We start from the raw sequence: 55,317 nt of genomic DNA, 5'->3' as shown, positions 1-55,317 counted from the left end.
ATCGTGCGGGGCGTCGCCGACGATCACGCCGCAACGGTTGCGGTGGACAATCGTCCCGGCGGCGGCGCCGAGTTCACGCTGCGGTTCCGCCTGGCGGAGAAGGATGCCTCCGCCCTTGGCCGAAGCTGACCGCTATTTCACCTTCCCCGTCGACAGATCCATGATCATTCGCGTGGTCAAATAGAGGCGCGGCACGATGCTGTCGAGCCTCACATATTCGGCGTCATTGGAATGCGCGCCGAAGCCTGACAGGCCCATGCCTTCGACCACGGCGCCCTTGGTCTTGAGCGCGGCAAAGGCGGCGTCGGTGCCGCCGCCCGTCGCCTTCTCGGCAACGTTCATGGATAGTCCGAGCTCCTGATAGATCGTCTTGCCGTAGGCTGCCACGCGGCGTGAGGCGTCGTTGGCCTCGAGCGGCGGGCGGCGCACTTCGAATTTCAGCGCAACCTTGGAGTCCGGCAGCAGGCGATTCTTGATCTTTTCCTGGAGAATCTTTTCCAGCTCGTCGAAATCGGAGACCTTGAGCGCGCGTGCATCGGCCTGCGCCGTGGCTTCGGCCGGGATCACGTTGCGGTTGGTGCCGGCCTTTGAGACGGTCCAGTTCAGCTTCAGGCCCTGCTCGGGCCTGGACAGGTCCTTCATCTGCAGCACCTGGTGCGAGAGCTCGTACAGCGCGTTGATGCCGCCCTCGGGCCTGGCGCCGGCATGCGACGACTTGCCTGTTACGGTCAGATAGGCCGAGCCGATGCCGCTGGTGGCAAGCCGCACCGCGCCATCGGTGCCGCCGCCTTCGAACGAGAACACCACGTCCTGATCGGCGGCGAATTTGGTGATGGTCCTGCGCCAGCCGGGCGAGGAAATTTCCTCGTCGCTGTTGGTGAGCACCGTGAGCGTGCCGAAATCCTTGAAGTTCAGCTTCTGCAGCATCGCGACGGTGTGGAGAATGAGCGCGACGCCCTGCTTGTCGTCGGCGATGCCGAGGCCATAGGCCTTGTCGCCGTCGATGCGGAACGGCTGGTCCTTCAGCATGCCCTTCAGATACACCGTGTCCATGTGGGCGATCAGCATGATCTTTTTGGTGCCGGTGCCCTTGAAGATGGCGTGCACGGCAGGGCCGATCTTCTCGGGCGTGTCGTCGAGCCGATAGATGTCGGTGGGTTGCAGGATCTCCACCTCGCCGCCGAGCTGCTTGAGCTGATCGGCGACGCGGCCTGCGATCACGTTCAGGCCCTCGATGTCCCTGCTGCCGGTTTCGATGTTGACGAGATCGCGCAGCGTGTCGAGCAGCGGCTGCTGCTCCTTCTGCGCCAGCGCCTGGATGTCGGCCATCGATTCCGCATGCGCCAGGCCCGCGGCACAGGCGAGCCAGAGAGAGGCAACCAACGAACCGGCGAGGGGAGCAGGGTACGATCGGAACATGCGCGGCATTCCCGGAAGTGGAAGGAACGTCCGGTATGCCCGTGTTTGCTGCACGTGTCACGCGCGTCATGCTCCGCGTTGGCGGAGCATGACGGTGAGCGATGTGTCCGCTACTTCTGCGGCGGGCCGAGATCCAGCGGTGGCAGGTCGATCTGCGGCACCTCGATCTTGACCTTGTCGAGGTCGACGCTGACCGGCTTGTCGAGGAGGCCCGTCACCGTGATCGGGAAGGCGATCACGATCAGCACCATGATCATCTGCAGGCCGATCCAGGGCATCGCGCCCCAATAGATGTCCGAGCTCTTCACTTCCTTCGGTGCAACGCCGCGCAGGTAGAACAGCGCGAAGCCGAACGGCGGATGCAGGAACGAGGTCTGCATGTTGACGCAGAGCATGACGCCGAACCAGATCAGCGCCGGTCCGTCGCCGACGACGGGCCCCAGGATCTTCTGCGCGATCGGCGCGATCATCGGCAGGATGATGAAGGCGATCTCGAAGAAGTCGAGGAAGAATGCCAGGAAGAAGATGAAGAGGTTGATGAAGATCAGGAAGCCCCAGACGCCGCCTGGCAGCGAAGTCAGGAGGTGTTCCAGCCAGACGCCGCCGGAGACGCCGAGGAACACCACCGAGAAGCAGGTCGAACCGATCAGGATGAAGGTGACCATGCAGGTGAGGCGCATGGTGGACTCATAGCCCTGCTTGATCAGGTCGCGCAGCTCGGGGATGCGGGCGGCCTGGATGCAGATCCAGGCGACCGCGAGATAGGTCACGGCGAAGGCGATCTTGAAGATCATGTTCTCGGTGAACAGCATCGCGATGATGGTGCCGATGCCGGCGGCGATCACGCCGATGATCAGCACCTTGCGGTCGGTCGAGGTGAAATCCTTGTGGTGGATCGCGGCGAGCACGATGGCACCGACCGCGCCCATGGCGCCGGCCTCGGTCGGCGTGGCCAAGCCCATCATCATGGTGCCGAGCACGACGAAGATCAGCACGGCCGAGGGGATGATGCCCATCAGGCATTTCTTCCACAGCGCCCAGCCGGTCAGCGTGCGCGCCTCCTTCGGCACCGGCGGCACATGCCCCGGCTTGATCAGGCCGAGGATGAAGGTGTAGCCGGCGAACAGCATGATCTGGAACACCGAAGGGCCCCAGGCGCCGAGATACATGTCGCCGACCGATTTGCCGAGCTGGTCGGCGAGCACGATCAGCACCAGTGACGGCGGCACAAGTTGCGTGATGGTGCCGGAGGCAGCCAGCACGCCGGTGATGTAGCGCATGTTGTAGCCGTAGCGGATCATCACCGGCATCGAGATCAGCGCCATGGCGATGACCTGCGCCGCCACCGTGCCGGTGATGGCGCCGAGGATGAAGCCGACGATGATGACGGAATAGCCGAGGCCGCCGCGCACCGGGCCGAACAGCTGGCCCATCGAGTCCAGCATGTCTTCGGCGAGGCCACATCTCTCCAATATGGCGCCCATGAAGGTGAAGAACGGGATAGCGAGCAGCAGCTCGTTGGAGAGCACGCTGCCGAACACGCGGCCCGGAATCGCCTGCAGGAAGTTGAGGTCGAAGAATCCGAGATGGATGGCGAGGAAGCCGAACGAGAGGCCGACTGCCGCAAGCGTGAACGCGACGGGGAAGCCGATCAGCATCGCCAGAACCAGGCCGCCGAACATCAACGGCGGCATCATCTCCAGCGTAATCATTGGGTCGGCCTCTCGTACTTGGCGTCGATCGTCACATAGCCCTGGAGAGCCGCGATACGCTTGATGACTTCGGAGACCCCCTGCAGCGCCAGCATCACAAAGCCGGCGGGGATCACGAACTTGATGGGCCAGCGGACCAGGCCGCCGGCATTGCCCGACATTTCGCCGACGTCATAGGCCTGCATGAAGAACGGCCAGGACAGATAGGCGAGCAGGAGGCAGGAAGGGATCAGGAAGAACAGCGTGCCGATCAGGTCGAGCCAGAGTTGGCCGCGTTCGGACAGGGTCAGATAGAAGATCTCGACCCGCACATGTTCGTTGCGCTTGAAAGTATAGGACGATCCGAACATCACCAGGATCGCGAACATGTACCATTGCAGCTCCAGCCAGCCGTTGGACGAGTAGCTGAACGCGTAGCGGATCATGGCATTGGCCGCGCTGACCAAGCATGCGAAGAGCACGAGCAGGTTACAGACGTACCCAATCTTTTCATTGAGGGCGTCGATGGCGTTGCTCATCGCCAGCAATGGACGCATTTTACCTTCTCTCCGTCGCGGCCCAACACTTCACGGGAGGCTTCAGCACGCAACGCCCGGCCGGCGTGCGAAAAGCACGCGACCCCACGGATCGCAGTCCGAAAGCGATTGCGGCGTCAGTCCTCCCCTCGTGCCTTGCTGTCTTGACCGCGACCGCCAAAGGGGCGGGCCGGCTTATGGCTGCCGGGCAAGCAAAGGCGGTCGCACCAAATCAGCGGGCTTGTGCGCCGTCAATCGGAAAATGGACAAATTGACGACCGGTCAAAAGGTTAAGCGAGCCGGCAGGCGGCGAATCCTCAGCCGCCGGTGACGCTCATATGCCTGGAGACGCTGGGGCGGTCGTGGCGGCGGTCGATGATGAAATCGTGGCCCTTGGGCTTCAGCCCGATGGCGCGGTCGATGCTGGCTGCAAGCAGGGTGTCGTCGCTGGATGCACGCAGAGGTTTGCGCAAATCGGACGCATCCTCGTGGCCGAGGCAGGTGTGCAGCGTGCCGGTGCAGGTGATGCGCACCCGGTTGCAGGATTCGCAGAAATTGTGGGTCATCGGCGTGATGAAGCCGAGCTTGCCGCCGGTCTCGGCAACGCTGACATAGCGCGCCGGCCCGCCGGTGCTCTCGGCCAGATCCGTCAGCGTGAATTGCTGGGCGAGCCGCGCGCGCACCAGCGAGAGCGGCAGATATTGGTCGATGCGGCCCGCGCCGATCTCTCCCATCGGCATCACCTCGATCAGGGTGAGACCCATGTTCTTGCCATGGGCCCAGCGCATCAGCTCGGGGAGCTCGTCCTCGTTGAGATTCTTCAGCGCGACCGCGTTGATCTTCACGGCAAGTCCTGCAGCGCGCGCCGCTTCGATGCCTTCCAGCACCTTGTCGATCTCGCCCCAGCGCGTGATCTCACGAAATTTCTTGGGATCGAGCGTATCGAGCGAGACGTTGATGCGGCGGACGCCGCAATCGGCAAGCTCCTGCGCATGTTTTGCCAGTTGCGTGCCGTTGGTGGTCAGCGTGAGCTCGCCGAGCGCACCGCTCGCCAGATGGCGCGACAGCGAGCGCACCAGTGTCATCACGTTGCGACGGACCAGCGGCTCGCCGCCAGTGAGCCGCAGCTTCTTCACGCCCTTGGCGATGAAGGCGGAGCAGAGCCGGTCGAGTTCCTCCAGCGTCAGCAGGTCCGCCTTGGGCAGGAACGTCATGTCTTCCGACATGCAATAGAAGCAGCGCAGGTCGCAGCGATCGGTGACGGAGACGCGCAGATAAGAGATGGTGCGACCGAACGGATCGGTCATCGCGCTCGACAGCGCAGCGCTTGGGGTCGCGACAGGTCCGTTCATACCAATTGCCTTGCCAAATGCCTTGTCACTTACGGCGACGGGCGCACCTTTGCTTCAGCGGTGCTCTGCGGCCAATCTAAGCATGGTATGCCACGAGGACAATCGTGCAGTGCACGGAAGATCAGCGCTTGCCCGCGTTCGGATCGGGGAACGCCGAACCGGCTGCGGGCGGTGCAGCATCGGCCGGCGCCGCGGCGGGCGCGGCTGCGGCCGGCTTCGGCTTCTTCGGCCGGTGCGGCTTCTTCTTCACGGGCTTCGGCGGCACTGCCGGCTGGAGTTCCGCGAAGACCGGGTTCGGGTCGGTGGAGACCGTAGCCGACGTGGTGAGATCGCCGGGATTCTTGATCACGTTCACCGGCACGGTGGTCGGCTGATATTTAGGCAGCGCGAAGGTGACCGTGAATGGCGCGTCAGGGGCAGGAACCGAGACGGAGCAGGGGGTCTTGCAGCCCCCACCCAGCGAGGTCGTCGCATCGGCCCCCGGGGGATTGGATTCGAGCCGGACCTGGAGGGTCGGCGGCGCCGATTTGAACATGTCCCAAGACATTGAGGAGCAGCCACCTAGGCTCGCTCCCGCTAACGCAATCGCGATGACACGACGCATGACCATCCACTCTTCTGCGACGAACCGCCACATAACCCCGCGCGGACCTTAGGAGCGTCGTTCCGGGCAAGCAACCGGCGGACAATGCATAGTTAATAGATGGTTAACGCGGGATTCCCTGGGATAGTCGAGCTGTCTCAGGTCCTTGCCGGGCGCTAGGCGGTCATCAGGCTGTGGGCGGCGGCCGGCAGGTCACGCATGTGATGGATCAGCCGGTCCGGCTTGAGGTCGACGATGGGCACGTCCGTATAGCCGAAGCTGACCCCGATGACGGGCACACCGGCGCGCCGGGCCACGCCGACGTCGGTTCCGGCATCCCCTACCATGATGCTGGCTTTGACCTCGCCGCCCGCCCGCGCCACGGTCTCGCGAAAAATGGTCGGATCTGGCTTCTGAACGCCGAACGTATCCGCACCGCAGATTGCCGCGAAGCGGCGGCTCAGGTCGAGCTGGTCCAAAAGCCGCTTCGACAGCCATTCCAGCTTGTTGGTGCAGACTGCCAGCCGATGGCCCTGCGCGGCGAACAGGTCGAGCGCGTCAAGCAGCCCCTCGAAGGGGCGGGATTCGACGGCAATATGGTCGCCGTAATAGGCGATGAAATCGGCCGTCATCCGGTCCATGTCGGCAGGCGTGACCATCCGCCCCTCGGCCTCCAGGCCCCGCTCGATCAGCTTCCGGGCGCCGGCGCCGATCATGTTACGGGCCGAGGCCATCGGCACCGGCGGCAGGCCTTCGCGGTCGAGCACGTAGTTCAGTGCCGTGATCAGGTCCGGCGCCGTATCCACGAGCGTGCCGTCGAGATCGAAGACGAGGGTGTAGGGGCCGGTCTTGTCTTTGGAGGTCATGCAAAAAGCGCTATCGGTCCGCCCGGGCCGACGCAAGGGGCAGGGCCATAAGATCAGCTTATAGGCCTGTTTCCGGGCCCTGTTCTCGCGGGGAAAACGAGGCTACATAGGCCGCCGCAAGCGACTCTATCCGCGGCACACCTGACTTTGAGAGGCAGGCGCAAACGTGAATATGGACCAGTTGAAGCGGCAGGCTGCGGCGCGCGCGCTGGAGGAGGTGCGTGACGGGATGCAGCTTGGGCTCGGGACCGGCTCGACCGCCAAGCATTTCGTCGAGCTGCTGGGAGAGCGCGTTGCCGCCGGGCTCAATGTGATCGGCGTGCCGACCTCGGAAGCGACCCGGGCGGATGCGGAGCGCTGTGGTGTGCCGTTGACCACGCTTGACGAGATCGACCATCTCGATATCACCGTCGACGGCGCCGACGAGATCGATCCAGAGCTTAATCTGATCAAGGGCGGCGGCGGGGCATTGCTGCGCGAGAAGATCGTGGCGGCCGCGTCGGATCGCATGATCGTGATTGCCGACGACACCAAATGGGTGCCGACGCTCGGTCGCTTTCCGCTGCCGGTCGAGGTGATCCCGTTTGGCCTCGGTGCCACCCGCCGCGGCATCGAGAAGGCATTTGCGGAATGCGGCGTTTCCGGGCAAATGGCGGTCCGCAGGGCCAAAGATGGCCACGTTTTCGTCACCGATGGCGGCCACTGGATCGTCGATGCCCAGCTCGGACGTATTGCCGATCCGGCGAGCCTCGCCAAGGCGCTGAGCGCGATCCCCGGCGTGGTCGAGCATGGGTTGTTCATCGGCTTGGCCAGCTCGGCTGTTTTGGCGGGTGGCGAGGGAATCCGCGTGATTGAACGGCGATAAGCCGCCAAAAGGAGACTAGGAATGAAGAGCGTTTTGATGATCGTGTGCCTCGCCTTCGCGCTGGCGCTGGGGGCCGTGCCCGCGACCGCGCAACAGCAGGCGGCGCAGCCGCCGCTGACCCCGGGGGCCATTGCCGCGGCAAAAGAGATTTTGACGCTGAAGAACGCCAGCGCGATGTACGCCGGCGCCGTGCCCGGCATGGTCGAAAAGGTCAAGGCCACGCTGATCGGACAGAACCTCAACTACCAGAAGGATCTCAACGAGCTCGCTCCTGTTATCGCCAAGCAGCTGGCCGGCCGCGAGCAGGAGATCGGCGACGGCATGGTGGGGGTCTATGCCGGCATGTTCACCGAGCAGGAGCTCAAGGATCTCGTCGCCTTCTACAAGTCGCCGCTCGGCCAGAAGCTGCTCACCGCCGAACCCAAGGCCATCAACCTCAGCATGCAGGTCATGAACGAGTGGGCGCAGCACTTCTCGGAGGTCGTCGCCAGCGCCTTCCGTGCCGAGATGAAAAAGCGTGGCAAGGATATCTGACAGCACCTATCTGAGAGGATAGCTGATCAGGAAGCCCCAAACGCGCGTCGCGGTTTGGGTTGAAGAGGTCGGGGTGGACAATGGCTGAATTCGACGTCGACCTCTTTGTCATCGGTGGCGGTTCGGGCGGCGTGCGTGCCGCCCGCATCGCGGCCGGGTACGGCGCCCGCGTGATGATCGCGGAAGAGTACCGCATGGGCGGCACCTGCGTGATCCGCGGCTGCGTGCCGAAGAAGCTGTTCGTGATCGGCTCGCATTTTCGTCACGAACTGGAAGATGCCGCCGGCTTCGGCTGGACCGTTCCGCCCGCGAGCTTCGACTGGCCGACGCTGATCGCCAACAAGGACAAGGAGATCGCGCGGCTGGAAGCGGCCTACACGACCAATGTCGAGAAGTCGGGCGCGCAAATCGTCAAGAGCCGCGCAGTGATCGAGGACAAGCATACTGTCCGCCTGCTCGCGGACGACAAGAAGATCACCGCGAAGTACATTCTGATCGCCACCGGCGGTGCGCCCAATCATGGCGCCCCGATTCCCGGCATCGAGCACGTGATCTCGTCCAACGAGGCGTTTCACCTCAAGAAGCTGCCGAAGCGGATCGTGATCCAGGGCGGCGGCTACATCGCGCTGGAATTCGCCGGCATCTTCGCCGGCTTCGGCTCCGACGTCACGGTGATCTATCGCGGCGACAATATTCTGCGCGGCTTCGATGAAGACGTGCGGGCCCATGTCCGCAGCGAAATGGAAAAGCAGGGCATCACCATTCTCACCGGCTGCACGGTGACGAAGGTCGATCGTCACGGAGAGGAATTCACCACGCATCTGTCGAACGGCTCGAGCCTCGCGTCCGATCAGGTGATGTTCGCAATCGGCCGCCATCCCAACGTGGCCAATCTTGGCCTCGAGAACGCCGGTGTCGCCATCAACCCGAAGAACGGCGGCATCGCGGTCGATCATTTCTCCAGGAGCTCGGTCGACAGCATCTATGCGATTGGCGACGTCACCCATCGCTTCAACCTGACGCCGGTCGCGATCCGGGAGGGCCATGCCTTCGCCGACACCGTGTTCGGCAAGCGCGAGGTGCAGGTCGATCATTCCAACATCCCGACTGCGGTGTTCTCGCAGCCGGAGGTCGGCACGGTCGGTCTGACCGAAACCGAGGCGCGCGCGCAGTTCAGTCACGTCGACATCTACAAGACGACGTTCCGCCCGATCAAGGCGACGATGTCGGGCCGCGACACCCGCGTGCTGATGAAGCTCGTGGTCGACGGTTCGACCGATCGCGTGCTCGGCTGTCACATCGTCGGCGATTGCGCCGCCGAGGTGACGCAAGCCGTCGCGATCGCCGTGAAGATGAAAGCGACCAAGGCCGATTTCGACGCGACCATCGCGTTGCATCCGACCGCGGCGGAGGAGCTCGTGACGATGCGCACGCCGACCGCGCGCCACGTGCGCCAGGCGGCGGAGTAGGGCGGATAAAAACGGGGAGCCGCGATGGGCTCCCCGCTGTCTTCTTGCTTCTGATCAGAAGTCGAACGTCATTCCTGTCGTGACGGCTTCGGCCTTGTTGCCGGCAACGACATTGTTGTTGGCATCGCGCCCGCAGACACCGTAGCCGTGTCCGCTGACACCCAGGCAGTAATGCGCGCCGGGGCCGTTGCGCAGATAGCTGCCCACCATGTACCAGCTCACGAACGGGCTGAAGTGATACTTCACGCCCAGCGCGTACTGGTCGGCACTGGAGTCGACGGTGTTAAGCGCGAAGTCGGCGGCACCGGCCGGAGCGGAGACCGCGACCCCTGGGGTGGGATAGGCGTTGATGACGCCCGTGCCCGGCGAGCCCGGCGAGGCATTGGCGTGAGCCCAGGACGCACTGAGGTCCCATTTGTCGACGGACTGGGTCGCGCTCAGGAAGTAGCCGTCGCGCGATCGCTCGTTGAAGGCGGCGACCGTGTTCTCGCGGCGCATGATCTCATAGATGCCGTAGAGCTGCAGGCTGCCGATCATGTCGTTGAACTTGTAGCCCGCGCCGACCTTTGCGGCCCACTCGTTGGCGATGCCGACCGCTCCCGTCGGCACCGTGAGCACGCCGCCGTTGCTCAGCGGTGTCACGGCCTCGTCGCCGGTTCGGTTGGTGCCCTCGTGCATCTCGTAAGCGGCGACGCCGGTGAAGCCACCCTGATTGTAGGTCAGCGATGCGCTGTAGAGGTTGCCGTATGAGCCGTCGGTGCAGCCCTCCGGCGCCGATGTGAGCGGGAAGCCCGAGCCGCTGCCGCGCGACGAGGTCGCAGGGCAGTTGAAATCGCCGAGGGCAAAGTCGCTGTTGTCCTTCGCCGTGTTCTGGCCCGGCGAGATCATGAAGGTGGCCTGGAAGCCGTTCCAGACCGGCGATTCATACCAGATCGCATGCGCGGCGCGCCAATCGAACTCGGCGCGGAGATCGCCGCCGGTGTTGCCCATGATCGAGTTGTAGTCGCCGAGCGTCGCCGAGAACGGATCGAACTTCGCCGTCGCCTTCTTGTAAGGCGTGTCGGCCTTGCCGGCCTTGATCGTACCCCACGGACTCTCCATGCCGAGGAAGCTGTCGCGCGTGCCAAACGCGGCGCGTTCGGTCGGAACGGCTGCGACCTCGACGAGCGACTCGAACTGCGCGATGGCCGCCCATCCGGGATAGCCATACGGATCGAGGTTGTGCCGCGCGCGAACCCCGAAATAGGTCAGGTTGCTGGCGACGCCGAACTTGGTGCCCTGATCGTAGACGCCGGGATTGAAGATGTCGCCGGAGAGGTCGACGTGGCCGTAGAGCGTCACCGTGGTGTTGTCGATGAAGGGATTGCTTCCAGGCGCCTTGCTGTAGAGCGGCGCGCCGCCAAGGCTGACGACGGTGTGCTCCGGTGCGGGTACGGGGGAGGGCGCGACCGCTGCGTGAAGAACCGGGTTGCCCTTGGGCGACCCAGGCGCGACAGCGGTTGCCGCGGCCCTCGGCTCGCTGATGTGATTGACGCGTTCGCGCAGCTGCGCGTTTTCCTTTGCAAGCTTGGCGTTGCTGCGCTCGAGCGCATCGAGGCGGGCAACGACGTCATCTATGGTTGCAGCTTTTAGCGGATGGCTAATTGTAGTTGCACAAAGGGCCGCGAAGCCTGTGCCGAGCAGAAAGGCCTTCCTCATTGGTTTCCCCTTTATCGCCGCGGACTCTCAGATGGGTCCGGGATAAAGTGGAAGGTAATGTATGCCAGATACCGTATACAATCAGATTGGTATGATGCTGGTCGCTTTCCCGACGGAGTGTGGCTAGCGAGCAACTATTCCTCGCAAAGTGTGTCGCGCGGCGATCTGCCGCATTGCGGCGGACGCGGCCGCCTTCGCGCCAAAAAGGCTAGTGGGTTTGAAGACTTGCCTTGGGCTTGCTTCAATCGCCCCACGGCGTTTCGCCGCGGGCGAGACGGCTGGCGATGTCGGTCTGGAACAGGGGCGGGCCGAACGCGAACCACTCATCGCCGATCTGGTAGACCAGCAGCCGCTTGTTCTCGGCGCAAAACTGCGTCAGCCAGTCCAGCGCTTTCTTCTTCGGCTGCTCGCCGACCGGCACCGCGACGTCGACCGGCAGGCCGCGCCAGAGGAAATTGGCGGCGAGCATGATCATGCTGGATTGGTCAGGGCGCATCCAATCCGGCAGCGGGCTCGATGCAACCAGCCAGCCGCAGATGAATTCGCGGCAGGGATGCTGCGGACGTTCGGGATAGATCGCGCATTGATGCGCGACGCTGAACGGGCAGGGCTGCCCTTTGCCCACCTTGTGGCCGCGCACCTCGATCTGCAGCCAGCCATCGCAGCAGGCGGTGCAGCTTCCGCAGGTTCTGGTGACGGCAGGGCTCACGGGCGAGCTGATGCTCCAGGCGCATTCGATCGCCTCTGAACTACCAGTCCCGTTTGCGGAGGGGCAAGCGCTTCAATAGGCAAGACCTGTAGCAGAGGAGCCTAGGTCACACGCACCCTTGAAATCGGCAGATCGAGGCATTGATCACTTCACTCGATGTCTGTGATCTTTCCCTTGCCTTGGCAGACCTCGCATTTGATCGGATAGATTTTACGGCCGGGGTGAGCGGTCTGGATGGATTTGGGAAAGCCGGTGCCATTGCACAGCGGGCAGGTATGCTCCTTGATCCTCGGGGTCATGCTGATTCTTTCCAACCGCCTTGCGGTTTGTAAAATCGGAATGTGTTAGCAATCAGCGGCCCCACGGAGTGGGACCGCCTCCTCAACGCCCAGGTGCTGACTTATTCGCCGGCGGGCTCATCCTCGACGAAGCTCTGCTCGATAGCAGCCGGCATTTTCGCCACCGACATCAAGGAACGTGCGATCTGATTGAGCAACTGATCCGCGTTCTCCTCCTCGGCCAGATTCTTCGACAGCAGTGCGACCACCCCGCTGTGGCGCAATTGCTGCGCAAGGTTGCGAGCAGTCGTGTAACCCGCAATCTCGTAGTGCTCGACACGTTGAGCCGCGCCGATCAAGCCAAGGTCCGCGGCCGCGTCGTCCTTCTTGGAGCCTTCCTTGATCACTTCGTCGCCCTCTTCGACAAGTCCCTGCATTCCCTTGCAAGGCTTGGCGCGCGGCTTCTTCCCGAGCTGTTCGAAGCACTCGTCAAGACGCTCGATCTGCGCTTCGGTTTCGGCCAGATGAACGGTAAACAGTTCGGCGAGCTGGTCGTAGCGTGCGGCCTCGATCATTTGAGGTAGCGCTTTCGTCAACTGCTTCTCGGCGTGTAGAAGGTCCCGCAGCTGATCGAGCAGCAGGTCGTCAAGACCAACGAGAGGCTCCGATGGCGAACTTTCGGCAACGATCGACGGCGCCGCGCCGGTATCGCCGCTTTGGAGTGCCGGGGATTCCATGAAAACCCAGTCGTCGCCCTCGTTCCAGGGACCTCGTGTGTCGATTTCGCCGTTATCGCCGGACCCTGTCGAGTCATTGAAGAACTGGTCCACGAGACCGGGCGTCGGAGCGATGCGGCCGATGCTGAACGTGGGCTTGTTCATGCTTTCCAGCGCGCGCGAGAACGCCTTCATGTGGGTGATTTCCCGCGTCATCAGGAACTGCAGGGCGTCCTTCGTGCCCGCGTCGTCACAGAAGTTGATCAGGCGCTCATAGACGATCTTGGCCCGCGCTTCGGCGGCAATGTTGCTGCGCAGATCGACGTCGAGTTCGCCGGTGATCTTGAGGTAGTCGGCCGTCCAGGCGTTGCCTTGCGAATTACACAGGCTGACACCACCGCCTCCGGCGATCGCGATCAAAGGATCGGCTTCCGCCGCGTCCCTGTCGAACTTCATGGGCTTCAAATGCAGCCGCGCAAGCGAGCCGACGACTTCGAGATGGCTCAGTTCCTCGGTGCCGATGTCCATCAGGAGATCCTTGCGATCCGGGTCTTCGCAATTCAGACCCTGGATAGAATATTGCATGGCGGCCGCCAACTCGCCGTTGGCCCCGCCGAACTGTTCCAGCAGCATGTTGCCGAAGCGAGGATCGGGCTCGTCGACCCGGACTGTGAACATGAGCTTTTTGACGTGATGATACATGAAGACCTCTGATTGGCGGGAGAATGCAAGGCACAACCTGGCGCTGTCATCGACGTTCCTAATTCGAAGTCGCGCCGCGCCCAGATTCAATGCAGCGTTTGCGCCGCGGCCTCGTCGACCGCAGCCATCAAGTCGGCTGTATCGGACTGCTGGATCATGTGTCCTGCGTTTGGAACGCGGTGCATTTTGCTGTGCTTGATTTCGTCATGCAGCCGCCCGGACTGCTCGTCGATGTCGATCAGGCGATCGTCCTCCCCGGCCAGGATGGTGACCGGCATGGCCAGTTCGCCGTAGGCTTTCGCAGACAGCATTGCAGCGGGGACCATCAGCGCTGCCTCGGCGGCGCCGGCACGAAGCTGCGATGGACGCACGGCCAGTGCTTTGGGGAAGCCGTCGAATTTTTGCGGGACGGATTTCGGTCCGAAAAGCTGCCGCAGCATCGCCGGCCACATCAGGCGGCTGAGGATCGGTGAAATCGTGTGACTGAGGATATCGCCAAATCCAGGGATTGCCGGCCCGGCCATTGCCATCATCGCATCGGTGCGAGCCGTCGGAAAATAATAGCCCGATGCCAGCACCAGCGCCTCGACCATTGCTGGGTGCCGGCTTGCCAGGGAGACCGCAACCGACGCTCCCCAGGAATGGCCGAGCACGATCGCCTTCTCGACGCCGAGATGCGCAAGCGCATCCTTGAAGAGATCGGCCTGGGCCGCTGGGGTCCACACGACGTTGCGGGGCCGCAGGCTGTGGCCGAAGCCCGGACGATCGAACACGATGACGCGATAGTCCCTGGCGGCGAGATCGATCAGTCCACTGGACTCGAAATCCTGGATCATGCTGCCATTGCCATGGAACAGGACCAGAGGACGGCCGGTTCCTCGCTCGACATAGTGCAGGCGGACGCCGTCGATGTCGATGAACCGTCCCTGGGGCGGGTTATCGCGCTGTGCCTTGTCGGCAAGCCGCCGATTGACGATTGCGGTCGCGGCCATCACGCCGGCTGTTGCGATGAGCGCGGAGGCGAAGGGATGTTCCGCGAGGGCAAGAAGGGTCGTGGCCGTCAGGGACGGCGAACGTTTTTTCAGAATGCGCATGAATGCTTTCGCTGAACCGGTCAGCTGTTGAGAGAATAGTCCGCCCGAAACCGTGCCGAGCCGGACGTCGCGTTGGTCGTGCCGACCAAGTCCATGCGCGGCCGAATCTCCCCCTTGGGTACGACATGCGCGTTCACGGGGCACCTGGTGCAGACGCAACAGGGGGATCGGACATTTGTTCCTCACTCCAATCGATGCGGTAAAGCAGGTGTGGTCGTGATCATTGCTTCAACGCCTCCGGCCGGCTTCTGATGGCCGCGCTCTGGCGAATGTCATTCGAGGCACCATATGCAAGGTATCACTGGCACGGACCTGACAGGCACCGGTGACCGAGAGACGTTCCCGCGCTCCCGCCAAAAACAGGAGGCGCCCGTTGAACGTTGCACTGTATCCCTTGCATCTTTGGCGCGAAGCCAAGCGTCGTTGGACCTCCAGAGGGGGCCAGGACAGAAGCCAACTGTTCCCGTCGCGAGGCACCGAGGGCTGCAATGCGTGCGGGCGCCTCGCCAAGGCTCCGGAATATTCAACTTACCTGCCCAGCGGCGATGTCGTCTATCAATGGCGGTGTTCTGAGTGCTGCAACTCCTGGCGGACCTCCGACTATCCAGCGAGAAGTGCGGATAGCCAATCCAGCCAGTCCGAGCACCTTCGCGAAAACGCCGGGCGCTGCTTGACGTTGGAAGACAGCGCTTCCGACGACGCGACGCGCAGGCAATTCAGGCGCATGAACGCTTCCTGGCTCGCTCTTGCCGAGACGCAGGATTGGCTCGACGGCGCGGTAGCGCCGGTCGCACGGCCCTTGCCGCCAGGGCGCACAGGCGCGATCTCGTCGATTCCACACCCGCGGCGGGGACACTTGTCATGACTGAGAAGCGCAACCGCGTACGTCGGGCGAGTTCGCTCGGCGAGCGTTTGGCGGCCGATGCCGTAAGCCTGCGTGAGCAGGCCGCGCGCCTCGAACCCGGTGCAGAACGCGATGCACTCTTGAAGAGAGCACACCGCAACACGATCGCCGCCGATATCAACACTTGTCTGACCTCTCCAGGGCGCCGGCCGCGGGATTAGCCAACACGCAGGGACGGGCCCAGCCGCTGCCAGTTGTGACCGCGAACGCGATGTCTCGAAGCGAATACGGAGGAACGAAAGCTCCGATGGGGGCTTGGCTTACTCCTTATACTCTGGAGACAATCATGAAACGTCCATCACTCTTCGTTTGTATTTCTTTACTTGCGGCTGCCACGGCATTGGCGACAGCTCCGGCTTCGGCGCAAAATCCGCCGGCGCAATCAGGACCGAACAACAACGCGGTTAATAGTTCGGGGAAGAACAACTCCGACGCGCCGGTCGCCGGTCGCAACAGTTTCACTGAAGGACAAGCCAAGTCGAAGATCGAAGACGCCGGGTATGCCAACGTCACCGCGCTGAAGAAGGACGACAAGGGTGTTTGGCGCGGCCAGGCCAGTAAGGGTGGATCGGCCGCCGCGGTCAGCGTCGACTTCCAAGGCAACGTCAATTCAACCAAGTAAGAAAGAATCAACATGACTGTTACGATTTCCCGTCTTTACGACAAATACAGCGACGCCCAGCGGGCGGTTCAGCGGCTCGAGGCTGCCGGCGTGCCGCATTCTGACATCAGCATCGTCGCCAACAATTCCGACAGCTGGTTCAACAGCGACAAGAAGGTCGATCGCGATCGCGATGGCGTCGACGATCGCGCCGAAGGTGCCGGAAAAGGTGCCGGCATCGGTGCGGGCGTGGGTGGTACCGCGGGTCTTTTGGCCGGCCTTGGCTTGCTGGCGATCCCCGGCCTCGGACCTGTTGTCGCAGCCGGCTGGCTGGCCGCGACTGCAGTCGGTGCCGCCGCTGGAGCTGCGACTGGCGGCGTCGTCGGTGCGCTCACCGAGGCCGGCGTTTCGCGGGAGGATGCAGACTCCTATGCCGAGGGCGTTCGTCGCGGGGGTACGCTGGTGTCGGCGCGGGTCGCAGATGCCGACCGATCCCGGTTCGATTCGATCTTGAACGAGTCCGCTGTCAATTTGCGGGACCGCAGTGTCGCCTGGCAAAAGAGCGGATGGAAGTCGTTTGATCCTGCGAGCCAGCCTTATGGTGCCGAAGAGGTCCGCAAGGAGCGGCAGCTCTACGGCGGGGCACTGCGCTAAGTGAGCTTTCTGCGGCCCGCTTCGGCGGGCCGTTTTTTTCGGCTTACGCGTAGAGATATCCGACCGGTTTGCCTTCGGTGCGCAGCGGACGAATGTCCCTCTGCGTGATGATCTGGCTGGCCAGGCCGTCGATCTCGTCGCGCTGCGTCGGGGTCCAGCTGCGAAGATCGTTGATGCCCTTGAGAAGACCGAGCCGAAGCAGGTGGGTGTTCTCGGCGAGGCCGACGAGGCTGATCGCATCCTTGCCCGCCGTCACCACATCGCCGGCAGAGAGCTCGAAGCGCTCGCTATCCTTCTTCTTGAACTCGGCGCTGCCGCGAATGACGCGATAGATCACGACCTCGCCCTTGGCAAAGCACGACGCGTCCGCGGTCGCAGACGTACTCTTCGGCAGGAGCGCGTGCCCACGCGGATCAGTTGCGATGACGTGGCCGGTCACGAGATGACCGCTCGGAATCTCGATGCCGATATCGCGCACGTAAACCTGCTGGGCCGATTTGACCGAACCGTCGGTGAGCGGCTTGTAGAGCGCATCCAGCGCGAGGGGATCCTGGAGCCAGAAGCCGGCGTCAGTGGGACGATCATGCAGCGGATGGCTCCAGGCCACGCGCGGCGTTTCGTCTTCGTTGATCTGATCCGGACCGACGATGGTCGGGTTCGGGAAGGTGGTGGGATCGGTGATGAAGGCTTCGAGGAATTTGCCGGAATAGCCCATCGAAATCGGATCCGGCACCACGGTCTGCGGCGTCTTCAAATTCTCTTCGGTTGGCAAACCCGACCAGGTGTAGAACAGCTGGCGGTGCACGATCGCGCTTTGCAGCATCACCGCGCCGGGGCCGACATTGTACCAGCGCCCGTCATAGTCGAAGGTGAACGCGCCCGAGGTGACCAGCACGAGCTGAAAGCCGCCGGGGGGCAGGTGCAGATGGAAGTCGGTGGGGCCGGTGTCGGGGCGATAGATCGGCAGGTTGGTCGCGACCTCGTGGAGCAGGAAGGTCTCGTTGTTGGCGTGAAAGCCTTCGTTGGCGCGATTGTAAAGCGCTTGCGGACGGTAGGTCGCTTCGAACTTGGCATTCCTGTCGCGATCGATCGCAACGAAGTCCTGGGCGTTGAGGCGGAGCGGTGCGCCGTTCGGATGGGTGAGGCCGGTGGTCTTGAGATCGCCCGCAGCATGCACGTTCATGACGTTCTCCGCTCTGCGCCGTTGCCAAGCTTGCAATGTCATTGCGAATTTTGGGCCAGTTGATTTGCGGAGCAGCGAGCGCGCCCGGCGCCGCCGTGCGGCGAACGGGCCAGGAAAAAATCCGTTGGCTGCACGGGAGGTTAGATCGGCTGCTGACGTCGATCGCACAGCGCTGCGCGAGGACGTCGCGATTCCCGGACGGCGGCGTGACTTGTCTAATTTGTCAGCAAGCGTCTCAGTGCACGTGCAGTGGCGCCGTCGACGGATCGCGCGTGACACCGCAATTAGTCGGGGCGGTGATTGACATTTTGTTCATGTTTTGTTCTTATGCTGCGACCGAGATGGAGGCAGCCATGGACAACCGCATCAACGACATTCGCAGAACCATCAGAGCGCTCCGCGTCAGCATGCGCGAGGCTGAGGCGATCATGCACGAGCAGATCAACCGCGATGAGGATTGCAGCTTCGTGGCGCAGGAGGTCATCAAGATGCGCTCGGTCATGAGTCTGCTGGTGAAGGAGCGGACCGCACTCGGCGATTTCGAGCCGATCGTCGTGAGCAGCTTCTTCATTCCGCGGCGCAGGTCGGCACGAAAGCTGGCGGCTGCGCAGGCTCCAACTGTCGAGTCCGTGTTCCGACCTCGCTCGGTGGCGCGGGCGTGAGGCGAAGGACGCCTCAAGCGCTATGGGGCGCCTGGGTACTGTGCATGATCGGCGCGCTCGCTCCTGAGATCGTCGATTGAGCGATCCATCGTGACACGGCTGCGATGTCGTCGCCGTTGTCGCGATAGGCGCGAAGCTGGAATTCAGCCGAGCTGCCGCGGTCCACAATGGTGCGGCAATGCTCGATCTCGGCGGCGCAGCCTAACGCGTCGGCGTCCTCAATGGTGTCATCGATGATTCGGGAGAGCATTTCCGAGATCGTCACCGGACCGTCCTTGGATGCAAAGATGCAATCAGTGCCGTAGCGCTGGGCGCGCCATTTGTTCTCGACCGCAATCGCGCGTTCGACCGCAGTAACCTGCTTCGACAGATGGGGCCGCAGATAGAGCTGGCGCGTCAGGCAGCGATACAGCGAGGCAATGGCGACGGCGTCGTCGACGAAGGTGCAGGTGTCGGGCGCGCGAAGCTCCAGTGTCGGATGCTTCATCGACGGCCGCATCGCCCACCAGATGTGGCTCTCGTCGGGGATCACGCCGGAGCGCTGCAATGCGCCGACATAGTCGTCGTATTCGCGCTTGCTCTCGAACAGCTCGGGCAGTCCGGTGCGTGGAAGCTCGGAATAGGCCGCGAGCCGATAGCCCTTCAGTCCCGTCTTGTGCGAATTCCAGAACGGCGAGGATGCCGCGAGCGCGATGAACAGCGGCAGATGCGGCAGCATCGCCCGCAACACCGCCATACGCTTCTCGGGATCCGGCAGTTGAACATGCACGTGCATGCCGCACATCATGTTGCGGTGGCCGATGCTGCGCAGATCCTCGATCATCTCCTCGTAGCGTGGCTTCGGGCTCGGCTGCGACATGCGCCAGACCGCCGTGGGGTGCGTGCCGCAGGCCATGATGACAAAGCCGTATTGCGCGGCGACGTTGCCGACCTCGCGGCGCAGGAACCTCAGCTCTTCCCGTGCGTCATTGACATCGACGTGAACATTGGTGGCCACCTCGAGCTGGGACTGCAACATCTCGCGCATGGCCTGGCCGCCGGTCGACCAGTTCGCCGATTCGAACAGCTCGTTCGGAGTCTGGATCGCGACCTCGAGGGTATGACGATCGGCGAGGAAATACTCCTCCTCGATTCCGAAGGAATAGTCGGCCGCCTTGCCGCGGCCGCCAGCGGAGCGAATGACGAGATGCTGTCGGTCGTCGGAGGATTCGAGACGCAGCAATTTCAAAACGTCCAAAGCAATTGTCATTGTGCCACCCGGCGACGGTACTACCTGCGGGCGATAATCCGTCGGACGGGGGCCGGTTCCGCCTCGGAGCCACTGGAAATTGCAAGGTCGAACGGAACAATTTTCGCAGCTTCGAATGCGCGCGCGATCAGCGCGTGGTTCGCTGGCACTTCCGTCCGGTCCGTTTCCTTGTCGAACGGCTCTGACACGACAATGACCTGGTCGCCAACCTCGCGGAAATAGAGTGTGTTGGCGACATCGTTGACGGCGATGCGAAACGCATAGAGCTCGCGTCCATTGGCGATAGCGCTGGTGAAGCGCAGCCGAGCTCAGATGACGGCAGAGGTCGCGCAGATTCTCATCGCTCTGTGCCATCAGCGAATGCTCGTACTCGGTAACGTGAGGCTCGAACGAGGTGGTCTCGGCCCTGTGTGCGATCCAGCGGCACATGCGGTTCCCGTGCGGCAAAGTGTCATGAAGGTGCATCAACCATCCTCAGCTCGTCGCGGTTCCTGCCTCTTGCTCGACGCAGGCTCGCGCGGAGTGGGTTGTCTTAACGCTCGCGCCGTGTAGAAGAGCCGTGGGTGCTCACTGCATGTCGCGGTGACAGGTCAAGCGATGGTCGGGCCGCCACGCAGGATGCGTGTGCCCATGAACGATCAGCTGCCCGGCAGGCACCTGCCCAACTCACCGTTTTTCGTTGAGCGAGCGTTCTTGGCGCTCCAGCAGTTCGTGCATGTCGAGGCCGTCAGCGGCGTCATGCTACTGGTTGTCACGGCTTCCGCACTGCTGTGGGCGAACTCACCCTTCGCTCATTCGTATCATGAGGTCTGGAACCTGCCGATCTCATTTCACTTCGGTGGGTTCGTCTTCGTCAAATCCCTGCATTTCTGGATCAACGATGCATTGATGACGATCTTCTTCCTCGTCGTCGGCATGGAAATCCGCCGCGAACTCCACGAGGGGGCGCTGAGCCGGTTTGATCAGGCCGCAGTGCCGGTGGTGGCGGCCGTTGGCGGTGTGGTCGTCCCCGCGCTGATCTATTTGAGCTTGAACACCGTCGCGGGTCGCGGCCAAGGCTGGGCGATCCCAACTGCGACGGATATCGCCTTTGCGGTCGGCGTGCTCGCACTGTTGGGGCGATCGATTCCCGCCGGCATCAGAGTGTTTTTGCTGGCCCTGGCCATTATCGATGACATCATCGCGGTTCTCATCATCGCACTGTTTTACACGAGCGGACTCGATTCCAGCGGCTTTCTAGTCGCAGCACTCGGCGTGCTCCTGGCGCTCGGGCTTCAACGGCTCGGCTTCGACTCCGCGATTGCCTATATCCTGCCGGGCGTGATTGTCTGGGCGGGATTCCTCATGGCCGGCCTCCATCCGACACTCGCAGGTGTTGTGCTCGGCTTGATCACGCCGGTTCGCTCGGCGGCGCCCGAGGTCGTGCCACCTGTCATCCGCGTCGAGACGGCACTGCATCCCTGGGTGGCCTACGCCATCATGCCGCTGTTCGCGCTGGCCAACGCCGGTATCGACCTCAGAAACGCCAAATTTGCTGACGGAGCGGAATTCGTGGCGCTCGGTATCGGGCTCGCGCTGTGCGCGGGAAAACCCATCGGCGTGATTGGTGCGGCCTGGCTTGCGGTGCGGGCAGGTGGATGCCGACTCGCGCCAGGTGTGACGTGGCCCGGCGTCTGCCTCATCGGGCTTTTGGCCGGCATTGGCTTCACCATGTCGATCTTCATCGCCATGCTCGCGTTCACCGATGAGAGAATGCTGGATGCGGCGAAATTCGGCGTGCTGCTCGGCTCGCTCATCTCAGTGACGCTCGGCCTCGGCTGGGGCGCGGAATACGCGCAAAGGCACCGCGATCAGTAAAGCGGCGCTGTCGATCGTCAATCCGACAGCGGGATCAGGCCTGCGACCTCGCGATCACCGGCGTTGTCGCTCGCCGCGAGGCCCTGCGCGACACCGATGCGATCGGCCTCCGGCCGGTTCTGGCTCATCTTGCGCTTGCCTTCGAACCGCGCCACGGGGATGCGCACTCCGACAATCCCGCGCAGCTGCGCGGCGATGAAGTCGGCAGGCGCGTCACTGACCGCCCAAGGCTCTGCGCGCGCGCCTTCGTGCTTGCTTGTCAGCCGCGTCACGACCTCGAGCAAGCGCTCCGGCTCCTGGAAAAATTCCACCGGGCCGTAGGCATGCACGGCGATGTAGTTCCAGGTCGGTACGACCTTTTCGGTCTCCTGCTTGGTCGCGTACCAGGACGGCGTCACATAGCATCGGGGCCTGAGAAGATCGCGAGCGCATCGCCGATCGGCGGCAGCTTCCATTGCGGATTGGCTTTCGCGACATGCCCATACAGCGCGCCGCGCTCGCCTTCGTTCTCGTCGAGGAAAAGCGGCAACGGTGTCGCGACCGGACCCTCCGTGGTCGCCGTCACGAGGCTCGCGAGGCGGGCTGCGCGAATGGTTGCGCGGATGCTCTCGATGTCGTCGTCCCTGAAAGCCGGGGGGATGTACATGGCGTGTCTCCGTTCTTGATACGGAGATAGCCGGAATCCGGCCTGTCATAAACGGCCGGTTTCAGCGATTTCATCGGGCCAGATCGGCAATCGCCTGCACTTCAGCCCTATTCGCCGAGCGTTTCGGCGTAAGTCTTGCCGTAGGGATAAAAATGCTCCTTGTGGCCCTGATCCCATTGCGCCTTGAATCCGGGCGCAGTGATGTCCCAATCCGGACGGCAGCTCATGCTGACGGCTCGGAGATCCGCGCGAAGCTCTTCGACGGTCGGGCGACCGAAGAACCAGTAGCCGTTGTAAATCTTGTGAATGCGCAAGCCGGGCGCCAGCACGATGACATGCGGAATCATCGGATTGTGGACGGGATCAGTGTATTCGGCGATGTCGAGATCCTTCTGCACGATCCGCCTGGGATCGGACAGGAAAGGCCAGTGGGCTCCGGCGCCGGTTCGATATTCGTTGGTCTGGATGATGGTATCGGTGGTGATGGTGACGAGCCGGCAATAGCCGACCTCCATCTCGCGATGGAGCTGCAGCAGACCTTCGGTCTGGCGACGGTCCTTCGGACAGAAGCCGCCGCGGCCGAGCACGACAATCATGGGATCGATGCCCTGCAGCTCCGAGAGCCTGCGGTGCTTGCCGGTGTGGTCGCTGAGTTCGTAGTCCGGGAAGGTCGCTCCTGGCATCATGTCGGGTCGCATGAGGCTCTCCTGTGTCTTAAAGATCGATCACGATGTCGCTGTGTGGCTGGGCGCAGCAGATCAGAACATTTCCGTCCGCTGGTGCGTCGAGCGGATCGGGCGCATAGCTGACGTCACCGGCAATGAGGCCGCTCTCGCAGTTGTGGCAAACTCCCGTCCGGCATGACCAGCGCACGGGGATGTCGCAGGCCTCGGCCAGCTCGAGCAGGCTGGCATAGGACGGTCCCCAGCGAAGATTGAGGCCACTGCGAGCAAAGGACACCATGGGCCCGGCGCCCGGCGGTCCCGCCGGGACATGCGGGAGTGTCCTTTTTGTCGACGTTGCGATGCCGGGCGTCAGCGACGGTCCGGCGCCGAACAACTCGGTGTGGATACGATCGGGCGCGACGCCCCCCGCGCGGAGCCCCGAGGTGAGGTCGCTCATGAAGGGGCCGGGTCCGCACAGATAGAAGTCGGCGTCTTGCGGCAAATCGAGCTGCCGGAGCAGGGCAGCATCTAGATGTCCGACGCTGTCGAAATCCATCTCCAGCCGATCGCCGGGATCGGGCCTGCTGTAGCAGACATGGCTGTGATGGTGGGGAAGCCTGGTCAGGAGTTCGCGCACCTCGGTCGCGAAGGCGTGCTCGCGGCCGTTGCGGGTGCCGTGCAGCCACCAGACGTCTCGCGGCGATGCTTCTGCTGCGAGCGCGTGAAGCATGGCGAGCACCGGCGTCACGCCAATGCCGGCGCTGAGCAGGACGACGGGCCGCGTGTCCCGTCGCAGCGTAAAGCTGCCGCGGGGCGCACCGAGTTGCACGACGTCGCCGGGCCGGAGCTGGTCGGCGACGTATGTGCTGGCGATGCCGTGCGGCTCCCGTTTGATGCTGAGGCGGTAGGACGCCGCATCGGCGCGGCTCGACAGTGAATAGCTGCGGGTCATCGCCGTCGTGTCGGAAGTCCCGAGCCTGACGATGATGAACTGACCGGGCAGGCCGGCAGCGCCGGCATGTCCATCCGCAGGTTCGAGGACCAACGACGTCACGTCGTTGGTTTCGACGATCTTGCGCACGACGCGAAATGGCCGGAATCCGCGCCATGCGGGGGGCGGGCTCGCCGCCGGGCCGAGCCCGGCATTGCCGGCTGTCGCATTCTGGCCAAGCAGGGCCTCGAAGGAACGACGCCAGCCACGGCTCAGCGCCGGGATCTTCAGCGCGCGTTCGAGACGGTCACGCGGGTGAGGAGGCAGGTAAAGCAGCGCGTTGATCTCGGACACGCTCATGCTTTGAGGTCCACGCGCGACCTGAATGATCTCGTCGCCGGCCCCGACGTCACCTTCGTCGATCACGCGAAAATAGAAGCCAGGCCGGCCGTGCTTGACCAGCAGCGCAGCCATATCCGGTTCTTCCATGCGAATGCCGAGCCGGTAGCAGGTGACGCGCGGCTGCGTGACTTCAAACAGGGCAGAGCCGATCCTGTAACGATCTCCGATGCAGACCTCGCTATCGGCCAGGCCTTCGACCGTGAAGTTCTCGCCGAATTGACCGGGGACAAGGTTCGCGCGCCCCAGATGTCTTTGCCAGTAACGATAGGACTCGTCCTGATAGACGTACACGGCACGCTGTTCGCCCCCGTGACCCGCTGTATCGCCCTGGCCATCGCCGTCGATGTTGAGCTGCCGCACCCTGCGCCGCCCTTCGATGGGATACTTCCAAATGCCGGTATGGACGATCCTGCCTTGCCAGGCGACATCGCGCGGCAGGCCGACATTGACGGACAGCAAGCGTACCATTTCTGTTCCCCGGCTTGGCCTGCGCGGCGCTGCGACCGGGCGGATTCCGGATCGAGGCAGTGTCAATCTGCATCCAGATCGTGGCTTTGGCGCGTTAGGCGTTGTTAGACTTTGCTAGATGGTCTTGCCGCCGGCCGACGGCACGCTGATTTAAAGACCGGAAACGACAAGGCGGGAGGTAGCGATGGATGACCTGGCCCTGCGCGCGGCGCTGCAGCGCCATTGGGATGCTTCGGATGCAAACGATTTCGAGGCAGAGCACGACATCTATCGCGAGGATGCCGTGCTCGACTATCCGCAGTCCGGCGAGCGCATCCGCGGCCGCCGGAACATTCAGGAGAGCCGTTTCGTGCAGCCGAACAAGAAGCGCTTCACGGTGCGGCGGATCATCGGCGGCGGCGATCTCTGGGTCAGCGAATTCGTGTTGACCTATGACGGTGTGCCGTCCTACGTCGTCAGCATCATGGAATTCCGCGACGGATTGGTGGCGCACGAAACGCAGTATTTCGGCGACCGGTTCGATCCGTCACCATCGCGCGCGCATCTCGTGGAGCGGGTGGGGTAGATCAACTTTCTCCGTCATTGCGAGCGTAGCGAAGCAATCCAAGTCCTTCCACGGTGGCAGCCTGGATTGCTTCGCTGCGCTCGCAATGACGACGGGAACCGAACCCCGCTGCGGCGGCTGGTCGCAGTCGTGTCGCCTTGATTACGGCCCACCCATCTTTATCTCTCAAGCGAACAAGAATCCGGGCCCCTCTGGCGAGGACGCTGACCATCTCAGCAAAACCTCGCGATGTCGGATGACCTGTCCCGCGCGAATGCGATGGATCGGCCGATTGTCGGGCCTTCTTGAGCTCTCTCCGACCCGATCGTCCCCATTGCAGCTCCGTGCGGCCATTTCGCAAGCAAAGGGAGCAACGATGTCTGACGCCAACTATTCCAATCCCATCGAACTCGAGATCACCGAGCCATCTCGCTTCAACGAGCAGGCTGCGGCGGCGCTGGTGATATCAGGCGCGCTGGTTGCCGTCGCCGATCGCCGCGTCTCTCCGGTCGAGCGCGACGAGGTGATCCGCTTCATCAGGGAACGCGGTCTGGCGCCGCATATCAGCGATGACCGCCTGTCCTCCATGTTCGACGAGCTCGCTGCGCGGCTCGAGGAGCCTGACTTTGCCAATGTCGTGATCGACACACTGCGTCCGGTCTCGGACTTGCCGCTGTCGTCCCATCTCATCGAGCTGTCGGAGCGTGTCGCGGCGGCGGACGAAGACGTGCACCCGCACGAAGTGCAGGCGATCAAGCTGTTGCGCCTGCTGACGCTGGTGCTGCCGCGCGCCAAGCCGGTCGAAGCGGCCGCGAAGGGGTGATCATGAGCGCAGCTTCGGACGAGCAGAGGACGAAATTCGAGGCTGCCAGTGGCAGGCCTGCCGGTGGCGACCCGCGGCTCGACGCGCTCGTCCATCGATTGCCGCCGCGCGTTGCCAGCACCGTCGACTATCTCCTGCAACCCTCCAGCCGCTGGGTCCGGATTCCCTCGGGCGCGCTGCTCGTCGTCGGTGGCGTGCTGTCCTTCCTGCCGGTGCTCGGCGTCTGGATGCTGCCGCTCGGCCTCGCGCTGCTCGCCGAGGACGTGCCGGCGCTGCGCGCGTCACGCTCAAAGGCTTTCGACTGGATCGAGCGTCGCAAGCCGCACTGGCTGGATCCGTCCGCTCCGAAGAATGATGAGACATGATCGACTTCATCACGGCTGACGCGCTGACCGCGTTAGTCCAGGTCGTTCTGATCGACCTCGTGCTCGCCGGCGACAATGCCGTCGTCATCGGCCTTGCCGCCGCCGGTCTGCCGGCCGAGCAGCGCCGCCGCGCCATCGTCGTCGGCATCATCGCGGCCACAGGCTTGCGCATCGTCTTTGCCGGCGTCGCGACGCAGCTTCTGCAAGTGATCGGCCTGCTGCTGGCCGGCGGCGTGCTGTTGCTGTGGGTGTGCTGGAAGATGTGGCGTGAGCTGCGCGAGCAGGCCGCGCAGTCCAGACAGCTCGCGTTCAGCCATGGCGGCGGCGCGACCGGTGCGACCGCGCCCCGGAAAACCTTCGGGCAGGCGGCGATGCAGATCGTTGCCGCCGACGTCTCGATGTCGCTCGACAACGTGCTCGCTGTTGCGGGTGCCGCGCGCGAGCATCCCTACATCCTGGCCTTCGGCCTGCTCCTGTCGGTCGCGCTGATGGGCGTTGCCGCCGATCTGCTCGGCCGCGTGCTGCAGACTCAGCGCTGGATCGCCTATGTCGGTCTCGCCATCATCGTCTACGTCGCCTTCGAGATGATCTATCGCGGCTCGCTCGAGCTCGCGCCCGTGATCGCTAGCCTCTGAACCCCGCCTTCGCCTTCCTGGAGTCATTGATGTCGTCTGAACCCAAAGCACCTTTGGCGAACCCGCCAATCGGCCTGTTTCCGCGGTTGATCTTCGGCTCGCGCTGGCTGCAATTGCCGCTCTATATCGGCCTCATCGTCGCACAGGCGGTCTATGTGCTGCTGTTCCTGAAGGAGCTGTGGCACCTCGTCGCGCACTCCTTCGACGCCAGCGAGCAGCAGATCATGCTGGTCGTGCTCGGGTTGATCGACGTCGTCATGATCTCCAACCTGCTCGTGATGGTGATCGTCGGCGGCTACGAGACCTTCGTCTCGCGCCTGAACCTGCGCGGCCATCCCGATGAGCCGGAATGGCTGAGCCACGTCAATGCCAGCGTGCTCAAGATCAAGCTCGCGATGGCGATCGTCGGCATCTCCTCGATTTCACTGCTCAGGACTTTCATCGAGGCGGGTAACCTCGGCACCACGCGCAGCAATTTCACCGAGACCGGCGTGATGTGGCAGGTGCTGATCCACCTGACCTTCATCATCTCGGCGATCGGCATCGCCTGGGTCGATCGTCTCAGCGAGAATGGACATCGCAAGGAGAACGGTCACGCGTGATGACGTGAGCTGGTCTGATCAGAGACGCCGGCTCCGCGCCAGCGTCTCGGAGGGCATCTCGCCGAACGCCACCCGGTAGCCGCGCGAGAAGTCGCCGAGGTGCCAGAAGCCGTTGCCGAGAGCCGCGGCCTTGACGCTCAAGCCAGAGAAGCCGGACATGAGCTGGATGCGGGTAGACCACAGCCGCTTGAGCCGCAGATAATGATGCAAGCTCACGCCGTGCACCGCATGCGTCGCGGTCTGGAGTGTGCGCACCGAGATGTTGAGCGCGGCGGCGAGGTCTTCGCTGTAGAGCGGGCGGCTGCCGAACGTCGCCGCGACTTCGTCGAGCTGCGCGATCAGTTTGCGGTGCTTGTCGAACGAACCCGGCCGTGCGCGGAGACTGTCGGACGCCACCAGCGTGTCGTCGAGGCAGGCGAGCAGCGTCTCCTGGATCGGCCGGTTGAGCATGGCGAACTCCCTGGGGTCGTTGAGGCTGGAGGCCAGGTTGAACATGCTCGTGATCGCGGTTCGCAGCCGTGTCATGGCCGCGTCTTGTGGACGGTAATAGCTAAGCCCGCTGGTGTAGTCAGCCCAGCCGCGATGGCGCATTTCCGAGTTGAAGCGCATCATCAGGTAGGTGTTGGTGCCATATGCGAGGGAATCGATCGGGACCTTGCCACGCACGACGTTCACCACGGAGCTGTCGATCTCATGGCCGTTGGTGATTGAGTGAAACGAAAACGGGACCGTGAGGCCGATGCCCTGGTCGGTGCCGACCTCGGCCTCGAAACGGCGAGCGAAGGCGCGCTGGAACACGAACAGCCCGTCCTGGAGCGGCAGGATGGCGCGCGACAGCGAGACCTCATGCGGGCGCAGCGGCGTGCTGACGCCGAGGCCGAGGACGTCATTGGCGCGAAACTCGTCGAAGTCCGAGAAACGCTCGATGCGGAGGATGCGCGAAGCTGTGAGCTGACGTATCGGCATGTCTGGATACGGCGCGCTGCCAGGAGGAGGGGAAATAATGCGTGGAAGGTATCAGATGGCCGGCCCTCAGCCCTATTCCGGGAAACTACTGCGACGCCTCATCACACGACTTGCGCATATGCGGCATTCTCTCGACGCTCGCGCTCGCCCAGTTCCCGCACCAGCTCCTGGAGAAATGAGTCCGTGACGGCGGGCAGGGTGCGCTCGGCGCGGACATAGATGCCGAGATCGGACCAGACCGGGCTGCCGGCATTGTCGAGCGGCAGGAACACGAGCTGCGCGTCGCGCGATAGCCTGATAATACCGAGCTGGGTCTGGAAGGCGACGCCGACGCCCCGCGCGGCGAGCTCGCGCATCAGGTCGATCGAGTTGGCCTGAATCGCCGGCTCCGGCGTTTCGGAGCGCTGCGCGATCAAGGGCTGCAGCAAATGGTAGATCGACAGCTCCGGCAGCGCCTGAATGATGGGGAAGGCGAGACATTGCTCCAGCGTCACGGTCTTGCGGCGCGCCAGCGGATGCTCGCGGGCGACGAGCGCCCCGAGGCGAAACCGCTTCAATGCGACCTGGCGCAGATCGGGCGGATGAATGAGCGCGATGGCGATGCCGATATCGGCCTCGCCCCGGCGCAGGGCTTCGAGCACGTCGGACGATCCCATCACCTCGGTGGTGAAGCTGACACGCCGATTCCTGCTGCGATGTGAGGCGATCAGATCCGGCAACACCGACTCCGTGAGGGACTCGATACAGGCGATGCTGATGGTGCCGTGCCAGGCGCCGGACAGCGAGGCGACATCCGAGCGGAAGCGGTCGAGGTCCTGCAGCACGTTCATGACGTGGCGTGCCAGCATCTCGCCGACTGTAGTCAGCGTCAGGCCGCGCGCGGTTCGCTCGAATAAGGGCGATCCAACCTCTTGTTCAAGCTTGAGAATTTGCCGGCTGACGGCCGAGGAAGCGACGTTCAGGAGGCGTGCTGCGGCTCGGATCGAGCCGGTGCGACGGACGGCGTGAAAGTACTGGATCGAAGGTGAATGAAAGCGCATGGGACCCTTGGTGCCACTATAGCTGTTGCCGAAACGGCAGCAACCTGTGCGAAATTCTCTGCCTTTTGAGAGCGCTGAGTTCTCCCTAGTGTCATGTGCCAACGGGCCCCTCGGGCCCGCGCGGTGACGCGCCCGCAACGATGCGGCAGGGGATTTTGGGGTGAATGAGACGATCGCTTGCGAGCTGGAGCACGGGCGGGATGCCCGTCTGGTCGACCGCCGCCGCGCGGCTGCTTATGTCGGCGTGACCGCCGGCCGCTTCGAGCAGCTGGTGCGCGACAATGTCGTGCCGCCGCCTGTCATGGTCGACAACAAGAGGCGCTGGCCGATCGCGTTGCTCGACGATGCCAGGGAAGCGGTCGGCAGTAGCTTGCCGTCGCAGCGGGTGGTGCAAACCGAAGTCGAGGCGCGTCCGTGCGACCGCGACGCCTTGCCGTCTTCGCGAGAGCTGCCAGATGCGGGCTGGTTCGAGCAGCGCGCGAGCTTCGTCCAGCGCGTGCGCCGCTCGCTGCTCTCGGGCAACGAGATCCGCCTGCTGCGCGAGTTCAAGCTGCTCAAGCAGAAAGAGATCAGCATGTACGGCTACTATGGCAGCTTCGAAGCGCTGATGGTGCGCGGCTATATCGTCGAGATCGACCGCAAGCCGCCGTCGAGCCGCCCCTTGGTGACCTATCGCCTCACCGTGCCGGGCCAGCAGGTGATCGCCGCGCTGAAGGACCATCCGGTCTTCTGATCCGCCGCGTTATTTGAGAGTTTCGTAGACCCTCGGATATCGATCAATTCCAGAAAAAGCGGCTGGACGCGGCTCGACGTGTCGATATATCGTGACGGATATAGCGGAGTGTGTTCCCGGGACGTGATGATGGAAATCAAGGTGAGGCAGCTCACGACCTGCGAGGTAGCGTCCGATGGCGGAGCGATCTCGCTGGGCTTCGAGGATGTGTCGGGCAATCCCGCCGCGGTCAGCGTCTCGCTCAACCAGGTCGGCGCTCTCATCATGACGCTGCCCGGATTGCTCGAGGCGGCGCTGAAGGCCCGCTACGGCGACCAGAGCTTGCGCTACGCCTATCCGCTGGCATCCTGGGTGCTGGAACAATCCACCGACACGACCCAGCGCATCATCACGCTGGAGACCGAGGACGGTTTCAAGGTCCGCTTCTCGATCCCGAGGGATGAGCAGAGCCTGCTGGGCGAAGCGCTGGTCCAGCCGATGCCCAAGATGATGGCGCGGCCGAATTGACGGTCAAGAGGACTTGCGGGAACGGACGATGTCGCTCTTGAGTGCTTCCAGGTCCTTGTGCGCGGCGCGTGCGGCGTCGCGCTCGATCTTGCGGTAGCGCGCGACAAGCTTTTCGCCGAACGGGGTCAGCATGGCGCCGCCGCCGTTCTTGCCGCCGGCCTGCGGCTCGACCGCGGGATGTCCGCAGATCCGGTTGATCTCGTCGACGAGATCCCAGGCGCGCTTGTACGACATGTCCATGGCGCGGCTGGCCGCGGAGATCGAGCCTTGTTCGCGGATCTGCTCCAGAAGCTCGATCTTGCCGGGCCCGATCCGGTCCTCGCCGTCGAGGTCGATGCGAAGGCTCAGCTGGGGCAGAGATTTGGCGCTCGCGCGCGACATGACGGCGTCTCTTGAACGGTTCTAATTCGAGCTTGCCATTCTTGATGACGCCTAATCAAGCGGGCTCTCTTTTCGAGATCGATAAAATTGTCTGCAATCCGTTCAGGAGCGGCAAACCGTGCGGATAAGAAGCGTGGCGCCTTAAACCAGAGGTTTGGAACCGACCTGCATTCTGCCGCAAAAGGGCAGGGCATCAACATGTCAGTTCTCAAGGAGGTCGTCGCAGCAGTCATGGGAGTCTACGCACTCCTGTTTGCATGCGACACATTGTTCGGGGTCGGCGAGGCGCGCTTCGACGATTCCTATTATAGCGCCAGCTTCTACGCGCCGAAGCCGCAGGAATTCCGTTTCGCCAGCGACACGCCGCCGGCGACCCGCGTCAGCGACGCCTTTGCGCAATTCTCGGCGGCGGAAGCCAAGCCGAACAAGCGCTACTCGTCTCTGACGACGATCATTCGCTAGGCGCGCTCGGCTGCTTGATCGCCCGGATGCTGTCCGGCGCGCTGCGGAATCAGCAGCAGGCAGATCACCATGAATGCCGCGATGACGGCGGAGGCCAATGGTCGGCTGAGCGCCAGCCCGCCCTGACCGAGCGGCTTGTCGAGGAAGTCGCCGACGGTCGCGCCCAGAGGTCGCGTCAGGATGAAGGCGGCCCAGAACAGGGTCACGCGCGAGACACGCGTCCAGAAATACAGCGCTGCGACCACGGCGAGTCCGGCCGCGAAGATCAGCGCGCCGCCGCGATAGCCCATGTCGCCGGTGTCGGCGATCCAGTCGCCGAGCGCGGTCCCCAGCGTCTGCGAGAAAGTGATTGCACCCCAGTAGAAGGCTTCGACCCGCGGCGCGCTGACGCTGTTGACCGAGATGGTTCCTTCGGAGCGATACCAGAAGCCGAGCACCAGCACCAGACAGACCAGCAGCAGCGTCGCGCCGCCGGTGTAGCCGATGCCGAGCGAACGGTCGGCGAAGTCGGCCATCGTGGTCCCGAATGTGGTCGAGGCCACGATGGTTGACCAATAAAGTGCTGGATGGAATTTCTGCGCGCGGATCTGTGCCGCGACGAGGACGACCATCGCCGCCAGGAACAGGCACGTACCCGCGAGATAACCCCAGTTCAGCGTCATCGTCACGGTATCGCCGCCGGTCTCGCCCAGCGTCGTGGCTGCGATCTTGATGATCCAGAAGCCGAGCGTGACCTCGGGGACCTTGCTTTCGCTGACGGGGCCGCCGCTCCTGGAGTGATGTTCCATGATGTCCTCGTCGCGTCGAGTGTGGTCGCAACGAGATCAACCGCGTTGCCGCCCCTTTGGCATTCGCAAACGACGGTGGCGGAAATCAGTTTCAATTTGGCAGACAACGAAGACGTGATGAGCGGCAATGCCGCCGCCAGACGTCACTCCCCCTGGATCCACTCCGCCACGCCGCGCCACAGCGTGTCGCGATGGTCGGGGCGGAAGAAGCCGAAATGGCCGATCGCTTTTGCGCTGACGTCGGACGGCTTCACTGTCAGCACCTCCGGCTTGATCGCCGTGAAACCTGACGTGAGCAGCTCGACAGCGGGCCGCGTCGCCCAGGGATCGTCGGAAAAGCAGAGCGCGCGCAGCTCGCCTTTGAACTTCGCAAAGTTCTCCAGCGCCGGCAGTTTTGAATCGAACAGATAGCGCGGGCTCGAAACCCAATCGGCCCATTGCAGGAACACCCCTTTGGGCAAATCCTCGCCGATGCCGACCCAGCCTGGCGCGTAGCCGAATGCGTGGACCAGCGGCACGCCAATGAGGTTCATGAAGGCGAAGACGCGATATTTCTCCGGCGACGTCATCAGCCGCCAGGTCGCGGCCTGGGAGGCCACGAACGCCGCGCGCGAAATCTCGCTGTTGTTCTCGATCAGCCCGAGCGCCTGACCGCCGAAGGAGTGGCCGACGTAAGCGAGCGGAAGGCCATGATAGCGTTCACGCATCCAGCGCACCGCGGCGGTGACGTCCTGCGCGGCCCAGTCCGACATCGAGGCCTTGAAGCCAACCAGCGATTTCGGCTGGTTGTAGCCGACCATCGCGGGCAGCCGGGAGTCGCCAATGCCGCGATAATCGTAAGTCAGCACCGCGCAGCCGCGATGGGCGAGGTAGGAGGCAAAGCCCTTGTAGATTTTGCGCGGGACGGCGGTCGCCGAATTGATCAGGACGGCATGGCGCTTGGCGCCGCGCGGCAGGAACAGCGTGCCTGTCAGCGCATATCCGTCGGTCGCCGGGAAGCTGATCTCGTCGATGAAAACGTCGTCCAGTGGCGCGTCCATGGGGGAAGCTGTCTTGCCGGTTTGCTCTGCCACCCCCAGCAAATGCGAATTCGGCTTTTCCCGCAAGGGTTTGCGTCGCGAAATGGATTTACAACTGGCGATGTCGCGCCAGCCTGTGTATAAGGCGGCCCTCGCAACCCACAGATCAGGTTGCACTTTTCGCTTCACGGAGAGATTGCGATGTCCGAGCGGTGGACGCCCGAGTCCTGGCGCAGCAAGCCGGTGCTACAGGTGCCCGAATATCCCGACGCCAAGGCCTTGGCCGACGTCGAGGCGCAGCTTGCAACGTTTCCGCCGCTGGTGTTCGCCGGCGAGGCGCGCAATCTGAAGAAGGCGCTGGGGCGCGTTGCGGCCGGCGATGCCTTCCTGCTGCAGGGCGGCGATTGCGCCGAGAGCTTTGCCGAGCACGGTGCCAACAACATCCGCGACTTCTTCCGCGTGCTGCTGCAGATGGCGGTGGTACTGACCTATGCCGGCGCCGTGCCGGTGGTGAAGGTCGGCCGCATCGCCGGCCAGTTTGCCAAGCCGCGGTCGTCGCCGACCGAGAAGGTTGATGGCGTCGAGCTGCCGAGCTATCGCGGCGACATCGTCAACGACATCGCCTTCACCAAGGAAGCGCGCGTGCCGGATCCGCAGCGCCAGCTGATGGCCTATCGCCAGTCGGCCGCGACGTTGAACCTCTTGCGCGCGTTCGCGACCGGCGGCTACGCCAATCTCGGCAGCGTGCATGAGTGGATGCTCGGCTTCCTCAAGGATTCACCGCAATCCCGCCGCTACAAGGAGCTGGCCGACCGCATCTCGGACGCGCTCAACTTCATGCGCGCCTGCGGCCTCGACCTCGAAAGCCATCCGGAGCTGCGCGCCACCGATTTCTACACCAGCCATGAGGCGCTGCTGCTCGGCTACGAGCAGGCCATGACCCGCGTCGATTCCACGACCGGCGACTGGTACGCGACCTCTGGCCACATGATCTGGATCGGCGACCGCACCCGCCAGCTCGATCACGGGCATGTCGAATATTTCCGCGGCATCAAGAACCCGATCGGCCTCAAGTGCGGCCCGTCGCTCAAGCCCGACGAGCTGCTGAAGCTGATCGACGTGCTCAACCCCGACAACGAGCCGGGCCGGCTGACGCTGATCAACCGCTTCGGCTCCGACAAGGTCGCCGATCATCTGCCGGGCCTGATCCGCGCGGTGAAGCGCGAAGGCAAGGTGGTGGTCTGGTCGTGCGATCCCATGCACGGCAACACCATCACCTCCACGTCAGGCTACAAGACGCGGCCGTTCGATCGCGTGCTGTCGGAGGTGAAGTCGTTCTTCACCATCCACGCCGCGGAAGGCACTCATGCCGGCGGCGTGCATCTTGAGATGACCGGCCAAGACGTTACCGAATGCATCGGCGGCGCCCGCGCCATCACCGACGAGGATCTCAACGACCGCTATCACACGGTCTGCGATCCCCGGCTCAATGCGGAGCAATCCATCGACATGGCCTTCCTGGTCGCCGAACTGCTGAAGCAGGAACGAGCCGGCAAGGTTCGGCCGATGCCGGCCGCAGCGGGGCTCTAAGACCTTGCTGCGGATCTGGAAGGCCACGATCAATTCCCGCAACGGAATGGCCTTTGCGTTCCGTTCGGAGCAGGCCATCCGCGAGGAGGTCTTTGCGCTGATCCTGTCGCTGCCGGTGGCGTGGTTCGTCGCCGCAACCGCGATGCGGGCAGTTGAGCTCGTGTGTGCGGTTGCGTTCGTGCTGGTCGTGGAGCTGCTCAACACCGCGATCGAGAAACTCGCCGACCGCCTGACCATGGATCACGACAAGCAGATCGGGCGGGTCAAGGACATGGGCTCGGCTGCAGTTGGCGTCGCGCTGCTGATGGCCGGCGCATTCTGGATCATCGCCATCGTCGAGCGATTGGGATTCCTCTAGCTGGACGAGGCGGCCATGACCGAACGTCTCAACGCCTTCGCGGTCACGCTCGCCCAGCTCAATCCGACCATGGGCGATATCGAGGGCAATGCCGCCAAGGTTCGCGTCGCACGCGCGCGCGCCATCGCCGATGGCGCCGATCTCGTGCTGTTTCCGGAATTGTTCATCGCCGGCTATCCGCCGGAGGATCTGGTGCAGAAGCCGGCCTTCCAGGCGGCCTGCCGCGTCGCGATCGAAACGCTCGCGCGCGAGACTGCTGACGGTGGCCCGGCCTTGCTGGTCGGCACGCCCTGGGTCGAGGACGGCAAGCTCTACAATGCCTGCGCGCTGCTCGATGGCGGGCGCATCGCCGGCCTGCGGTTCAAATGCAATCTGCCGAATTACGGCGTGTTTGACGAGAAGCGATTGTTTTCGCGCGGGCCTGCCTCAGGTCCTGTCACCGTGCGTGGCGTGCGGATCGGCGTGCCGATCTGCGAGGATATCTGGCTGGAAGAGTCCGAGGATTACGAGAACGTTGTCGAGACGCTGGCCGAGACCGGCGCCGAAATCATCCTGGTGCCGAATGGCTCGCCCTATGCCCGCGACAAGAACGATGTGCGTCTGTCGGTGGCGGTCGCGCGCGTCACCGAAAGCGGCCTGCCGCTGGTCTATCTCAACCAGGTTTGCGGCCAGGACGAACTCGTGTTCGACGGAGCCTCGTTCGCGCTCAATGGCGATCTCTCGCTCGCCGCGCAACTGCCGGCATTCGCAGAGAGCGTCACGACCTTGCGCTTCGTCAGGACCGGCGGGGATTGGCGCTGCACCGGTCCAATCGCAGAGCAGCCCGAAGGCGACCGCGCTGATTACGCTGCCTGTGTGCTGGGCCTGCGCGACTACGTCGCCAAGAACGGCTTTCCCGGTGTACTGCTCGGTATCTCCGGTGGCATCGACTCCGCGCTGTGTGCGGCGATCGCGGTGGATGCGCTTGGGGCAGATCAGGTGCATGGCGTGATGCTGCCGTATCGTTACACAGCGGCTCACTCGATTGCCGATGCCGGCGAGCTCGCCGGCCATCTCGGTATCCGTTACGAAGTGCTGCCGATCGCGGAAGCCGTAACCGGCTTCGAGACCATCCTGTCCGGCCTCTTCAAGAACCTGCCGCATGATATTACCGAGGAAAATCTTCAAGCTCGGACCCGCGGCACGCTGCTGATGGCGATCTCCAACAAGACCGGGCTGATGGTGGTGACGACAGGCAACAAGTCGGAGATGTCGGTCGGCTACGCCACGCTCTATGGCGACATGAACGGCGGCTTCAATCCGATCAAGGACATCTACAAGACCCAAGTGTTTCGGCTCGCAAGCTTGCGCAATGCATGGAAGCCGGAGGGGGCACTCGGGCCCGCAGGCGAGGTGATTCCGCCTGATATCATCACGCGTCCGCCGACGGCCGAATTGCGTGAAAACCAGACCGATCAGGATTCATTGCCGCCTTACGACGTGCTCGATGCGATCCTGGAGCGTCTGGTCGAACGCGAGGAGCCGCTCGACCAGATCATCGAAGCCGGCTTCGACCGCGAGACGGTGTCCCGGATCGACCATCTGCTCAACGTCGCCGAATACAAGCGCCGCCAGGCCGCACCCGGGGTGAAGGTCACGCGCAAAAACTTCGGCCGCGACCGCCGCTATCCCATCACCAACCGCTTCCGCGATCGGGGCGAGAAGCTGCCCGCACCCGATGAGACCCTGGTGTCACGCGGCAGCAAGGCGTCGATCGACGCGTTCGAGGGGTAGCCATTCATTCCGCTGTCATCATCCGCGAAAGCGGATGATCCAGTACTCCGCGGCGGATATCGTGAAAACCAATCGGCGCCGCGGAGTACTGGATGCCCCGCTTTCGCGGGGCATGACAGCTGAGTTGGGGGCTGAGTTACTACTTCTGCTGCGGCAGGAAGGTCGGGCCGACCGAGCGGATCGGCTTGTTTTCCGAGGTCGCGGTTGCGCTCGAATCCGCAGGTGGCGTCGTCGCCGGCGCGGCGGCGGTGGCCGGAGCTGCGCCCTTCTTGCCATTCGCAGGTGCGCCCTTGGTGAGCTGCCGTTGCTGCATCTTCTTGGCGCTTTCCTCGGTGACGATGATGTCACCCTGCTGCTCGACCGCGGCCTTGTCGTCGGCCGATTTCAACGCGTCGGCCCAGCTCTGGCCGGCCGCCTTGCAGGAGCAGGACGGGTTGAACTCGCTGCGGAATTTGAAGGCGGTCGGCAGCGACGTGTAGGGCTGACCGCTGATCGAGACCGCGGAGTTCATGTCCTCGCCGGGATTGCGGTGGGCATAGAGCACCGCTTCGGCTGCCGGGCACAACGCCTTGCAGGTCTTCTCGTCGTCCGGGAAGCGCGCCGGCACGGTCGCAAACGAGATCGGGAAATAGGCGCCGTCGCAGGTGCGCACGCACACGGTGCGATAGGTGCCGGATTGCGGGCCGAGATCGGATGGCGGCACACCTTGCGGATTATTCGGGTTGTTGCCGCCGCCGAACAGATTGCTCAGGAAGTTGCCGGCGCCTTGCGACTGCGCGGCATTGGCGTATTGCGGGCCGCAATTGTTCTGCGCGAGCGCAATCAGCACCGAGCGACGCTGGCTGTCGCGCTCGGGGTTGCCGCCGCCCGGACCGCCACCGCGCAGGCGCTCGAGATTGCTAGTGATCTGGTCCAGGTTGGCGCGCATCTGCTGGATCTGGGTGTTAACCGGACCGCATTGTGCGGATTGGCCGTTGAACAGCGAGAAGAAGCCGGACGAGTCGCAGCCCATGCGCTTGGCCTGCATGGTGACGCGATCGAGCTCAGCCTGCTGCTTGGCCTGGGAATCCTGGTAGCGGCGGATCTGGTCCTCGCGGGCAGGGTCGCTGCCGCCGCGATCCAGCGCGGCGAGCTGGCCTTCCAGGCGCACGCACATCGGGTTCGGTCCGAGGCCGCTTTGGGCAGGCGGAGGCGGCGCCGCTCCGGGCGGGCCAGCCTGGGCGAAGGCATCGGTGGCGAGCACGACGCTGAGAAGCACGGTGCAGGCAAGGAGAAAGCGGGGACGGGACAGAGACAAAAATTCAGGCATATCCGCCATTCTAGCGAGGTCACGGCCGCAAGTGACTTACCGATGCGATTTGGGAGGCCGACGCGCGCCCTCCAATAGCCGCTTCCCGCGGCATCGTCACGTCGTTTCAGGGGCCGAAGACTGGTCCTAAGGTCCGCCAGTTCCGAGCGAATTCAGCGCTGGCAGGTGATTGCGACATATTCGTCGCAATGGCCATGGGAGCAGTTTGCGCCGGATTTGGGGACAGAGCCGGTAATTTCGTCGGGATCGACCCGGCGGTAGGCGGATGCCTGTGCAAAGTCCCGTGACTGGCAGTAGGTGCGGGCGACCTGGGCGCCGCATTTATCGCCCTTGGCTAGGCACTGGTCGACGCCATGGCCGTCGGCCTGGTTGCCAATGATGAAGACGCGGGTCTCGGCCCAGGCGCTGGATGCAGCAAGGATCGAGGCGCAGGAAATAAGCGCGAGCAAGGATCGCATGAAAACACCTTGGGGCAAAAATAGGAACCGCCAGTTCCAGAATGGGCTCAAATGGTTAAGGATGATGAACCATCTCGGCGGGGGGCCGCGCTTTGCGGAAATAAAGCGGCATTTCCGTGGCTCTCTTGACGAAAGCCGGCCTGATAGCCCATATGTCGCCGCATGAACGGTCTCCTCGCCATCTGCATTATTTGCCGCGAGATTACGAGCTAGCGATTCGCTGGCTGGAGCCGTCTTTTCTCAAAACACATTGAGAGCACTGGACGCCCGGCCAACAGCCGACGGGTGTCCATATGGAATTGCGTCTCTACGATACGTTGACGAAGGAGAAGCGCACCTTCGTGCCGCTCGATGCGAACAACGTCCGCATGTATGTCTGCGGACCGACCGTCTATGACTTCGCCCATATCGGCAACGCCCGGCCGGTGATCGTGTTCGACGTGCTGTTTCGGCTGCTTCGCCATCTCTATGGCGAGGCGCACGTCAAATATGTCCGCAACATCACCGACGTTGACGACAAGATCAACGACCGCGCCGCGCGGGACTTTCCCGGCCTGCCGTTGAACGAGGCGATCCGCAAGGTCACCGAGCAGACCGGCAGGCAGTTTCACGCCGACGTCGATGCGCTTGGCGCGCTCCGTCCGAGCGTCGAGCCGCGCGCGACCGAGCATATCGCCGAGATGCGCGAGATCATCGAACGGCTCGTTGCCGGTGGCTTCGCATATGCCGCCGAGGACCACGTGCTGTTCTCACCGCAGGCGATGAATGCGGCCAACGACGGACTGCCGCGCTACGGCGCGCTGTCTAATCGCTCGCTGGACGAGATGATCGCCGGCGCCCGCGTCGATGTCGCGCCCTACAAGAAGGACAACACCGATTTCGTGCTGTGGAAGCCATCCAAGCCCGGCGAGCCATCCTGGCCGTCGCCATCAGGCATCAAGGCCGAGGGCCGTCCGGGCTGGCACATCGAGTGCTCGGCCATGGCGTGGAAGCATCTCGGCGAGCAGTTCGACATCCATGGCGGCGGCATCGATCTCGTGTTTCCGCATCACGAGAACGAGGTCGCGCAGACCTGCTGCGCCTTCCACCGGCAGCGCATGGCGAACTACTGGATGCACAACGGCTTTCTGCAGGTCGAGAGCGAGAAGATGTCGAAGAGCCTCGGCAACTTCATCACCATCCACGAACTGCTGGCGGACTGGCCGGGTGAAGTGCTGCGCCTCAACATGTTGAAAACGCACTACACCTCGCCGATCGACTGGACCATGAAGTCGCTGGAGGAGAGCGGCAAGACGCTTGACGACTGGTATCGGATCGCCGCCGACGTCGAACCCGGCAAGCCGGCTGCGTCCGTGGTCGACGCGCTGCTCGACGATCTCAACACACCGCAGGCGATCGCGGCGCTGCACGGCCTACGGGGCAGCGCCGTGCCCGCGCTTGCGGGCTCGTTGCGGCTGCTCGGCTTCCTCTCCGAGAGCGCGGCGCAATGGAAGGATCGCAAGCAGCAGGCGAGCGGCGTCGACGTCAACGAGGTCGAACGCCTGATCTCGGAGCGGACGGCCGCGCGTGCGCGCAAGGATTTCGCCGAGTCTGACCGTATTCGCGATCAGCTCGCCGCCATGGGGGTCCTGATCAAGGATGGCAAGGACGCCGAGGGCAAGCCGGTGACGACCTGGGAGCTCAAGCGATGACCCGGCCCGACACGCCTTTTCCGAGGCATTGGCTCTATTACATCGCGCTGAAAATCCTCCTGCTCGGCGCTGCGGTGGCGCTGGTGCTCAAGCTCTATGGGATGTGGTGAAGACGATGGGACAGACTTTGCCAAAGCCCGGTTTGCGGCCCTTCTTGCCGGCTGACGTGCCGGTTCTTGCCGGCATCTTCACCGCCAGCATCGAGGAGCTGACCGGTGACGATTATAGCGAGGCGCAGCAGCAAGCCTGGATGGAGACAGCGGAGGACGAAGAGTTCGGCAAGGGGCTCGCGTCCGACCTGACGCTGGTGGCGACGCTTGACGGCTCGCCCGTCGGCTTTGCCTCTCTTCGCGGCGCCGACCATATCCGCATGCTCTATGTTCACCCGGCCGTGGCGGGGCAGGGGATCGCAACCCTGCTGGTCGACGCGCTGGAGAAGCTTGCCGGCGGCCGCGGCGCCACCAACCTCACGGTCGATGCGAGCGACACCGCCCAAAACTTTTTCGCCAAGCGCGGCTACGCGGCGCAGCAGCGCAACAGCGTCACCGTCAACGACGAGTGGCTCGCCAACACCACCATGAAGAAGACGCTCGGCACGACACCGGCGTCAGGAGCGCTGCAATGAACAGGGAGCGCCTTTATCTATTCGACACCACACTGCGTGATGGGGCGCAGACCAACGGCGTCGATTTCACGCTGACCGACAAGCAGGTCATCGCAGGGATGCTCGACGATCTCGGCATCGACTATGTCGAGGGCGGCTATCCCGGAGCCAATCCGCTCGACACCGAGTTCTTCAGCTCCAAGCCGAAGCTCAACCATGCTCGTTTTACCGCCTTCGGCATGACGCGGCGGGCAGGGCGTTCGGTCTCCAACGATCCCGGTGTCGCCGGGCTGCTGGAGGCGAAGGCGGATGCGATTTGCTTCGTGGCAAAATCCTCCGCCTATCAGGTCCGTGTCGCGCTGGAGACGACGAAAGAGGAAAACCTCGCCTCCATCCGCGACAGCGTCGCAGCCGCAAAGGCCGCTGGCCGCGAGGTCATGCTTGACTGCGAGCATTTCTTCGACGGCTACAAGGAAGATGCCAGCTTTGCGTTCGCCTGTGCCAAGGCGGCCTATGACGCCGGCGCGCGCTGGGTGGTCCTGTGCGACACCAATGGCGGCACCATGCCACACGAGGTCGAGGCCATCGTCACTGAGGTGACAAAACACATTCCCGGCGATCATGTCGGCATCCACGCCCATAACGACACCGAGCAGGCAGTGGCCAACTCGCTCGCCGCGGTCCGCGCCGGAGCGCGGCAGATCCAGGGGACGCTGAACGGCCTCGGCGAGCGCTGCGGCAATGCCAATCTCTGCTCGCTGATCCCGACGCTGAAACTGAAGAAGGAATTTTCGGACGCCTTCGAGATCTCGGTCACGCCGGAGAAGCTGGCGACCCTCGTCAAAGTCTCGCGCACGCTCGATGACATGCTCAACCGCGTGCCGAACCGCCATGCGGCCTATGTCGGTGAGAGCGCCTTCGTCACCAAGACGGGCATTCACGCATCCGCCGTGATGAAGGATCCGCAGACCTACGAGCATGTGCTGCCTGAAACGGTCGGCAATCACCGCAAGGTGCTGGTGTCAGACCAGGCCGGCCGCTCCAACGTCATTGCCGAGCTCGATCGTGCCGGCATCGCCTACGAGAAGAGTGATCCGAAGCTGACGCGGCTGGTCGAGGAGTTGAAGGAGCGCGAGGCGCAGGGCTACGCCTATGAATCCGCCAATGCCTCGTTCGACCTGCTGGCGCGCCGGACACTTGGCAAGGTGCCGCATTATTTCGAGGTCGAGCAGTTCGACGTCAATGTCGAGCAGCGCTACAACGCGCTCGGCGAGCGCGTCACCGTGGCGCTCGCCGTGGTCAAGGTCGACGTCGCCGGCGAGCATCTGATCTCGGCCGCGGAAGGCAACGGTCCCGTCAACGCGCTCGACGTTGCCTTGCGCAAGGACCTCGGCAAGTACCAGAAATACATCGAAGGCTTGACGCTGATCGATTACCGCGTCCGTATCCTCAATGGCGGCACCGGCGCGGTGACGCGCGTCTTGATCGAGAGCGAGGACGAGAACGGCGATCGCTGGACCACGGTCGGCGTGTCCCCGAACATCATTGACGCCTCGTTCCAGGCGTTGATGGATTCGGTGATCTACAAGCTCGTGAAATCGGGCGCGCCGGCGTAGGGACCGGTGGTGCCGCAAACACCGTCATTGCGAGCGTAGCGAAGCAATCCAGAGTCTTTCCACGGCGGCAGTCTGGATTGCTTCGCTTCGCTCGCAATGACGAGGAGAGAGGATCGCTAACAATGATCGACCACATCTCCGTCGGCGTCAGCAATCTCGAGCGCTCCGCAAAATTCTATGAGGCCACGCTCGCGGCGCTTGGGCTCACGCGCCTCGTCACGCGACCGCGCACAGTCGGCTTCGGCAAGGCCTATCCCGAATTCTGGATCAACTTGCGCGAAGCCATGCCGCCTGTCCCCCCGGAGAGCGGCGTGCACATCTGTCTGCGCGCGAAGACGACAGGTGAGGTCGATGCATTCCACGCCGCAGCGGTTGCGAGCGGCGGCGCATCCGATGGTGCGCCGGGCATCCGCCCGCATGACCGCGTGCGCTACTACGCGGCTTTCGTGTCCGATCCCGACGGCAACCGGATCGAGGCGGTGACGTTTCCGGCAGAATAGACTTACAGCTTCCGCGCCACTTCCGGAGCGAGCTGCTTTTCCGTCTCGGCGATCTGTGCCGCTGCCGCCTTCAGCTTCGGCAGGATGTCCTCGACGCGATCGGCCTTGAGGATGTCGACCGAAAGACCGGCGCGGATGAACTCGGTCTGACGCATATGCGACAGCAGCGAGAACAGCGGCTCCCAGAAATTGTCGATGTTGGCGAGCAGCACCGGCTTGGCGTGCCGGCCGAGCTGCTTCCAGGTCAATTGCTCGACCAGCTCCTCCAGCGTGCCGAGGCCGCCCGGCAGCGCCACGAAGGCATCGGAGCGCTCGAACATCAGCCGCTTGCGCTCGTGCATGTCGGGGGTGACGATCATCTCCTGCACGCGCGTCAGCGCATTCTCACGCTTGCGCAGGAATTCGGGAATGATGCCGGTGACGGTGCCGCCGTGATCCAGCACGGAGGTCGCGACCGAGCCCATCAGGCCCAGCGAGCCGCCGCCATAGACCAGGCGGATGTTGTTCTCGGCGAGTGCCTTGCCGAACGCCTCGGCGCCTTCGGTGAAGTGGGGATTGGTTCCGGGGCCGGACCCGCAATAGACACAGACGGTTTTGATTGTGCTCATTGGCGCCATGATGCATTGCAGCGGAGGGCCGTCAAGCCCTTCCGGTGATTCGGACTACCCGGAAATCTACCGGTAAATGGCGACAAACAATCGAAGATTCGCCATCTGGCGGGGTGCGCTTGCCCCTGGAAGCTTCTATATGACGAGCGAAAACAGTTAATCGCAACGCGCCCGCATCCGGCGGGCCTTCCAGGTTTCTTCATGAGCCCTCCTCATTCGCCCGACGTGCCTGAGCCCGGACCGCTGGAGCGGGCCACGCTGATGGGCACGCTGGCGCATCTGTGGCCCTATATCTGGCCCGGCGACCGCGTCGACCTGAAGATGCGTGTGGTCTGGTCGATTGTGCTGTTGCTCGCTGCCAAGCTGATCACCCTGTCGGTGCCGTTCAGCTTCAAATGGGCGACGGACGCATTGACCGGTGCCAACACCGCACCGGTGCAGGCCAGCAATTGGCACCTCTGGGTGATTGCATCGCCGTTGCTCCTGACGGCGAGCTACGGCGTCATGCGCATCGTGATGGCGGTGCTGACGCAATGGCGCGACGGCATCTTTGCCCGTGTCGCCATGCATGCGGTGCGCAAGCTCGCCACCATCACCTTCATCCATATGCACGAACTGTCGCTGCGCTTTCATCTGGAGCGCAAGACCGGCGGCCTGACGCGCGTGCTCGAGCGCGGTCGCTCGGGCATCGAGGTGATCGTGCGCATGGTGATCCTGCAGCTGATCCCGACCATCGTCGAGGTTTCGCTGCTGATGGCCGTGCTGCTCTGGCAGTTCGACTGGCGCTACGTGGCCGCCACGCTGATCACCGTCGCGGTCTACATGTACTACACCTACATCGCGACCGAGTGGCGGATCGGCATCCGCCGCAAGATGAACGATTCCGACACCGAGGCGAATACCAAGGCGATCGACTCGCTGCTCAATTACGAGACCGTCAAATATTTCAGCGCCGAGGCCCGCGAAGCCGAGCGCTACGACAAGTCGGTCGCGCGCTACGAGGAAGCGAGCATCCACACCTATACTTCGCTCGCGGTGCTCAACACCGGCCAGGCCGTGATATTCACGCTGGGCCTGACCGCGACCATGCTGATGTGCGCGATCGGCGTGCGCAATGGAACCAACACGGTTGGCGATTTCGTGCTGGTCAACGCCATGATGATCCAGCTCTACCAACCCCTGAATTTCATGGGCATGGTCTATCGCGAGATCAAGCAGGCGATCATCGACATCGAGAAGATGTTCAGCGTGATCCATCGCGAGGCCGAGATCAAGGACGCGCGCGATGCGCAGCCGCTCGTCGTTTCCGCCGGCACCGTGCGCTTCGAGGACGTGCGCTTTGCCTATGAGCCGACGCGGCCGATCCTCAAAGGCATCAGCTTCGAGGTGCCGGCCGGCAAGACGGTGGCGATCGTCGGCCCGTCCGGCGCCGGCAAGTCGACCATCTCGCGGCTGCTATTCCGCCTCTATGACATCTCTGGCGGCAAGATCCTGATCGACGGCCAGGACATCCGCAAAGTCACGCAGGCAAGCTTGCGCGCCTCGATCGGCATGGTCCCGCAGGACACGGTGTTGTTCAACGACACCATCCGCTACAACATCCGCTATGGCCGCTGGGACGCCAGCAATGACGAGGTCGAGGAGGCCGCTAGCCTCGCGCAAATCGATCATTTCATCCGCATGGCTCCGATGGGTTACGAGACCCAGGTCGGCGAGCGCGGCCTGAAACTGTCGGGCGGCGAGAAGCAGCGCGTCGCGATCGCGCGCACCGTGTTGAAGGCGCCGCCGATCCTGGTGCTTGACGAGGCGACCTCGGCGCTCGACACCCACACCGAGCACGAGATCCAGGGCGCGCTCGACCGCGTGGCGAAGAACCGCACCTCGCTTGTGATCGCGCACCGGCTCTCGACCATCGTCGGTGCCGACGAGATCATCGTGCTCGACCAGGGCCGTATCGCCGAGCGCGGCACCCATGCCAGCCTGCTTGCACAGGACGGTCTCTACGCCAGTATGTGGAACAGGCAGCGCGAGGCCGAGGCCGCGCGCGAGAAATTGGCCCGTATGGCCGACAGCAGCGAGGCGCCCAACCGGGAGCCGCCGCCGGTGGAGGACGCCCTGACGGCGCAGGCGGCCGCGGAGTGAGCTTGTCTCCGGTCCCAACTCTGGCCTAAACAGGCTCGCGCGACCCACCCGTGCCATCAACCCCTCCAGCGGCAGATAGCGATGTCCATCCTCGATTCGATCCAACGTCAGATCCCGCCGATCCACAAGGAGGGCTATCCCTTCATCGGCATCTTCGCGGCGGTGAGCATCTTCCTGATGTGGCTGTGGTCGCCGCTGGGCTGGATCGGCACGATCCTCACCGTGTGGTGCGCGCTGTTCTTCCGCGATCCCGTGCGCGTGACGCCGCAGCGCGACGGGCTCGTGGTGTCGCCCGCCGACGGCCGTGTCTCGATGATCACCATGGCGCTGCCGCCGGCCGAGCTCGGGCTCGGCGACCGGCCGCTGCCGCGCATCTCGGTGTTCATGAGCGTGTTCAACTGCCATGTGAATCGCAGCCCGGTGGCGGGCAGGGTGGACCGTATCGCCTATCGGCCGGGGCTCTTCATCAACGCCGAGCTCGACAAGGCGAGCGAGGACAATGAACGCAATTCACTCGTCATCTCGACGCCGCAGGGCCGTATCGGCGTGATCCAGATCGCAGGCCTCGTGGCCAAGCGCATCGTCTGCTTCGTCAAGGAGGGGCAGGCGGTCGGCGCCGGCGAGCGGTTCGGCCTGATCCGCTTCGGCTCGCGGCTCGACGTCTACCTGCCTGTCGGCACCAAGGCGCTGGTCTCGGAGGGGCAGACTGCGATCGCCGGCGAGACCATCCTGGCCGACCTTACCGGCGACGACCCCGGCCGCACTTACCGCGCCAATTAACCAACGCGCCGCTGTCGGGGCCCTTCCGCCGCGATGGCGGAGGGGAACACGGCTTGCTATATCTCGCTGAGAGGTGAGGACGAGCCAATGACGCCCTACGACTACCGAGATCCCGATATTCGCCGCCGGCGGTTCCGCCCGATCCCGGTGCGCATGCTGGTGCCCAACGTCATCACGCTGCTGGCGATCTGTGCCGGCCTGACCTCGATCCGGCTGTCGATCGAGGGGCGGATGACGCTTGCCGTCTACGCCATCGTGTTCGCGGCCGCGCTCGACGGCATCGACGGCCGCGTCGCGCGCATGATCAAGGGCCAGTCCAAGTTCGGCGCCGAGCTCGACAGCCTTGCCGACTTCGTCAATTTCGGCGTCGCGCCCGGCCTGATGCTGTACTTCTGGCAGCTGCACGAGCTCGGCAATGCCGGCTGGATCGCCGCGATGGTGTTCGCGATATCAGGTGGCCTGCGGCTTGCGCGCTTCAACGCCACCATGGACGATCCGAACAAGCCCGCCTTCGCCGCCAATTTCTTCACCGGCGTGCCGGCGCCGGCCGGTGCCATCACCGTGCTGCTGCCGATCTATGTCGCGTTTCTCGAGCTCGGCCGCGCGCCCGCGGCGCTGACCGCGGCCTATACGCTGCTGATCGCCTTCCTGATGGTCTCGCGCCTGCCGGTGTTCTCCGGCAAGACCAAGCGCATGCGCGTGTCGCCAGAGCTGGTGCTGCCGGCTTTCGTCGCGGTCGTCGTCTTCATTGCGATCCTGATTGCCTATCCCTGGCACGTGCTGTCGGTCGGCACGGCGCTGTATCTGCTCTGCCTGCCGCTCGGTTACAAATCTTACCGCGATCAGGCGCGCGCGCTGCAAGCTGCGTCGCCTGCCGGCGGCGAAGTGCCGTCGCCGCCGTCCGCGCCGACAATGGCGAGCCTGTCGGAGCCACCGCGCGATGATGACCGGCCTGGCCGGCTGCACTGAGCTATCGCGCGCGGATATCTGCCATGAGAGCGCCTGAGTTGGGCTGAGGCCCGATCTCGGCTATATCGCCCTGTGCCGGCGGCATCGCGTCAATCAGCCGCCAATCTGGGAGAGAACGCCGTGACCAATACCGCGACCGGGCCGCTGCCCGCTTCCGTCCTCGAAGCGCTGGGCCGCTATGACACGCCGACGATCTGCAATGCCATGGAGATCGTGGCGCCCGAGCGCCGCCTGATCGGCTACACCACCAAGCAGTTGGTCTGCCCGTTCCCGGATCTGCCGCCGATCGTCGGCTATGCCCGCACGGTCGCGATCCGCTCGGTGTTGAAATCGTCGCTTGCACCCGAAGAGCAGTCGAAGCGCCGCATCGAATATTACGAATATGTCGGCACCGGCCACGGTCCGCGCATCTCGGTGATCCAGGACATCGATGGTCCGGACGTCGGCTACGGCGCGTTCTGGGGCGAGGTGCAAAGCAACGTGCACAAGGCGCTCGGTTGCCTCGGCGTCATCACCGACGGCTCGATCCGCGACATCCCGCAATGGGCGCCTGGTTTCCAGGCGCTGGCCGGCTCGATCGGCCCGTCGCATGCATGGGTGCATGCCGAGAGCTTCGGCGGCGAGGTGCGCGTCGCCGGCATGACCGTGAGGTCGGATGATCTGATCCACGCCGACCAGCATGGCGCCATTGTAATCCCACTGGACGTCGCAGCGAAACTGCCTGAGGCCGCCGAGCTCTGCGGCCGTCGCGAGACGCCGATCCTCGAGATCTCGCGCAGCCCCGACTTTTCGCTGGAGAAGCTGAAAGCGGCGCTGAAGCGCTCGGCGGAGATTCACTGACGGGGAATAGTCGATGGACATGCGCGGCAAGACGGTGCTGATCACGGGCTCGACCGATGGTGTCGGGCGCTATGTTGCAACCCGTCTTGCCGCCGAAGGTGCTGATGTCCTGATCCATGGCCGCGACGCGGCGCGTGCGAAAACCCTGATCGACGAGATCGTGAAGGCCGGCCGCGCTGCGCCGACCTTCTATCAGGCCGATCTGTCGTCAATGGCAGGTGCGCGCGAGCTTGCCGCAGCGGTGATCCGGGATCACAAGCGTCTCGACGTCTTCGTCAGCAACGCCGGCATTGGTTCGCAGAACGACGGCCCGCAACGACAGGAGAGCCGCGACGGTTACGAGCTGCGCTTCGCCGTGAACTATCTCTCCGGCTTCCTGCTCGTCCGTTTGCTGCTGCCGTTGCTGAAGGCCGCCGCGCCCTCGCGCATCGTCAATGTCGCGTCGCTCGGCCAGCATCCGATCGATTTCGACGACGTCATGATCACGAAAGGCTATAGCGGCTCGCGCGCCTATGCGCAGAGCAAGCTGTCGCAGATCATGTTCACGATCGATCTCGCGGAGGAGTTGAAGGGGGCCGGCATCACCGTGAACGCGCTGCATCCGGCGACTTACATGAACACCACGATGGTTCGCGCCGGCGGCATTGCGCCGATGTCGACCGTGGAGCAGGGCGGTGCGGCGATCCTCCATCTGGTCGAGGGCGACGACGTTGCCGCTAGAAGCGGCCTGTTCTTCAACGGCATGAACGAAGCGCGTGCCAATCCGCAGGCCTATGATGCCGATGCGCGCCGGCAGCTGCGCGCGCTCAGCCTGAAGCTGACAGGGCTGTCGTCCTGACGGCCTCATTTATGGTTAGCAAAGTGTTGAGATCGATGTCGCAGAACGGCAAAGCCGCCGTCGTTCCGTTGCGTTGCGCCGCTCGGTCGCATCGGATGAACTTAACCTTTACGCGGCTTTAAGGGCACCACTCTACGGTTTCCGATGCGGTTCGGGGTTGGACCGCGCCACCGGCCAGGATGGCCGTTGTTGCGTTCGCGTTGGAGTCTCCCATGGATATCATGACGGGCGTCGGCCTCGTGGCGGGCATAATCGTCATCGCGACGATGATGCTGCTGGGAGGCGATCTTCACATGTTCATCTCCGAGCATGCGATGATCATCATCTTCGGCGGATCGACTGCAGCGACCATGATCCGGTTTCCGCTCTCGGCGCTGATGCACGGCCTGCCGCTCGGCGCCAAGTTCGCCTTCACCATGAGCCGTCTGTCGGCGCACGACCTCGTCGACGAGCTCGCCCGCATCGCCGAGATCGCCCGCAAGCAGGGTCCGGTCGGTCTCGAAAAGGTCGAGACCGACGAGCCGTTCCTCGCCAAGGGCATCCGCTATGTCGCCGACGGTTACGACCTCGATTTCATCCGCGACAATCTCGAACGCGACCGCGACAACTTCCTCATGCACCTCGACGAGGGGAGCAAGATCTATCGCGCCGTCGGCGATTGCGCCCCGGCCTTCGGCATGGTTGGCACCCTGATCGGCATGGTGCAGATGTTCGCCAACATGACCGACCCCTCCAAGCTCGGCCCGTTCATGGCGACCGCGCTGCTCGCGACGCTGTACGGCGCGCTGGTCGCCAACCTTTTCTGCATCCCGATCGCCGACAAGCTGCATGGCAAGCTCCTGGACGAAGAGACCAATCGCACGCTGATCATCGACGGCATCCTGATGATACGCGATTCCAAGAGCCCGACGCTCGTGCGCGAAATGCTGCTGGCCTATCTGCCGGAGAAGCATCGCCACGCCGAAGGCGAGCCGGTGCCGGCCTGACGCCGCCCGCCGGGATTTTGAGATATGGCCAAGAAGAAGCGCGGCGACTCACATGGAGGCGGTCACGGCTGGTTCGTGACCTTCGCCGATCTGATGGGCCTGATGATGAGCTTCTTCGTGATGCTCGTGGCGTTCTCGACGCAGGATGCCAATAAGCTGAAGGTCGTCGCGGGCTCCATGCGGGATGCGTTCGGCGTCCAAAGCGAAGCGCGCTATGCCGGCATCGTCGAGTCGGACGGTCTGCCGACCCGGCCGCGGCTGAAGAACGTCGACCACATCGAGCCCGAGGACGCTTCCAACACGCCGACGCCGGACCAGGAAGATCGCGACCGCACGCAGGGCGCGAAGATGAAGATCGATCGCAATTTTGCACTGGCCGCGGCCTCGCTGCGCCAGGCGCTGCAGGACATGCCGGAACTGACCGAGATGTCCAAGCACATCATGTTCGAGGAGACCAAGCAGGGCCTCAATCTCGAGATCGTCGACCAGGACGGCCGCTCGATGTTCGCGGACGGATCCAAGGTGCCGTACGATCGCACCCGCCGCCTGATCGAGAAGCTCGCGGTCCCGCTCAAAGCCACACCCTTGCGCGTCTCCATTGCCGGCCACACCGCGGCGGGCTTCGTGCCGACACGCAGCGACTATGGTGCCTTCGACCTGTCGGCCGATCGCGCCAACGCGGTGCGCCAGATCCTGGAGCGCGAGGGCCTGCCGCCGTCGCACATCTTTTCCGTCTCCGGCAAGGCGGACACCCAGCCGTTGTTCCCGGACGATCCATCGCTCGCGGCGAATCGCCGCGTGACCATCACCCTGATGCGCGAAGATCCGCCGCTGCCGCCGAACTTGAAGCCCTAATCGCCTTGCGTTACTATTTTACCTGAGAGCGGCCGATCGCGATGACGGCGAGCGTGGCTGCTCCGTCACAGCATCTGCCGCGGCCCCTGCTATGGTGGTGGGCCGATTGACAGGCGTACCCGAAGCGTCGAAAGGCGCCGGATCAATTCCAGGGACGAAGCGTTTTCCACTCTCATGACGGCGAGCATCACACAGACCGAGACCCAGGAGGGGCCGGTCACATCAGGTTTTTGGGCCCTGACGCTCGGGAGCATCGGCGTCGTCTTCGGCGACATCGGCACCTCGCCACTCTACGCGTTTCATGAGGCGGTGAGGGGCGCAGCTCACGGCGCGCCGGTGACGCGGCTGATGGTGCTCGGCGTGCTGTCGCTGATCCTGTGGGCGCTCCTGATCGTCGTCACTGCCAAATACGTGTTGCTGTTGTTGCGCGCCGACAATAACGGGGAGGGCGGCACGCTCTCTTTGATGGCACTCGGCCAACGCGCGCTGGGGCGGCGGAGCTGGTTCCTGCTCGCCCTCGGCGTGGTCGGCGCCTCGATGTTCATCGGCGATTCCATGATCACGCCCGCGATCTCGGTGCTGTCAGCGGTCGACGGACTCAAGCTCGCGACGCCCGCATTCGAGCATTATGTCGTGCCACTCACGGTGCTGATCCTGGTGCTGCTGTTTGCGGTGCAGAGCAAGGGCACGGCGCTGGTCGCCTCGGCCTTCGGGCCAGTGATGGTGGTCTGGTTCGCCTGTCTTGCGGTGCTGGGCGTCATTCACATCGCCGACGACCCGTCGGTGCTGGCTGCGATCAATCCCTATTACGCACTGCAATTCCTGCTTTCGCACGGCACGATCGGCCTGGTGACGCTTGGCGCCGTGTTTCTCGCTGTGACCGGCGGCGAAGCGCTCTACGCCGACCTTGGCCATTTCGGCCGCAAGCCGATTCAATCGGCCTGGATGTTCTTTGTGCTGCCCTCGCTGCTGATCAACTATTTCGGGCAGGGCGCGCTGGTGCTGTCCAATCCGGGCGCGATCGAGCATTCATTCTATCGCATGGTGCCCGAGCATCTGGTGCTGCCGCTGGTCGGGCTTGCGACTGCTGCTACCGTCATCGCGAGCCAGGCGGTGATCACAGGTGCCTATTCGCTGGTCTATCAGGCCGTGCAGCTCGGTCTCCTGCCGCGCTTCGAGGTGCGCTACACGTCGGAGACCCACGCCGGTCAAATCTATCTGCCGCGCGTCAACCGGCTGCTGCTGATCGGCGTGATGCTGCTGGTGCTGTTGTTCCACACACCCAGCAATCTCGCTTCGGCCTATGGCATCGCGGTCTCCACCACCATGGTCGCCGACGGCATCATGGGTTTTGTCGTGATCTGGAAATTGTGGAACTGGAAGGCTGCGACCGCGGCGGTCGTGATCCTGCCCTTCGTCATGGTCGATATCACCTTCTTCAGCGCGAATTTGCTGAAGCTGCTCGAAGGCGCCTGGGTCCCGTTGCTGTTCGGTGCGGCGATGGCGGGGACGATCTGGACCTGGCGGCGCGGCTCGGGAATCCTGATCCAGAAGACGCGCCGGATCGAGGTGCCGTTGGACGATCTGATCCGCAGCCTGGAAAAGCGGCCGCCGCACGTCGTCAAGGGCACGGCGGTATTCCTGACCAGCGACCCAGCTTTCGTCCCGACCGCGCTGCTGCACAATCTCAAGCACAACAAAGTGCTGCATGAGCACAACGTGATCCTGACGATCGAGACCGGGCACACGCCGCGGGTCGATCTCTCCGAGCGCTTCAAGATGGAGAAGATCAGCGAGAAGTTCTCCAAGGTCCGCCTGCGCTTCGGCTTCATGGAGCAGCCCAACGTGCCCAAGGCGCTCGCGATTGCGCGCAAGCAAGGCTGGCAGTTCGACATCATGTCGACGTCGTTCTTCGTGTCGCGGCGCTCGCTGAAGGCCTCGGCGCAATCAGGCATGCCGCTCTGGCAGGACCATCTGTTCATCGCGCTCAGCCGTTCGGCCAATGACGCCACCGACTATTTCCAGATTCCGACCGGTCGGGTGGTTGAAGTCGGAACCCAAGTCACCATCTGAGGCGGCAATTGGGACGCAATGACGGACCCATGCGAAATTTGCATGCCAAGGGCCCAGAATCGGGCTAGGCTATGCCGGCAGCGCAGGACTATAAGCCGCGCGCTCTCTTCAGCCGTTGTGCAGTGAAGCATTTTTAGAGGCCACCAGGCTCTCCCATGACAAGTGACGTAGCAGTTCCCGCCCCGGAAACGGCGGCGACCAATGGGCATGGCGATGCCCACACCACCGCCGGCTTTGGCGCGCTGACGCTCGGCAGCATCGGCGTCGTCTACGGCGATATCGGCACCAGCCCGCTCTACGCGTTCCGCGAGGCGGTGATTGCGGCGTCCGGCGCGGAAGGCGCGCCGACGTCGGCGGCCGTCCTCGGCGTGGCGTCCCTGATCCTGTGGGCGCTCATTGTCGTGGTGACGCTCAAATACGTCGTGATCCTCCTGCGCGCCGACAACAACGGCGAGGGCGGCACGCTGGCTCTGATGGCCCTGGCCCAGCGCGCGGTCGGCACCGGCGGGGCGACCATTGTCATGCTCGGCATCATCTCCGGCGCCCTGTTTTACGGCGATGCCGTGATCACGCCGGCACTGTCGGTGCTGTCGGCGATCGAAGGCATGAAGGACGTCACCCTGACGTTCGAGCCCTATATCGTTCCGCTGACAGTGGTGATCCTGGTGGTCCTGTTCGCCGTGCAATCCCGCGGCACCGCCCGTGTTGCGGCGTTCTTCGGACCTGTCATGTGCGTCTGGTTTGCGGTGATCGCTGCGGCGGCAATCCACCCGATCATCCAGCAGCCGCAGGTGCTGTTTGCCCTGAATCCCCTCTACGCCGTGTCCTTCATGCTGCATCATGGTATCATCGGCTTCGTGACGCTGGGCGCGGTGTTCTTGGCGGTCACCGGTGCCGAGGCGCTCTATGCCGACCTCGGCCATTTCGGCAAGCGGCCGATCCAGACCGCCTGGCTGTTCATCGTGCTGCCGTCGCTGGCGCTGAACTATCTTGGGCAGGGTGCGCTCGTGCTCGCCGATCCCGCCGCGATCGAGAGTCCGTTCTTCCAACTGTTTTCGCAAGGCTGGATGCGCGGCGGCATGGTCGTGCTTGCGACTGCCGCCACCGTGATCGCAAGCCAGGCCGTCATCACCGGCGCTTATTCGCTGACGCGGCAGGCGATTCAGCTGGGCTTGCTGCCGCGTTTTGAAATTCGCCATACGTCGGAAGCCCATTCCGGCCAGATCTTCATCCCACGCATCAACCAGCTGCTGCTGGTTGCCGTGGTACTGTTGGTGCTGTTGTTCCGCTCATCCAGCGCGCTGGCCTCGGCCTATGGTATCTCCGTGACCGGAACCATGGTGGTCACGGCGATGATGGGCTTTGTCGTGATCTGGAAGGTATGGCGGTGGTCGCCGTTTGCGGCGGCCGCCCTGATCGCGCCGTTCCTGTTCCTCGACCTGACGTTCCTCGCCGCCAACCTGCTCAAGGTGTTCGAGGGCGGCTGGGTGCCCCTCGCGCTTGGCTCGCTCATGATCATCATGATGTACACCTGGCGGCGCGGCAGCCGGCTGCTGTTCGAAAAGTCGCGCAAGCTGGAATTCCCGCTCGCCGACCTCGTGGCGATGCTGGAGAAGCGGCCGCCGCAGCGGGTGCCCGGAACCGCGGTATTCCTGACCAGCGATCCCCTGAGCGCGCCGACCGCGCTCATGCATAGTCTGAAACACTACAAAGTGCTTCACGAGAAGA

56 protein-coding genes and 2 pseudogenes (2 of these 58 running past the window's edge) are annotated in these 55,317 nt (G+C 63.7%); 33 read left to right on the top strand and 25 right to left on the bottom strand.

The features are described 5' to 3' along the window. A protein-coding gene (locus L6637_RS06320) for a sensor histidine kinase (RefSeq protein ID WP_237869650.1) crosses the window boundary here: on the top strand, nt 1-129 show its end. 1,254 nt of this gene lie to the left of the window's left edge; 129 of the gene's 1,383 nt are visible here — the last part of the coding sequence; the start codon falls outside the window, past its left edge; its stop codon occupies nt 127-129. Nucleotides 130-132: 3 nt separating this feature from the next. On the opposite strand, the gene L6637_RS06315 is transcribed toward L6637_RS06320, so the two are convergent. The 6 genes from L6637_RS06315 to L6637_RS06290 form a co-directional block, all read right to left on the bottom strand. Further along, the gene (locus tag L6637_RS06315) at nt 133-1,419 is read right to left on the bottom strand and encodes a M20/M25/M40 family metallo-hydrolase (RefSeq protein WP_237869648.1); all 1,287 of its coding nucleotides are present in this window, start codon (nt 1,417-1,419) and stop codon (nt 133-135) included. A 110-nt stretch (nt 1,420-1,529) separates the two neighbouring features. After that, entirely contained in the window at nt 1,530-3,131 is a 1,602-nt protein-coding gene (locus tag L6637_RS06310) for a TRAP transporter large permease (RefSeq protein WP_237858829.1), read from the bottom strand. Beyond that, nucleotides 3,128-3,667 (bottom strand): TRAP transporter small permease subunit, encoded by a 540-nt coding sequence (locus tag L6637_RS06305; protein WP_128952461.1) that lies wholly within the window; start codon nt 3,665-3,667, stop codon nt 3,128-3,130. Before L6637_RS06305 ends, L6637_RS06310 begins: the two co-directional genes overlap by 4 nt. A gap of 296 nt (nt 3,668-3,963) precedes the next feature. Continuing rightward, a complete protein-coding gene (gene moaA / locus L6637_RS06300; protein ID WP_237869646.1) occupies nt 3,964-4,998 on the bottom strand; it encodes a GTP 3',8-cyclase MoaA in 1,035 nt (344 codons plus the stop codon). 121 nt (nt 4,999-5,119) lie between these two features. Beyond that, nucleotides 5,120-5,602 (bottom strand): hypothetical protein, encoded by a 483-nt coding sequence (locus L6637_RS06295; RefSeq protein ID WP_237869644.1) that lies wholly within the window; start codon nt 5,600-5,602, stop codon nt 5,120-5,122. 155 nt (nt 5,603-5,757) lie between these two features. Further along, nucleotides 5,758-6,447: an HAD-IA family hydrolase gene (locus L6637_RS06290; RefSeq protein WP_237858827.1), complete on the bottom strand. Its 690-nt coding sequence runs from the start codon at nt 6,445-6,447 to the stop codon at nt 5,758-5,760. A 166-nt stretch (nt 6,448-6,613) separates the two neighbouring features. On the opposite strand from L6637_RS06290, the gene rpiA reads away from it, so the two are divergent. From rpiA to gor, 3 genes are all read left to right on the top strand, one after another. Beyond that, nucleotides 6,614-7,312, top strand: a complete 699-nt coding sequence (gene rpiA, locus L6637_RS06285; RefSeq protein WP_237869642.1) for a ribose-5-phosphate isomerase RpiA — start codon at nt 6,614-6,616, stop codon at nt 7,310-7,312. A gap of 21 nt (nt 7,313-7,333) precedes the next feature. Continuing rightward, complete coding sequence (locus tag L6637_RS06280) at nt 7,334-7,846, top strand: DUF2059 domain-containing protein (RefSeq protein ID WP_237869641.1); 513 nt, start codon at nt 7,334-7,336, stop codon at nt 7,844-7,846. 80 nt (nt 7,847-7,926) lie between these two features. Then, the gene (gene gor / locus L6637_RS06275; protein ID WP_237869639.1) at nt 7,927-9,315 is read left to right on the top strand and encodes a glutathione-disulfide reductase; all 1,389 of its coding nucleotides are present in this window, start codon (nt 7,927-7,929) and stop codon (nt 9,313-9,315) included. Nucleotides 9,316-9,369: 54 nt separating this feature from the next. On the opposite strand, the gene L6637_RS06270 is transcribed toward gor, so the two are convergent. The 5 genes from L6637_RS06270 to L6637_RS06250 form a co-directional block, all read right to left on the bottom strand. Beyond that, the gene (locus tag L6637_RS06270) at nt 9,370-11,013 is read right to left on the bottom strand and encodes a porin (protein WP_237869638.1); all 1,644 of its coding nucleotides are present in this window, start codon (nt 11,011-11,013) and stop codon (nt 9,370-9,372) included. 241 nt (nt 11,014-11,254) lie between these two features. Further along, the gene (locus L6637_RS06265; RefSeq protein WP_237869637.1) at nt 11,255-11,722 is read right to left on the bottom strand and encodes a hypothetical protein; all 468 of its coding nucleotides are present in this window, start codon (nt 11,720-11,722) and stop codon (nt 11,255-11,257) included. Nucleotides 11,723-11,871: 149 nt separating this feature from the next. Next, a complete protein-coding gene (locus L6637_RS06260) occupies nt 11,872-12,021 on the bottom strand; it encodes a hypothetical protein (protein WP_237858817.1) in 150 nt (49 codons plus the stop codon). A 101-nt stretch (nt 12,022-12,122) separates the two neighbouring features. Further along, nucleotides 12,123-13,418, bottom strand: coding sequence for a DUF892 family protein (locus L6637_RS06255; protein WP_237870025.1), 1,296 nt, complete (start codon nt 13,416-13,418; stop codon nt 12,123-12,125). 86 nt (nt 13,419-13,504) lie between these two features. After that, a complete protein-coding gene (locus L6637_RS06250; RefSeq protein ID WP_237858814.1) occupies nt 13,505-14,512 on the bottom strand; it encodes an alpha/beta fold hydrolase in 1,008 nt (335 codons plus the stop codon). 861 nt (nt 14,513-15,373) lie between these two features. On the opposite strand from L6637_RS06250, the gene L6637_RS06245 reads away from it, so the two are divergent. From L6637_RS06245 to L6637_RS06235, 3 genes are all read left to right on the top strand, one after another. After that, the gene (locus L6637_RS06245) at nt 15,374-15,577 is read left to right on the top strand and encodes a hypothetical protein (protein ID WP_237858812.1); all 204 of its coding nucleotides are present in this window, start codon (nt 15,374-15,376) and stop codon (nt 15,575-15,577) included. 125 nt (nt 15,578-15,702) lie between these two features. Continuing rightward, entirely contained in the window at nt 15,703-16,038 is a 336-nt protein-coding gene (locus L6637_RS06240) for a hypothetical protein (RefSeq protein WP_237859413.1), read from the top strand. Between the two features lie 12 nt (nt 16,039-16,050). Then, nucleotides 16,051-16,671: a general stress protein gene (locus tag L6637_RS06235; protein WP_237869636.1), complete on the top strand. Its 621-nt coding sequence runs from the start codon at nt 16,051-16,053 to the stop codon at nt 16,669-16,671. 43 nt (nt 16,672-16,714) lie between these two features. Here L6637_RS06235 and L6637_RS06230 read toward each other — a convergent pair whose 3' ends face one another. Further along, entirely contained in the window at nt 16,715-17,854 is a 1,140-nt protein-coding gene (locus L6637_RS06230) for a glucuronate isomerase (RefSeq protein ID WP_237869635.1), read from the bottom strand. 353 nt (nt 17,855-18,207) lie between these two features. On the opposite strand from L6637_RS06230, the gene L6637_RS06225 reads away from it, so the two are divergent. Continuing rightward, the gene (locus L6637_RS06225) at nt 18,208-18,516 is read left to right on the top strand and encodes a hypothetical protein (RefSeq protein ID WP_237858806.1); all 309 of its coding nucleotides are present in this window, start codon (nt 18,208-18,210) and stop codon (nt 18,514-18,516) included. A 13-nt stretch (nt 18,517-18,529) separates the two neighbouring features. Here L6637_RS06225 and L6637_RS06220 read toward each other — a convergent pair whose 3' ends face one another. Together L6637_RS06220 and L6637_RS06215 are read right to left on the bottom strand one after the other, a co-directional pair. After that, entirely contained in the window at nt 18,530-19,765 is a 1,236-nt protein-coding gene (locus tag L6637_RS06220) for a carboxylate-amine ligase (RefSeq protein ID WP_237858804.1), read from the bottom strand. A 20-nt stretch (nt 19,766-19,785) separates the two neighbouring features. Beyond that, a pseudogene (locus L6637_RS06215) lies at nt 19,786-20,070 on the bottom strand (class II glutamine amidotransferase); the annotation flags it as partial. A 325-nt stretch (nt 20,071-20,395) separates the two neighbouring features. Between L6637_RS06215 and nhaA the strand changes: the two are divergent. Next, on the top strand, nt 20,396-21,622 hold the full coding sequence (gene nhaA, locus L6637_RS06210) for a Na+/H+ antiporter NhaA (RefSeq protein WP_237869634.1): 1,227 nt from the start codon (nt 20,396-20,398) through the stop codon (nt 21,620-21,622). Nucleotides 21,623-21,639: 17 nt separating this feature from the next. On the opposite strand, the pseudogene L6637_RS06205 reads toward nhaA, so the two are convergent. The 3 genes and pseudogenes from L6637_RS06205 to L6637_RS06195 all read right to left on the bottom strand — a co-directional run bounded on the left by L6637_RS06205 (nt 21,640) and on the right by L6637_RS06195 (nt 24,734). Continuing rightward, nucleotides 21,640-22,268: pseudogene (locus tag L6637_RS06205) on the bottom strand (FMN-binding negative transcriptional regulator). 107 nt (nt 22,269-22,375) lie between these two features. Further along, complete coding sequence (locus tag L6637_RS06200; protein WP_237869633.1) at nt 22,376-22,966, bottom strand: redoxin domain-containing protein; 591 nt, start codon at nt 22,964-22,966, stop codon at nt 22,376-22,378. Between the two features lie 16 nt (nt 22,967-22,982). Then, nucleotides 22,983-24,734, bottom strand: a complete 1,752-nt coding sequence (locus L6637_RS06195; protein WP_237869632.1) for an MOSC and FAD-binding oxidoreductase domain-containing protein — start codon at nt 24,732-24,734, stop codon at nt 22,983-22,985. A gap of 184 nt (nt 24,735-24,918) precedes the next feature. Between L6637_RS06195 and L6637_RS06190 the strand changes: the two genes are divergently transcribed. From L6637_RS06190 to L6637_RS06170, 5 genes are all read left to right on the top strand, one after another. Next, a complete protein-coding gene (locus tag L6637_RS06190) occupies nt 24,919-25,299 on the top strand; it encodes a nuclear transport factor 2 family protein (protein ID WP_237869630.1) in 381 nt (126 codons plus the stop codon). Between the two features lie 355 nt (nt 25,300-25,654). Further along, nucleotides 25,655-26,101 (top strand): TerB family tellurite resistance protein, encoded by a 447-nt coding sequence (locus L6637_RS06185; protein ID WP_237869628.1) that lies wholly within the window; start codon nt 25,655-25,657, stop codon nt 26,099-26,101. A 2-nt stretch (nt 26,102-26,103) separates the two neighbouring features. Continuing rightward, a complete protein-coding gene (locus L6637_RS06180; protein ID WP_237858791.1) occupies nt 26,104-26,466 on the top strand; it encodes a hypothetical protein in 363 nt (120 codons plus the stop codon). Continuing rightward, entirely contained in the window at nt 26,463-27,101 is a 639-nt protein-coding gene (locus L6637_RS06175; RefSeq protein ID WP_237869625.1) for a TerC family protein, read from the top strand. Before L6637_RS06180 ends, L6637_RS06175 begins: the two co-directional genes overlap by 4 nt. A gap of 29 nt (nt 27,102-27,130) precedes the next feature. Beyond that, nucleotides 27,131-27,703 carry a TIGR00645 family protein gene (locus L6637_RS06170; RefSeq protein ID WP_237869624.1) on the top strand — a complete coding sequence of 191 codons (573 nt, stop codon included), beginning with the start codon at nt 27,131-27,133 and terminating at the stop codon, nt 27,701-27,703. 18 nt (nt 27,704-27,721) lie between these two features. On the opposite strand, the gene L6637_RS06165 is transcribed toward L6637_RS06170, so the two are convergent. Both L6637_RS06165 and L6637_RS06160 read right to left on the bottom strand, forming a co-directional pair. After that, nucleotides 27,722-28,669, bottom strand: a complete 948-nt coding sequence (locus L6637_RS06165) for a helix-turn-helix domain-containing protein (protein WP_237858784.1) — start codon at nt 28,667-28,669, stop codon at nt 27,722-27,724. A 101-nt stretch (nt 28,670-28,770) separates the two neighbouring features. After that, entirely contained in the window at nt 28,771-29,709 is a 939-nt protein-coding gene (locus tag L6637_RS06160) for a LysR family transcriptional regulator (RefSeq protein WP_237869621.1), read from the bottom strand. Between the two features lie 160 nt (nt 29,710-29,869). Between L6637_RS06160 and L6637_RS06155 the strand changes: the two genes are divergently transcribed. Further along, nucleotides 29,870-30,442 (top strand): hypothetical protein, encoded by a 573-nt coding sequence (locus L6637_RS06155; RefSeq protein ID WP_237858780.1) that lies wholly within the window; start codon nt 29,870-29,872, stop codon nt 30,440-30,442. A gap of 129 nt (nt 30,443-30,571) precedes the next feature. Further along, nucleotides 30,572-30,949, top strand: coding sequence for a hypothetical protein (locus tag L6637_RS06150; protein WP_237869620.1), 378 nt, complete (start codon nt 30,572-30,574; stop codon nt 30,947-30,949). A gap of 3 nt (nt 30,950-30,952) precedes the next feature. Here L6637_RS06150 and L6637_RS06145 read toward each other — a convergent pair whose 3' ends face one another. After that, complete coding sequence (locus tag L6637_RS06145) at nt 30,953-31,330, bottom strand: winged helix-turn-helix domain-containing protein (RefSeq protein ID WP_237858778.1); 378 nt, start codon at nt 31,328-31,330, stop codon at nt 30,953-30,955. 198 nt (nt 31,331-31,528) lie between these two features. Between L6637_RS06145 and L6637_RS06140 the strand changes: the two genes are divergently transcribed. After that, nucleotides 31,529-31,792: a hypothetical protein gene (locus tag L6637_RS06140; RefSeq protein WP_237858777.1), complete on the top strand. Its 264-nt coding sequence runs from the start codon at nt 31,529-31,531 to the stop codon at nt 31,790-31,792. Here the strand turns inward: L6637_RS06140 and L6637_RS06135 are convergent. Together L6637_RS06135 and L6637_RS06130 are read right to left on the bottom strand one after the other, a co-directional pair. Continuing rightward, entirely contained in the window at nt 31,789-32,580 is a 792-nt protein-coding gene (locus L6637_RS06135) for a COG4705 family protein (protein WP_237869618.1), read from the bottom strand. The genes L6637_RS06140 and L6637_RS06135 overlap by 4 nt on opposite strands. 143 nt (nt 32,581-32,723) lie before the next feature. After that, entirely contained in the window at nt 32,724-33,620 is an 897-nt protein-coding gene (locus L6637_RS06130; RefSeq protein ID WP_237869615.1) for an alpha/beta hydrolase family protein, read from the bottom strand. Nucleotides 33,621-33,800: 180 nt separating this feature from the next. Between L6637_RS06130 and L6637_RS06125 the strand changes: the two genes are divergently transcribed. From L6637_RS06125 to L6637_RS06115, 3 genes are read left to right on the top strand one after another with little or no spacing between them, the layout of a single operon-like run. Then, nucleotides 33,801-35,189 carry a class II 3-deoxy-7-phosphoheptulonate synthase gene (locus tag L6637_RS06125; RefSeq protein WP_237858774.1) on the top strand — a complete coding sequence of 463 codons (1,389 nt, stop codon included), beginning with the start codon at nt 33,801-33,803 and terminating at the stop codon, nt 35,187-35,189. A 4-nt stretch (nt 35,190-35,193) separates the two neighbouring features. Next, nucleotides 35,194-35,547, top strand: a complete 354-nt coding sequence (locus tag L6637_RS06120) for a diacylglycerol kinase (protein WP_237858772.1) — start codon at nt 35,194-35,196, stop codon at nt 35,545-35,547. 15 nt (nt 35,548-35,562) lie between these two features. Then, nucleotides 35,563-37,320, top strand: a complete 1,758-nt coding sequence (locus L6637_RS06115) for an NAD+ synthase (protein WP_237858770.1) — start codon at nt 35,563-35,565, stop codon at nt 37,318-37,320. Nucleotides 37,321-37,459: 139 nt separating this feature from the next. Here the strand turns inward: L6637_RS06115 and L6637_RS06110 are convergent, their stop codons facing one another. After that, nucleotides 37,460-38,638, bottom strand: a complete 1,179-nt coding sequence (locus tag L6637_RS06110; RefSeq protein WP_237858768.1) for a DUF2865 domain-containing protein — start codon at nt 38,636-38,638, stop codon at nt 37,460-37,462. A 143-nt stretch (nt 38,639-38,781) separates the two neighbouring features. Continuing rightward, nucleotides 38,782-39,087, bottom strand: coding sequence for a hypothetical protein (locus tag L6637_RS06105; RefSeq protein ID WP_237858766.1), 306 nt, complete (start codon nt 39,085-39,087; stop codon nt 38,782-38,784). Between the two features lie 293 nt (nt 39,088-39,380). Between L6637_RS06105 and cysS the strand changes: the two genes are divergently transcribed. The 4 genes from cysS (at nt 39,381) to L6637_RS06085 (ending at nt 43,498) form a co-directional block, all read left to right on the top strand. After that, on the top strand, nt 39,381-40,778 hold the full coding sequence (cysS, locus tag L6637_RS06100; protein ID WP_237869613.1) for a cysteine--tRNA ligase: 1,398 nt from the start codon (nt 39,381-39,383) through the stop codon (nt 40,776-40,778). A gap of 115 nt (nt 40,779-40,893) precedes the next feature. Then, nucleotides 40,894-41,403: a GNAT family N-acetyltransferase gene (locus tag L6637_RS06095; RefSeq protein WP_237858761.1), complete on the top strand. Its 510-nt coding sequence runs from the start codon at nt 40,894-40,896 to the stop codon at nt 41,401-41,403. Beyond that, nucleotides 41,400-42,998: a citramalate synthase gene (gene cimA, locus L6637_RS06090; protein ID WP_237858759.1), complete on the top strand. Its 1,599-nt coding sequence runs from the start codon at nt 41,400-41,402 to the stop codon at nt 42,996-42,998. The genes L6637_RS06095 and cimA overlap by 4 nt, the downstream gene beginning before the upstream one ends. A gap of 122 nt (nt 42,999-43,120) precedes the next feature. Beyond that, the gene (locus L6637_RS06085; protein WP_237858757.1) at nt 43,121-43,498 is read left to right on the top strand and encodes a VOC family protein; all 378 of its coding nucleotides are present in this window, start codon (nt 43,121-43,123) and stop codon (nt 43,496-43,498) included. Between the two features lie 2 nt (nt 43,499-43,500). On the opposite strand, the gene L6637_RS06080 is transcribed toward L6637_RS06085, so the two are convergent. Further along, nucleotides 43,501-44,106 carry an LOG family protein gene (locus L6637_RS06080; RefSeq protein WP_237858756.1) on the bottom strand — a complete coding sequence of 202 codons (606 nt, stop codon included), beginning with the start codon at nt 44,104-44,106 and terminating at the stop codon, nt 43,501-43,503. Between the two features lie 201 nt (nt 44,107-44,307). Here L6637_RS06080 and L6637_RS06075 point away from each other — a divergent pair, with 201 nt between their 5' ends. The 9 genes from L6637_RS06075 to L6637_RS06035 all read left to right on the top strand — a co-directional run. Then, a complete protein-coding gene (locus tag L6637_RS06075) occupies nt 44,308-46,248 on the top strand; it encodes an ABCB family ABC transporter ATP-binding protein/permease (RefSeq protein ID WP_237858755.1) in 1,941 nt (646 codons plus the stop codon). Between the two features lie 75 nt (nt 46,249-46,323). Then, a complete protein-coding gene (locus L6637_RS06070) occupies nt 46,324-47,028 on the top strand; it encodes a phosphatidylserine decarboxylase (RefSeq protein WP_271605454.1) in 705 nt (234 codons plus the stop codon). Between the two features lie 87 nt (nt 47,029-47,115). Beyond that, nucleotides 47,116-47,997 (top strand): CDP-alcohol phosphatidyltransferase family protein, encoded by an 882-nt coding sequence (locus tag L6637_RS06065; protein ID WP_237869609.1) that lies wholly within the window; start codon nt 47,116-47,118, stop codon nt 47,995-47,997. Nucleotides 47,998-48,117: 120 nt separating this feature from the next. Next, nucleotides 48,118-48,837, top strand: coding sequence for an RraA family protein (locus L6637_RS06060; RefSeq protein WP_237869607.1), 720 nt, complete (start codon nt 48,118-48,120; stop codon nt 48,835-48,837). A 13-nt stretch (nt 48,838-48,850) separates the two neighbouring features. Next, nucleotides 48,851-49,675 carry an SDR family NAD(P)-dependent oxidoreductase gene (locus L6637_RS06055; RefSeq protein WP_237858743.1) on the top strand — a complete coding sequence of 275 codons (825 nt, stop codon included), beginning with the start codon at nt 48,851-48,853 and terminating at the stop codon, nt 49,673-49,675. A gap of 212 nt (nt 49,676-49,887) precedes the next feature. Further along, nucleotides 49,888-50,661, top strand: a complete 774-nt coding sequence (locus tag L6637_RS06050) for a motility protein A (RefSeq protein WP_237858742.1) — start codon at nt 49,888-49,890, stop codon at nt 50,659-50,661. Nucleotides 50,662-50,685: 24 nt separating this feature from the next. Then, entirely contained in the window at nt 50,686-51,516 is an 831-nt protein-coding gene (locus tag L6637_RS06045; RefSeq protein ID WP_237858741.1) for an OmpA/MotB family protein, read from the top strand. Between the two features lie 174 nt (nt 51,517-51,690). Next, nucleotides 51,691-53,589, top strand: a complete 1,899-nt coding sequence (locus L6637_RS06040) for a potassium transporter Kup (protein WP_237858740.1) — start codon at nt 51,691-51,693, stop codon at nt 53,587-53,589. Between the two features lie 155 nt (nt 53,590-53,744). Further along, nucleotides 53,745-55,317 carry the 5' portion of a potassium transporter Kup gene (locus L6637_RS06035; protein WP_237869605.1) on the top strand. The gene runs 356 nt beyond the window's last position, so 1,573 of the gene's 1,929 nt are visible here — the first part of the coding sequence; its start codon is at nt 53,745-53,747; the stop codon falls past the right edge of the window.

The sequence above is a fragment of the Bradyrhizobium zhengyangense genome (assembly GCF_022012435.1).
GTDB lineage: Bacteria > Pseudomonadota > Alphaproteobacteria > Rhizobiales > Xanthobacteraceae > Bradyrhizobium > Bradyrhizobium zhengyangense.
The sequence above is the reverse complement of the archived record's forward strand: the minus strand, read 5'-3'. Positions and strand labels throughout refer to the sequence as shown.

Bases quoted from the DNA above. Each gene is read 5' to 3' on its own strand.
- moaA (WP_237869646.1), bottom strand. From the start codon at position 4,998: ATGAACGGACCTGTCGCGACCCCAAGCGCTGCGCTGTCGAGCGCGATG.
- L6637_RS06255 (WP_237870025.1), bottom strand. From the start codon at position 13,418: ATGTATCATCACGTCAAAAAGCTCATGTTCACAGTCCGGGTCGACGAG.
- L6637_RS06110 (WP_237858768.1), bottom strand. From the start codon at position 38,638: ATGGCGGATATGCCTGAATTTTTGTCTCTGTCCCGTCCCCGCTTTCTC.
- L6637_RS06240 (WP_237859413.1), top strand. From the start codon at position 15,703: ATGAAACGTCCATCACTCTTCGTTTGTATTTCTTTACTTGCGGCTGCC.
- L6637_RS06150 (WP_237869620.1), top strand. From the start codon at position 30,572: ATGGAAATCAAGGTGAGGCAGCTCACGACCTGCGAGGTAGCGTCCGAT.
- L6637_RS06160 (WP_237869621.1), bottom strand. From the start codon at position 29,709: ATGCGCTTTCATTCACCTTCGATCCAGTACTTTCACGCCGTCCGTCGC.
- L6637_RS06180 (WP_237858791.1), top strand. From the start codon at position 26,104: ATGAGCGCAGCTTCGGACGAGCAGAGGACGAAATTCGAGGCTGCCAGT.
- L6637_RS06055 (WP_237858743.1), top strand. From the start codon at position 48,851: ATGGACATGCGCGGCAAGACGGTGCTGATCACGGGCTCGACCGATGGT.
- L6637_RS06280 (WP_237869641.1), top strand. From the start codon at position 7,334: ATGAAGAGCGTTTTGATGATCGTGTGCCTCGCCTTCGCGCTGGCGCTG.
- L6637_RS06045 (WP_237858741.1), top strand. From the start codon at position 50,686: ATGGCCAAGAAGAAGCGCGGCGACTCACATGGAGGCGGTCACGGCTGG.
- L6637_RS06095 (WP_237858761.1), top strand. From the start codon at position 40,894: ATGGGACAGACTTTGCCAAAGCCCGGTTTGCGGCCCTTCTTGCCGGCT.
- nhaA (WP_237869634.1), top strand. From the start codon at position 20,396: ATGAACGATCAGCTGCCCGGCAGGCACCTGCCCAACTCACCGTTTTTC.
- L6637_RS06135 (WP_237869618.1), bottom strand. From the start codon at position 32,580: ATGGAACATCACTCCAGGAGCGGCGGCCCCGTCAGCGAAAGCAAGGTC.
- L6637_RS06080 (WP_237858756.1), bottom strand. From the start codon at position 44,106: ATGAGCACAATCAAAACCGTCTGTGTCTATTGCGGGTCCGGCCCCGGA.
- L6637_RS06130 (WP_237869615.1), bottom strand. From the start codon at position 33,620: ATGGACGCGCCACTGGACGACGTTTTCATCGACGAGATCAGCTTCCCG.
- gor (WP_237869639.1), top strand. From the start codon at position 7,927: ATGGCTGAATTCGACGTCGACCTCTTTGTCATCGGTGGCGGTTCGGGC.
- L6637_RS06050 (WP_237858742.1), top strand. From the start codon at position 49,888: ATGGATATCATGACGGGCGTCGGCCTCGTGGCGGGCATAATCGTCATC.
- L6637_RS06140 (WP_237858777.1), top strand. From the start codon at position 31,529: ATGTCAGTTCTCAAGGAGGTCGTCGCAGCAGTCATGGGAGTCTACGCA.
- L6637_RS06190 (WP_237869630.1), top strand. From the start codon at position 24,919: ATGGATGACCTGGCCCTGCGCGCGGCGCTGCAGCGCCATTGGGATGCT.
- L6637_RS06065 (WP_237869609.1), top strand. From the start codon at position 47,116: ATGACGCCCTACGACTACCGAGATCCCGATATTCGCCGCCGGCGGTTC.
- L6637_RS06310 (WP_237858829.1), bottom strand. From the start codon at position 3,131: ATGATTACGCTGGAGATGATGCCGCCGTTGATGTTCGGCGGCCTGGTT.
- cimA (WP_237858759.1), top strand. From the start codon at position 41,400: ATGAACAGGGAGCGCCTTTATCTATTCGACACCACACTGCGTGATGGG.
- L6637_RS06305 (WP_128952461.1), bottom strand. From the start codon at position 3,667: ATGCGTCCATTGCTGGCGATGAGCAACGCCATCGACGCCCTCAATGAA.
- L6637_RS06245 (WP_237858812.1), top strand. From the start codon at position 15,374: ATGACTGAGAAGCGCAACCGCGTACGTCGGGCGAGTTCGCTCGGCGAG.
- L6637_RS06075 (WP_237858755.1), top strand. From the start codon at position 44,308: ATGAGCCCTCCTCATTCGCCCGACGTGCCTGAGCCCGGACCGCTGGAG.
- L6637_RS06105 (WP_237858766.1), bottom strand. From the start codon at position 39,087: ATGCGATCCTTGCTCGCGCTTATTTCCTGCGCCTCGATCCTTGCTGCA.
- L6637_RS06225 (WP_237858806.1), top strand. From the start codon at position 18,208: ATGGACAACCGCATCAACGACATTCGCAGAACCATCAGAGCGCTCCGC.
- L6637_RS06175 (WP_237869625.1), top strand. From the start codon at position 26,463: ATGATCGACTTCATCACGGCTGACGCGCTGACCGCGTTAGTCCAGGTC.
- L6637_RS06165 (WP_237858784.1), bottom strand. From the start codon at position 28,669: ATGCCGATACGTCAGCTCACAGCTTCGCGCATCCTCCGCATCGAGCGT.
- L6637_RS06235 (WP_237869636.1), top strand. From the start codon at position 16,051: ATGACTGTTACGATTTCCCGTCTTTACGACAAATACAGCGACGCCCAG.
- L6637_RS06115 (WP_237858770.1), top strand. From the start codon at position 35,563: ATGACCGAACGTCTCAACGCCTTCGCGGTCACGCTCGCCCAGCTCAAT.
- L6637_RS06290 (WP_237858827.1), bottom strand. From the start codon at position 6,447: ATGACCTCCAAAGACAAGACCGGCCCCTACACCCTCGTCTTCGATCTC.
- L6637_RS06230 (WP_237869635.1), bottom strand. From the start codon at position 17,854: ATGAACGTGCATGCTGCGGGCGATCTCAAGACCACCGGCCTCACCCAT.
- L6637_RS06040 (WP_237858740.1), top strand. From the start codon at position 51,691: ATGACGGCGAGCATCACACAGACCGAGACCCAGGAGGGGCCGGTCACA.
- cysS (WP_237869613.1), top strand. From the start codon at position 39,381: ATGGAATTGCGTCTCTACGATACGTTGACGAAGGAGAAGCGCACCTTC.
- L6637_RS06085 (WP_237858757.1), top strand. From the start codon at position 43,121: ATGATCGACCACATCTCCGTCGGCGTCAGCAATCTCGAGCGCTCCGCA.
- L6637_RS06145 (WP_237858778.1), bottom strand. From the start codon at position 31,330: ATGTCGCGCGCGAGCGCCAAATCTCTGCCCCAGCTGAGCCTTCGCATC.
- L6637_RS06125 (WP_237858774.1), top strand. From the start codon at position 33,801: ATGTCCGAGCGGTGGACGCCCGAGTCCTGGCGCAGCAAGCCGGTGCTA.
- L6637_RS06270 (WP_237869638.1), bottom strand. From the start codon at position 11,013: ATGAGGAAGGCCTTTCTGCTCGGCACAGGCTTCGCGGCCCTTTGTGCA.
- L6637_RS06315 (WP_237869648.1), bottom strand. From the start codon at position 1,419: ATGTTCCGATCGTACCCTGCTCCCCTCGCCGGTTCGTTGGTTGCCTCT.
- L6637_RS06195 (WP_237869632.1), bottom strand. From the start codon at position 24,734: ATGGTACGCTTGCTGTCCGTCAATGTCGGCCTGCCGCGCGATGTCGCC.
- L6637_RS06260 (WP_237858817.1), bottom strand. From the start codon at position 12,021: ATGACCCCGAGGATCAAGGAGCATACCTGCCCGCTGTGCAATGGCACC.
- L6637_RS06200 (WP_237869633.1), bottom strand. From the start codon at position 22,966: ATGCGACCCGACATGATGCCAGGAGCGACCTTCCCGGACTACGAACTC.
- L6637_RS06220 (WP_237858804.1), bottom strand. From the start codon at position 19,765: ATGACAATTGCTTTGGACGTTTTGAAATTGCTGCGTCTCGAATCCTCC.
- L6637_RS06170 (WP_237869624.1), top strand. From the start codon at position 27,131: ATGTCGTCTGAACCCAAAGCACCTTTGGCGAACCCGCCAATCGGCCTG.
- L6637_RS06295 (WP_237869644.1), bottom strand. From the start codon at position 5,602: ATGCGTCGTGTCATCGCGATTGCGTTAGCGGGAGCGAGCCTAGGTGGC.
- L6637_RS06185 (WP_237869628.1), top strand. From the start codon at position 25,655: ATGTCTGACGCCAACTATTCCAATCCCATCGAACTCGAGATCACCGAG.
- L6637_RS06250 (WP_237858814.1), bottom strand. From the start codon at position 14,512: ATGCGCATTCTGAAAAAACGTTCGCCGTCCCTGACGGCCACGACCCTT.